Annotated in this window: 51 protein-coding genes, 1 other RNA gene and 1 pseudogene (1 of these 53 cut by a window edge); 9 read left to right on the top strand and 44 right to left on the bottom strand. The window is 28.3% G+C overall.

Features of this window, described 5'->3' with window-relative positions; translation table 11 throughout:
- Positions 1-67: 67 nt before the first annotated feature.
- Positions 68-826: a phosphatase gene (locus tag BM027_RS06290; RefSeq protein WP_090089752.1), complete on the bottom strand. Its 759-nt coding sequence runs from the start codon at positions 824-826 to the stop codon at positions 68-70.
- 323 nt (positions 827-1,149) lie between these two features.
- On the opposite strand from BM027_RS06290, the gene BM027_RS06285 reads away from it, so the two are divergent.
- A complete protein-coding gene (locus BM027_RS06285) occupies positions 1,150-1,941 on the top strand; it encodes an HAD family hydrolase (RefSeq protein ID WP_090089750.1) in 792 nt (263 codons plus the stop codon).
- Between the two features lie 341 nt (positions 1,942-2,282).
- On the opposite strand, the gene BM027_RS06280 is transcribed toward BM027_RS06285, so the two are convergent.
- Positions 2,283-3,242, bottom strand: a complete 960-nt coding sequence (locus BM027_RS06280) for a D-2-hydroxyacid dehydrogenase (RefSeq protein ID WP_090089748.1) — start codon at positions 3,240-3,242, stop codon at positions 2,283-2,285.
- Between the two features lie 459 nt (positions 3,243-3,701).
- Between BM027_RS06280 and BM027_RS06275 the strand changes: the two genes are divergently transcribed.
- Complete coding sequence (locus BM027_RS06275) at positions 3,702-4,565, top strand: 50S ribosomal protein L11 methyltransferase (protein ID WP_090089746.1); 864 nt, start codon at positions 3,702-3,704, stop codon at positions 4,563-4,565.
- Between the two features lie 79 nt (positions 4,566-4,644).
- Here BM027_RS06275 and BM027_RS06270 read toward each other — a convergent pair whose 3' ends face one another.
- The 9 genes from BM027_RS06270 to BM027_RS06230 form a co-directional block, all read right to left on the bottom strand.
- On the bottom strand, positions 4,645-7,005 hold the full coding sequence (locus tag BM027_RS06270) for a glycogen/starch/alpha-glucan phosphorylase (RefSeq protein ID WP_090089744.1): 2,361 nt from the start codon (positions 7,003-7,005) through the stop codon (positions 4,645-4,647).
- Between the two features lies 1 nt (position 7,006).
- Entirely contained in the window at positions 7,007-8,494 is a 1,488-nt protein-coding gene (gene malQ, locus BM027_RS06265; RefSeq protein ID WP_090089742.1) for a 4-alpha-glucanotransferase, read from the bottom strand.
- Positions 8,495-8,529: 35 nt separating this feature from the next.
- On the bottom strand, positions 8,530-9,558 hold the full coding sequence (locus BM027_RS06260) for a LacI family DNA-binding transcriptional regulator (RefSeq protein ID WP_090089740.1): 1,029 nt from the start codon (positions 9,556-9,558) through the stop codon (positions 8,530-8,532).
- Positions 9,559-9,725: 167 nt separating this feature from the next.
- Positions 9,726-10,661 (bottom strand): PucR family transcriptional regulator, encoded by a 936-nt coding sequence (locus BM027_RS06255; RefSeq protein ID WP_090089738.1) that lies wholly within the window; start codon positions 10,659-10,661, stop codon positions 9,726-9,728.
- Positions 10,662-10,844: 183 nt separating this feature from the next.
- Positions 10,845-11,954, bottom strand: a complete 1,110-nt coding sequence (locus BM027_RS06250; protein ID WP_090089736.1) for an ABC transporter ATP-binding protein — start codon at positions 11,952-11,954, stop codon at positions 10,845-10,847.
- A gap of 144 nt (positions 11,955-12,098) precedes the next feature.
- On the bottom strand, positions 12,099-13,139 hold the full coding sequence (locus BM027_RS06245; RefSeq protein ID WP_090089734.1) for a hypothetical protein: 1,041 nt from the start codon (positions 13,137-13,139) through the stop codon (positions 12,099-12,101).
- 15 nt (positions 13,140-13,154) lie between these two features.
- A complete protein-coding gene (locus BM027_RS06240; protein ID WP_090089732.1) occupies positions 13,155-14,180 on the bottom strand; it encodes a phosphodiester glycosidase family protein in 1,026 nt (341 codons plus the stop codon).
- Positions 14,181-14,563: 383 nt separating this feature from the next.
- Positions 14,564-15,229 carry a response regulator gene (locus BM027_RS06235; RefSeq protein ID WP_090089730.1) on the bottom strand — a complete coding sequence of 222 codons (666 nt, stop codon included), beginning with the start codon at positions 15,227-15,229 and terminating at the stop codon, positions 14,564-14,566.
- Positions 15,204-17,075, bottom strand: coding sequence for a HAMP domain-containing sensor histidine kinase (locus BM027_RS06230; protein ID WP_090089728.1), 1,872 nt, complete (start codon positions 17,073-17,075; stop codon positions 15,204-15,206). Before BM027_RS06230 ends, BM027_RS06235 begins: the two co-directional genes overlap by 26 nt.
- Before the next feature lie 478 nt (positions 17,076-17,553).
- On the opposite strand from BM027_RS06230, the gene BM027_RS06225 reads away from it, so the two are divergent.
- The gene (locus tag BM027_RS06225; RefSeq protein ID WP_175559949.1) at positions 17,554-18,105 is read left to right on the top strand and encodes a response regulator; all 552 of its coding nucleotides are present in this window, start codon (positions 17,554-17,556) and stop codon (positions 18,103-18,105) included.
- Between the two features lie 10 nt (positions 18,106-18,115).
- Positions 18,116-19,252, top strand: a complete 1,137-nt coding sequence (locus BM027_RS06220; RefSeq protein ID WP_090089725.1) for a universal stress protein — start codon at positions 18,116-18,118, stop codon at positions 19,250-19,252.
- A gap of 494 nt (positions 19,253-19,746) precedes the next feature.
- On the opposite strand, the gene kdpC is transcribed toward BM027_RS06220, so the two are convergent.
- The 3 genes from kdpC to kdpA are packed head-to-tail and all read right to left on the bottom strand — an operon-like array spanning position 19,747 to position 24,080.
- On the bottom strand, positions 19,747-20,343 hold the full coding sequence (gene kdpC, locus BM027_RS06215) for a potassium-transporting ATPase subunit KdpC (protein WP_090089723.1): 597 nt from the start codon (positions 20,341-20,343) through the stop codon (positions 19,747-19,749).
- 17 nt (positions 20,344-20,360) lie between these two features.
- The gene (gene kdpB, locus BM027_RS06210) at positions 20,361-22,406 is read right to left on the bottom strand and encodes a potassium-transporting ATPase subunit KdpB (RefSeq protein WP_090089721.1); all 2,046 of its coding nucleotides are present in this window, start codon (positions 22,404-22,406) and stop codon (positions 20,361-20,363) included.
- A 15-nt stretch (positions 22,407-22,421) separates the two neighbouring features.
- The gene (gene kdpA, locus BM027_RS06205; protein WP_090089719.1) at positions 22,422-24,080 is read right to left on the bottom strand and encodes a potassium-transporting ATPase subunit KdpA; all 1,659 of its coding nucleotides are present in this window, start codon (positions 24,078-24,080) and stop codon (positions 22,422-22,424) included.
- A 483-nt stretch (positions 24,081-24,563) separates the two neighbouring features.
- Here kdpA and BM027_RS06200 point away from each other — a divergent pair, with 483 nt between their 5' ends.
- Positions 24,564-25,076 carry an NUDIX hydrolase gene (locus BM027_RS06200; protein WP_090089717.1) on the top strand — a complete coding sequence of 171 codons (513 nt, stop codon included), beginning with the start codon at positions 24,564-24,566 and terminating at the stop codon, positions 25,074-25,076.
- A 405-nt stretch (positions 25,077-25,481) separates the two neighbouring features.
- On the opposite strand, the gene BM027_RS06195 is transcribed toward BM027_RS06200, so the two are convergent.
- On the bottom strand, positions 25,482-26,264 hold the full coding sequence (locus tag BM027_RS06195) for a lysozyme (RefSeq protein ID WP_090089716.1): 783 nt from the start codon (positions 26,262-26,264) through the stop codon (positions 25,482-25,484).
- Positions 26,265-26,493: 229 nt separating this feature from the next.
- The gene (locus tag BM027_RS06190) at positions 26,494-26,904 is read right to left on the bottom strand and encodes a phage holin family protein (RefSeq protein WP_090089713.1); all 411 of its coding nucleotides are present in this window, start codon (positions 26,902-26,904) and stop codon (positions 26,494-26,496) included.
- A gap of 155 nt (positions 26,905-27,059) precedes the next feature.
- Between BM027_RS06190 and BM027_RS18865 the strand changes: the two are divergent.
- A pseudogene (locus BM027_RS18865) lies at positions 27,060-27,215 on the top strand (IS110 family RNA-guided transposase); the annotation flags it as partial.
- 117 nt (positions 27,216-27,332) lie between these two features.
- Here the strand turns inward: BM027_RS18865 and BM027_RS18480 are convergent.
- The 20 genes from BM027_RS18480 to BM027_RS06095 form a co-directional block, all read right to left on the bottom strand.
- The gene (locus BM027_RS18480) at positions 27,333-28,166 is read right to left on the bottom strand and encodes a hyaluronate lyase N-terminal domain-containing protein (protein ID WP_242943295.1); all 834 of its coding nucleotides are present in this window, start codon (positions 28,164-28,166) and stop codon (positions 27,333-27,335) included.
- A 28-nt stretch (positions 28,167-28,194) separates the two neighbouring features.
- The gene (locus tag BM027_RS18475) at positions 28,195-29,214 is read right to left on the bottom strand and encodes a hyaluronate lyase N-terminal domain-containing protein (RefSeq protein ID WP_242943294.1); all 1,020 of its coding nucleotides are present in this window, start codon (positions 29,212-29,214) and stop codon (positions 28,195-28,197) included.
- 40 nt (positions 29,215-29,254) lie between these two features.
- A complete protein-coding gene (locus BM027_RS06175; RefSeq protein ID WP_090089711.1) occupies positions 29,255-29,497 on the bottom strand; it encodes a hypothetical protein in 243 nt (80 codons plus the stop codon).
- An 11-nt stretch (positions 29,498-29,508) separates the two neighbouring features.
- On the bottom strand, positions 29,509-29,637 hold the full coding sequence (locus BM027_RS18690) for a hypothetical protein (protein WP_278320215.1): 129 nt from the start codon (positions 29,635-29,637) through the stop codon (positions 29,509-29,511).
- A 100-nt stretch (positions 29,638-29,737) separates the two neighbouring features.
- Positions 29,738-29,899, bottom strand: coding sequence for an XkdX family protein (locus tag BM027_RS06165; RefSeq protein WP_090089708.1), 162 nt, complete (start codon positions 29,897-29,899; stop codon positions 29,738-29,740).
- Between the two features lies 1 nt (position 29,900).
- The gene (locus tag BM027_RS06160) at positions 29,901-30,209 is read right to left on the bottom strand and encodes a hypothetical protein (RefSeq protein ID WP_090089706.1); all 309 of its coding nucleotides are present in this window, start codon (positions 30,207-30,209) and stop codon (positions 29,901-29,903) included.
- A gap of 16 nt (positions 30,210-30,225) precedes the next feature.
- A complete protein-coding gene (locus tag BM027_RS06155; RefSeq protein WP_090089704.1) occupies positions 30,226-31,428 on the bottom strand; it encodes a phage tail protein in 1,203 nt (400 codons plus the stop codon).
- Positions 31,429-32,043, bottom strand: a complete 615-nt coding sequence (locus BM027_RS06150) for a putative phage tail protein (RefSeq protein ID WP_175559948.1) — start codon at positions 32,041-32,043, stop codon at positions 31,429-31,431. It abuts the gene before it with no gap.
- Entirely contained in the window at positions 32,033-33,079 is a 1,047-nt protein-coding gene (locus BM027_RS06145) for a baseplate J/gp47 family protein (protein ID WP_090089699.1), read from the bottom strand. The genes BM027_RS06150 and BM027_RS06145 overlap by 11 nt, the downstream gene beginning before the upstream one ends.
- Before the next feature lie 2 nt (positions 33,080-33,081).
- On the bottom strand, positions 33,082-33,489 hold the full coding sequence (locus tag BM027_RS06140) for a DUF2634 domain-containing protein (RefSeq protein ID WP_090089698.1): 408 nt from the start codon (positions 33,487-33,489) through the stop codon (positions 33,082-33,084).
- Entirely contained in the window at positions 33,482-33,811 is a 330-nt protein-coding gene (locus BM027_RS06135) for a DUF2577 domain-containing protein (RefSeq protein WP_090089696.1), read from the bottom strand. The genes BM027_RS06140 and BM027_RS06135 overlap by 8 nt, the downstream gene beginning before the upstream one ends.
- A 2-nt stretch (positions 33,812-33,813) precedes the next feature.
- A complete protein-coding gene (locus tag BM027_RS06130; RefSeq protein ID WP_090089694.1) occupies positions 33,814-34,785 on the bottom strand; it encodes an XkdQ/YqbQ family protein in 972 nt (323 codons plus the stop codon).
- Between the two features lie 11 nt (positions 34,786-34,796).
- The gene (locus tag BM027_RS06125) at positions 34,797-35,459 is read right to left on the bottom strand and encodes a LysM peptidoglycan-binding domain-containing protein (protein WP_090089691.1); all 663 of its coding nucleotides are present in this window, start codon (positions 35,457-35,459) and stop codon (positions 34,797-34,799) included.
- Positions 35,459-37,357, bottom strand: coding sequence for a tail length tape measure protein (locus BM027_RS06120; RefSeq protein WP_090089688.1), 1,899 nt, complete (start codon positions 37,355-37,357; stop codon positions 35,459-35,461). The genes BM027_RS06125 and BM027_RS06120 overlap by 1 nt, the downstream gene beginning before the upstream one ends.
- Positions 37,358-37,553: 196 nt before the next feature.
- On the bottom strand, positions 37,554-37,970 hold the full coding sequence (locus BM027_RS06115; protein ID WP_090089686.1) for a phage tail assembly chaperone: 417 nt from the start codon (positions 37,968-37,970) through the stop codon (positions 37,554-37,556).
- Between the two features lie 231 nt (positions 37,971-38,201).
- A complete protein-coding gene (locus BM027_RS06110; RefSeq protein WP_090089684.1) occupies positions 38,202-38,669 on the bottom strand; it encodes a phage tail tube protein in 468 nt (155 codons plus the stop codon).
- An 18-nt stretch (positions 38,670-38,687) separates the two neighbouring features.
- The gene (locus BM027_RS06105) at positions 38,688-39,998 is read right to left on the bottom strand and encodes a phage tail sheath family protein (RefSeq protein WP_090089682.1); all 1,311 of its coding nucleotides are present in this window, start codon (positions 39,996-39,998) and stop codon (positions 38,688-38,690) included.
- Positions 39,999-40,154 carry a hypothetical protein gene (locus BM027_RS18200; RefSeq protein ID WP_175559947.1) on the bottom strand — a complete coding sequence of 52 codons (156 nt, stop codon included), beginning with the start codon at positions 40,152-40,154 and terminating at the stop codon, positions 39,999-40,001.
- Entirely contained in the window at positions 40,144-40,542 is a 399-nt protein-coding gene (locus BM027_RS06100; protein WP_341465521.1) for a phage tail terminator family protein, read from the bottom strand. The genes BM027_RS18200 and BM027_RS06100 overlap by 11 nt, the downstream gene beginning before the upstream one ends.
- Positions 40,543-41,139: 597 nt before the next feature.
- Positions 41,140-41,652 carry a helix-turn-helix domain-containing protein gene (locus BM027_RS06095; RefSeq protein WP_090089678.1) on the bottom strand — a complete coding sequence of 171 codons (513 nt, stop codon included), beginning with the start codon at positions 41,650-41,652 and terminating at the stop codon, positions 41,140-41,142.
- Between the two features lie 587 nt (positions 41,653-42,239).
- Between BM027_RS06095 and BM027_RS06090 the strand changes: the two genes are divergently transcribed.
- The gene (locus tag BM027_RS06090; protein ID WP_090089676.1) at positions 42,240-42,611 is read left to right on the top strand and encodes a helix-turn-helix domain-containing protein; all 372 of its coding nucleotides are present in this window, start codon (positions 42,240-42,242) and stop codon (positions 42,609-42,611) included.
- Between the two features lie 18 nt (positions 42,612-42,629).
- Complete coding sequence (locus BM027_RS06085; protein ID WP_090089674.1) at positions 42,630-43,091, top strand: ImmA/IrrE family metallo-endopeptidase; 462 nt, start codon at positions 42,630-42,632, stop codon at positions 43,089-43,091.
- A 55-nt stretch (positions 43,092-43,146) separates the two neighbouring features.
- Here BM027_RS06085 and rnpB read toward each other — a convergent pair.
- From rnpB to BM027_RS06050, 7 genes are all read right to left on the bottom strand, one after another.
- Positions 43,147-43,491: RNase P RNA component class A (rnpB, locus tag BM027_RS06080), an RNA gene on the bottom strand.
- 171 nt (positions 43,492-43,662) lie between these two features.
- Positions 43,663-43,908, bottom strand: a complete 246-nt coding sequence (locus tag BM027_RS06075) for a hypothetical protein (RefSeq protein WP_090089672.1) — start codon at positions 43,906-43,908, stop codon at positions 43,663-43,665.
- Positions 43,909-44,046: 138 nt separating this feature from the next.
- Positions 44,047-44,838, bottom strand: a complete 792-nt coding sequence (locus BM027_RS06070) for a Nif3-like dinuclear metal center hexameric protein (protein ID WP_090089670.1) — start codon at positions 44,836-44,838, stop codon at positions 44,047-44,049.
- 183 nt (positions 44,839-45,021) lie between these two features.
- A complete protein-coding gene (locus BM027_RS06065) occupies positions 45,022-45,705 on the bottom strand; it encodes a tRNA (adenine(22)-N(1))-methyltransferase (RefSeq protein ID WP_090089668.1) in 684 nt (227 codons plus the stop codon).
- Positions 45,706-45,990: 285 nt separating this feature from the next.
- Positions 45,991-47,115, bottom strand: a complete 1,125-nt coding sequence (gene rpoD / locus BM027_RS06060) for an RNA polymerase sigma factor RpoD (RefSeq protein ID WP_090089763.1) — start codon at positions 47,113-47,115, stop codon at positions 45,991-45,993.
- Between the two features lie 5 nt (positions 47,116-47,120).
- Entirely contained in the window at positions 47,121-48,902 is a 1,782-nt protein-coding gene (gene dnaG / locus BM027_RS06055; RefSeq protein WP_090089666.1) for a DNA primase, read from the bottom strand.
- Positions 48,903-49,172: 270 nt separating this feature from the next.
- Positions 49,173-50,201, bottom strand: coding sequence for a deoxyguanosinetriphosphate triphosphohydrolase (locus tag BM027_RS06050; RefSeq protein WP_090089664.1), 1,029 nt, complete (start codon positions 50,199-50,201; stop codon positions 49,173-49,175).
- Positions 50,202-50,397: 196 nt separating this feature from the next.
- On the opposite strand from BM027_RS06050, the gene BM027_RS06045 reads away from it, so the two are divergent.
- Entirely contained in the window at positions 50,398-51,465 is a 1,068-nt protein-coding gene (locus BM027_RS06045; protein ID WP_090089662.1) for a CotS family spore coat protein, read from the top strand.
- Positions 51,466-51,523: 58 nt separating this feature from the next.
- Here BM027_RS06045 and ppdK read toward each other — a convergent pair whose 3' ends face one another.
- On the bottom strand, positions 51,524-53,483 hold the 3' portion of the coding sequence (gene ppdK / locus BM027_RS06040) for a pyruvate, phosphate dikinase (RefSeq protein WP_090089660.1). The gene runs 668 nt beyond the window's last position; 1,960 of the gene's 2,628 nt are visible here — the last part of the coding sequence; its start codon lies off the right edge, out of view; its stop codon occupies positions 51,524-51,526.

Here is a 53,483-nt window from a genome sequence, read left to right as displayed (position 1 = left end):
CCTTATGTGATGTATTTGTTGTTTTTAGCGAAATCATTATATCACAAAGGAATGGCTTATTTATTTTTTACAATTTTTGTTTACTCAACAACCTATATAAATCTAAATCACTTAATTTACCTTTTTTCTTTAATCGTTTTAATAGTTCTTCTGGTTCCTTATTAATTATAAGTTCTTCTGGAAAATCAATGGATTCAAGCATTTTAATAGCTTCCGTAAATTCTCCTATTTTTGTACAAAAATGTGCATCACTATTAATTATTAGTTTTGCGTCATATTTTTTGCATAATAAGGCAATTTCTTTACAGTTATGATTACTACCTATCCTAGATGTGGTAAAAGAACTATTATTAATTTCAATTAAAACATCATGTTTTATAGCACTCTTAACTACAGCCTCAAAATCTACTGGTATTTCTGGATTTCCAAGATGCCCTATGATATCTATTTGTCCGTTTTCTATTGTATTTATAAATGCTCTTGTATTTTCTTCTCTATTACCTATCTTATAAACTTCTGGATGAATACTGCCTATAACAATATCTAATTTTTTCAATATTTCATCATCCATATCTAACGTACCATTATAATCAATTATATTTGCTTCAGTACCATAAAGCATAGTTACCCCATACATCTCTCTTGGTAATACTTTATAGTTACCAAAATACCATATATGAGGAGCATTAGGCATATTAACTCCATGTTCTGTAGTTCCTAATACCTTTATTCCTTTATCTGAAGCAACCTTTGCATTTTCCATTAAAGTTGAATAAGCATGCCCACTAACTAAAGTGTGAGTATGAACATCTAATGCATATTTCACTAAAATCCCTCTTTTCACTTTATTGTTTTAGACATATTCAAAAAAGATAACAATTTATTATGCTAGTCTATCTTCTTTGATATACCTTATCTCTGCCAAATACTATACTATCATATTTAAAATATAAATCAAACGGCTTGAAAGTCCAGTAAACTTTTACATTTAAGCATTTCAAAGTAACTTTAATTTATTGTTAGTTTCTTTAATGTTAAATTCTTTCAAGCACTTAACATTTATGATATCATTTAAATAGGGCGCATTCAAAAAAATAATAGACCAATGTGCCTAAATAGCTTATATGTTATACACTTAAGGAGGATTTTATGATTAAATTAATTACAACAGATATGGATGGAACTTTATTAGATGAAAATAGTAATTTACCTGAAAGTTTTACAGAAGTTTTAAACTTAATAAGAGAAAAAGATGTTAAATTGGTTATAGCTAGTGGAAGACCTTATGCTACATTACAAACAAATTTTGGTCCTATGGCTAAATACTTATCATACATAACTGATAACGGTGCTTTAGTATTTCACAATAATGAATTAATATTTAAAGATGTTATGTCTAAAGATATTGTACAAGATATACTAAAAAAAGCAAAAACTATAGATAATACTACTGTTGTATTATGTGGTGTTGAATGTGCTTATATAGAAAACTGTTCTGATGAATATTTAGAAGAAATTAAAAAATATTATGTTAATTATGAAGTAGTTGATGATTTAACTAAAGTTAATGATGATATAATTAAAGTTACTATTTGTGATTTAGAAACATCTGCGAAAAATTCGAATACAATCCTTGAACCTTTGTTTGAGGACAAGCTTAATGTAGTTGTTGCTGGTCCATTATGGTTAGATATAATGAATAAAACCGTTAATAAAGGTACTGCTTTAAAGAAAATAATGGATACTTTAGATATAGCTAAAGATGAAGTTATGGCATTCGGCGATTACTATAATGATATAGAAATGCTAAATCAAGCTGAACACAGTTTTGTAATGAAAAATGCGCCAGAAGATATGAAACAACATGCAAAATACATAGCAGAAAGTAATGAAGATTACGGAGTATTAGGTGCAATAATGGAGCATGTAATACTAGCATAATATCTTTAAGAGTTAATATTGTAGTATAAAGCTCATGGACAAGGGAATTTACTTTAAGAACTCTAAAATAAATATTTGTACAATTAATGCATGCTCCCAATCAAAGATTGTGACTAGCAATTAATTGTACAAATATTTATTAATAGTTCTAAAAAGCAAATTCCAATGCCAGTTCGCCCTTATACTACAATATCAACTCTATTTTTAAATATATTCTGCTATATAAATCATGTATATATGTTTCAGTTAACAATATTCAATACTAAATGATCAATTAGTGAAAAAACTTCAACGAAGTTTTAATACAATGAATATTATTTATTAGAACTTATATATACTAATTAAATATCAACTCTATTTCTTTTTTCACCTTTATTATATGCTTTAATATTTTCTATTAGATTATCAAATAATCTATCTCTAGCTTCTTCACTTGCCCATGCTATATGTGGAGTTAACACTATCTTATCTTTGTTTTTAATGCTTAATAGAGGATTGTTTTCAGGTATTGGTTCAACTTCAAAAACATCTAATGTTGCTCCGCCTATAATGTTCTCATCTATTGCTCTAGCTAAATCTTGATCTACAATTATAGGACCCCTTCCCATATTAATTACTATAGCATCGTCCTTCATTTTACTAAATGCATCATAATTCATTAATGCTTTAGTATTATCATTTAAAGGTGCATGAATTGAAATTATATCAGATTTATCTAATAATTCTTCAAATGATACTCTCTCATAATCCAAAGTTGAATTTTTCCCTGATGTTGAATAGTAAATAACTTTTGCACCAAAAGCTTCTGCAATTTTAGCTACTCTTCTTCCTATTGCTCCTAAACCAACTATTCCCCATACTTTCCCATCTATATCTTTGTATGTTTCATCTAAATTAGTAAATATATCTGATCTTGAATAGTCTCCTGACTTTATATAATTATCAAAATAACCAATTTTATCGTATAAGTGCAATAATGTAGCAAAAGTATGTTGTGCTACTGTATTTGTAGAATATCCTGCTACATTAGTTACTGCAATTCCTCTGCTTTTTGCATAATTAGTATCTATATTATTAAAACCAGTTGCCATTTCACATATAAGTTCTAAGTTTTTTGCATCTTTTAAGTTTTCTTCATTTACCACTACTTTATTCGTAAGTATAATGTTAGCATCTTTTATTCTGTTTGCTACTTCTTCTTTTACAGTTAAATCATAGTATGTAACTTCTCCAAATTCATTTAACTTAGAGTAATCTACATCCCCTAAAGTTTTTCCATCAAGTACCACTATTTGTTTCATAAAAAGAATCTCCTTCCTTGTTTTTAACTCTCTTTTATTATATCATAAGCTAATGTATTTAGAAGTTATGCTACATATAATATTAGGAATATTCAATATTGTATGAGCTATTTTTTAGTGTTAAACTTTATATTGTACTTTATGTATTAAGTAGTTAACGTATTAACTAAAAAAGTTACTTATAAATAATAAATTAATTTATACATTCGTTCTATTTTTATAGTGTTGATATTGTTACATTTTTGTGAAGCGTGCATTAGAATTCGACTTTTAGAACTCTTAATGAGTATTGTCACATTAATTGCTAGTCCAAAACTTGTTTTTGGAACAAGCTGGAATGGGACTATACTCATTTAGATGTTCTTAAGTCCAATTCTTTAGCACACTGAACAATATGTAACAATTTTAACACGGTTTTAAAACAGACTATATATTATATATTTAAAGGAGAATTTATTTATGTTTATTTTTACTTATAAAATGCCATTTCAAAACATTGATAATACCATAGAGAAATTACAATTTAATGATATTTTTAATGTATTTTATGAAAGTCCATTAGAAATAACTACTAACGAATTTGGTTATGGTTACATAGAAAAAGAAGATGTTATTATTGATTTAAAAGTAGTATTTGATGGAGAAAAGTATGAACTTTCTTCATTTGAGAGCTTAATTAATTCTATTATAGGTTTTGATCCAATTAACATGGTTGAAGAAAATTATGATTATGAAGAAACAAACTTTCCTGCTATACATATAGATGATACTTGGGTATTAGCTTCCCCTGAAGAAGATTTTCCTAACAAGCAAAAAATAAATTTCATCTCTCAAGGAGCGTTTGGAACTGGTATTCATGAAACCACACAAGATATATTAAGATATATTTTATCAAAAGACTTTACTGATCTAGACGTTTTAGATATAGGTACTGGTTCTGGAATTTTATCATTAGCTACAAGCATTAAATATGCTAAAAGGGTATGTGCACTTGATATTAGAGATGTAAGAGATGAAATTACATTTAATTCTTCTTTGAATAATATTAATAATATTGAAGTTTTTGTTGGGGATGCATTAAATAATGACTTTACTATTGATGGTAAATTTGATTGGATATATATAAATATAGGTGGAGAAGAAACTGAAATGTTTATGGATTATATTAATGATCATATCAAAAGTAACGGTAAACTATTAGTTTCTGGCTTAGTTGAATGGAGTTTTAATTCTGTTAAAGAAATAGTTGAATCTAAAGGATATACTCTAGAAGAAAAAATACAAACTAATGAATGGTGCACTGCTATATTTAATAAGCAATAAAAATTAATAATTACTACTAAACTATTAATTACATAGAAAAGTCGCCTCAAATTATTTTGAGGCGACTCATTTATATTATTTATTTTATAGGAGTCTTTTTAATGTTCCAAATTTCATCGCAATATTGTTGTATTGTTCTGTCACTTGAGAATGTTCCTGCATTATAGAGATTGGCAAAACACTTCTTAGCCCAGTTCCTTTTATCCTTGTAAGTAGCAAATACTTTTTCCTCTTCTTGCTTAAACAAATCAAAATCTGCAAGTAAATAGTACTGATCTCCTTCTTCTAATAATGAATTGTAAAGATCTTCAAAGTCCCCACTTTCGCCATCATCGAATGTACCATCAATTAATGTATCTAATACTCTCTTAATGCTTGGATTTTCTTCATAGTACTTCTTAGAATCGTAAGTATCTTTGATTTTCTCTATATCTTCAACTTTTAATCCAAATATAAAGTTATTTTCTTCTCCACTTTCTTGAACAATTTCTACATTGGCTCCATCTAAAGTTCCAAATGTAGGAGTAGCATTTAACATGAACTTCATGTTACCTGTTCCTGACGCTTCTTTTCCTGCAGTGGAAATTTGTTTAGATAAATCTGAACCTGGAAATAGTTTTTGTGCATAAGATACTCTATAGTTGTGTACAAATACAACTTTTATTTTTCCAGCAACATCTTTATCATTATCAATAAGGTCAGCTATTTGAGTTATAAATTTAACAATTGCTTTAGCTCTTCTATATCCAGGGAATGCTTTAGCTCCAAAGATAAATGTAGTCTTTGGTATATCTAAAGTTGGATCTTCCTTTATTCTATAATATAAATCTAAAATATATAAAGCATTTAATAATTGTCTCTTATATTCATGTAATCTCTTTATTTGAATATCAAAAAATGAATTGGGATCTATTTCAATTCCTTCTTCTTGTTTGATGTAATCTGCTAGCTGAACTTTCTTTTCATGCTTAATTTGCATAAGTTTTTCTAATACTACATCATCATTCTCAAACTTCTTTAAACCTTTAAGTAATTCTAAATGTTTAACCCAGTCTTCATTTCCTAATAAATCAGTAATAAATGCTGATAATTCAGTATTGCAAAGTCTAAGCCATCTTCTTGGTGTAATACCATTTGTTTTATTTTGGAACTTTTCTGGATATAATTTATACCAATTATTTAATTCCTTATCTTTTAATATATCTGTGTGTAACTTAGCAACTCCATTTACTGCCTTTGATACAAATATAGCTAAGTTAGCCATTCTTACTTGTCTATCAGCTATAATTCTAAATTCTTTAATTTTTTCTCTAATATAATGTTTCTTCTTTAATTCTTTAATTAATTCCTTATCAATATCTTTGATTATTTCTAATACTCTAGGGAATAATTTTTTTATTAAGTTAACATTCCATTTTTCTAGTGCTTCTGCTAATATAGTATGGTTTGTATATCCAAAGAAAGATTTTGCAGATTCTAATGCATCTTTAAAACTAACTCCTTCTTCATCAACTAATAATCTAATAAATTCAGGTATAGCCAATGTTGGATGGGTATCATTTAATTGAACAAAATTGTTTTCACTAATATTTTGAAAATCGGTTCCAACTTTTGCTTTATGTTTTCTTATAATATCTTTTAATGAAGCACTTACTAAGAAATATTGTTGACGTAATCTTAACAATTTTCCTTCATTATTTGAATCATTAGGATATAAAACTCTTGAAATATCTTCTGCTCTATTTTTTAAGCTTACAGATTTATCATACTTTTGGTTGTTAAATAATATAAAATCAAATTCTTTCATTGGTTCACATTTCCATAATCTTAATGTATTAATATTCTTAGTTCCATATCCAATTATTGGAGTGTCATAAGGGATAGCTTTAACTGTCATATCTGCAAATTCAATTATTTGAGCTTCTGCTTCTTTTCTTATACTCCACGGATCTCCATATTTCAACCAGTTATCTTCGCATTCAGTTTGAAATCCTTCTTCAACATTTTGATTAAACAAACCATTATTATATCTAATTCCATATCCATTTAAAGGCATATCTATAGTTGCAGACGATTCCATAAAGCATGCTGCAAGTCTTCCAAGACCACCATTACCAAGTCCAGCATCTTCTTCTATTTCTTCTATCTTGTTTATATCTATATTTAATTCTGACAACACTTCTTTAACTTCGTCATATAATCCTAAGTTCATTAAATTATTACCAAGAGCTCTGCCCATTAAATATTCTGCTGAAAAATAATTTGCACATCTTCCTTCATTATAAGTACAACTAGTGTTATTCCAATCCTCTATTATGTCTTCTAATACAGTTAAGGAAAGTGCATTAAATATTTCATATTCCTTAGCATCTTTTAATGTTACTCCATACTTTACTTTTAAATATCTATTAACTCCAATTCTTATATCTTCTTTTTTCATTTTAATCGCACCTTCCATACATTTTTGTTAATTTATACATTTTATTTGCTAATTTATCAGTAAATACATCTTTCTTAGCTCTCCAACGCCAGTTTTGCCCTAAAGTAGATGGAACATTAATCCTTGCTTCATTTCCTAAATTTAAAAAATCTTGCATTAGTGCTATTGATAAATAGGATTTACTACTCCAAACCCCTCGTATGAATCCCCAATTATATCCTTCTTTTCTGTTTAGTCCAAGATACTTAATAGAATTTTTAATTTCGTTCTTACTACCAGTTTTTTCGAACCATCCTCTAAATGTATTATTATCATGAGTACCCGTATAAGCTACACATTCTTCTTCATAATTATGAGGTAGATCTCGATTTTTAGAATCTCCGCAAAAAGCAAATTGTAATACTCTCATCCCTGGAAAACCTGAAGCTTTTCTAAATTCAACTACTTCATCTGTTAAGAATCCTAAGTCTTCAGCAATAATTTTAATATCTCCAAGTTCTTTTTTTATTGCACTAAATAGCTTCATTCCAGGTCCTTTTACCCATTCACCATTTTCTGCTGTTAAATCTTCATAAGGTATTGACCAATAAGATTCAAATCCTCTAAAATGATCTATTCTTATCACATCATAAAGCTTTGCACTTTGTCTCATTCTATCTACCCACCATTTGTACTTAGTTTGATCAATATAGTCCCAATTATAAATAGGATTTCCCCAAAGTTGGCCAGTTACTGCAAAATTATCTGGTGGACAACCTGAAACCTTAATAGGTAATAAAGTTTCAGTGTCTAGCAAAAATGCTTTTGGATTAGCCCACACATCTGCACTATCTCCTGATACATATATAGGAATATCACCTATAATATCTACACCTAAGTCATTTGCATACTTTTTTAAGCTACTCCATTGTTCAAAAAACTTATATTGCAAGAAGTTCCAATATTCAATTTCATCTTTAAGTTCAATCCTATATTGTTCTAGAACTTCTTTTTTCCTAAGTTTAATGTCCATATCCCAAGTTTGCCAACTCTTCAAATTAAATTTTGTTTTAATTGCCATATACATAGAATAATCATCTAACCAGAAATTTTCTTCTTCTTTAAATTTTTTCAAATCATCTGGTTTATTAATCTTAAAATTTTCATAAGCCTTTCTTAAAATCTTCATTTTTTCTATAAAAATTATTCCATAATCTATATCTTCAGGATTACTACCAAAATTAGTTTTTGAATAATCTTCTCTGTTTAGTAAACCTTCTTCTTCTAATAACTTAAAATCAATAAAGTATGGATTGCCAGCAAATGCTGAAAAAGATTGATATGGCGAATCTCCATAACTTGTAGGCCCCAAAGGTAGTATTTGCCAATATCTTTGTCCAGCTTTTTTTAAAAAGTCAGCAAACTCATAAGCTTCTTTTCCAAATGTCCCTATCCCATAATCTCCTGACAAAGATGCAATATGCATAATAATACCACTATTTCTTTCCATTATTTCTCCCCCTTTTAGACTTTAACTTTATATCATCAAAACTCTTTAATCTGCCTTAAACTTTTACAAGATTCTCTTTCAATTAGTTGTGTATCAAGCAAGATATGTTTATTTTCTTCATTTCCATTAATTAATGATAATAGTAAATTTATACTCATTTCTGCCATTAATTTTTTAGGTTGATTTACTGTAGTAATTCCTGGATTATAATATTTACTTTCATCCATTCCATCAAATCCAACAATTGAAATATCTTCACCAACTTTTAATCCACTATCAGCTACCGCTTTTGCTGCTCCAATTGCCATAAGATCTGAAAGTGCAAAAATTGCAGTTACATCTTTTCTTTCTTCTAATAACTTTACAGTTTCTTTGTAAGCTCCCTCGCATGAATAATCTCCTGTTAAAATAAGGCTGTCATTTATATTTATTTTTTTCTCTTCTAAAGCATTTTTGTATCCATTTAATCTCCACCAACTAATTACTAAATCATTAGTTTCTCCTAGAATTAATGCTATATTTTTATGTCCTTTATCAATCAAGTACTTAGTTGCATCATAAGAAGCTTTAACATTATCTATTCCTATAGATGAGTAATTGTTCTTTATTTTTTTTGAAATAGTATTAACTGATGTTAAAACTATTGGTGCATCTATTCCTTCAAAGCTATCATCACTAATATCAATAAAGTTGCCACCTAAACATATAACTCCTTGTAATTTTTTTTCTTTTATAAATATTATAAGATTCTCAACATCTTGATAAAAATTATAATCATTTTGCTGAAGTATCATCGTATATCCAGCTTTATCAATAATACTACCTATAACATTTATCATCTGTGAAAAGAATGGATTAAATACTCCTTTTACTAAAACTCCTATATTTTTTGTATTATTTTGTTTTAATATTCTTGCACTATTATTGGGTATGTATTTATTTTCTTTTATAATTTCCCTAACTTTTTCTCTTGTGCTTTCTTTAACATCTGGATGGTTATTAATTACTCTAGAAACTGTACTAACTCCAACCCCTGCAAGTTTTGCAATATCTGCTATATTCATAATATTCCTCCTATGATATTTTCTAAATAATTAGAAAATTACCGGTATCGTTTCCGTAATAATACTATTATACACTCTTTTCTTTTAGTATATCCATAAATGATTTTATTTTTTCTACATATTATTACATAATCATTCGGTATCGATTCCTATATTATTTAAAACTTTTATTTCTTTTCTTTCCATATAAAAAATGCTATTTTAAATAATATTGCTTCATTAAATTTTTTAATATCATAAGACGTATATTTTTTAATTTTATCTAATCTATAGATTAAAGTATTTCTGTGTACAAATAATTTTTTAGCTGCCTCACTTAAGTTCAAATCACAATTAAAAAATATTTCAATTGTATTAACTGTATCTTCATCTAGCTTACTAAATCCATTATTAAACTTTGATACTATATCATGTTTATTTTCTTCACTTAAGTTGTCTATAACGCTTTCAAACAAAAGGCTTTTTTCATTAAATACTCTACTTGATAGGTTATACTTTTTAGCCAACTTAATTTTATATATGCTATCCTCATATAAACTCTTTAAAAAATTATAATTATTTATGAAACAATAGCTCACATAACATTTTATATATATATTAATATATATTGTCTCAGTTATGCTAGATATATGTTCCTCGATATCTTCAAATAAACCAACTAAAACAATTGAACTCTTATACTCTAATATAATAATATCTGTATTTAAATAAATATCATTTAAAATTTCTATTGTTTCAGAAATTTTTTCTTTTAAATATATAACTATTAAATATGTGTCTTTTGTAGGAAACATTACTTGTTCAAGTGTATCATTAGGCACATATTCATTTTTTAATAATGAAATTATAACTTTCTCTCTTGTGTTATAGTATTCTTTACATTTATTTTCAATACAAAACTTAAGAATTTTTATTGAATCTTTAAATTTATTATAAGTTTGAATGATAAAAATCTTATTATCAATAGAAAATCTATTTTCCACTATACTATTCTGAGGCAGTAACGAATTAGTCTTAAATATAATATCGTTATTTATATATACTTCAAATGGTATTTCACAACTTTTATATAATTCTTCTAAATAAATAGCTAATCCATTCATACTTTCACCTCAATATAAGGCACACTTTTAAAAATAACAAGTCAGTATGTTAGTTCTATTTCGTATTATACTATGTCAGCATATCAACCTAATAGCCATCTATGATGGTTAATATACCTCCTTGTCTGATGCAAAATATACATCGGACCTTTGACTTGTTATTTTCTTTCATATGTCTAAAATTTAAATTATTCTTAATTCACTTTCTTTATCAAATACGTGAATGTTTTCATTTTCAACGTATAACTTTATTGAATCTCCATTCTTAAACTTAGTAGTTCCATCCACTCTTGCAGTCATATTATTACCTGATGCTACAAGATAAATATAACTCTCTGAACCCATAAGTTCAACTACTTCTACTTTTCCACTTATAATTGAAGCTGGATTTTCTTTAACTACTTCTTCATCATCATCTAAATGTTGTGGTCTGATTCCAAAAACAACTTCTTTATTTACATATCCCTTATTTTTTAGTTCTTTAGCTTTAACTTCAGGTAATAATATATTATTTTCTTCAAAACTACAATATAACTTACCTTCTTTTTCAATTACTTTACCATTTATAAAATTCATTTGAGGACTTCCAATAAATCCAGCAACAAAAATATTTACTGGTGTGTTATATATATTTTGAGGAGTATCTACTTGGTGTATTATACCATCTTTCATTACAACAATTCTTGTACCCATTGTCATAGCCTCAACTTGATCATGAGTAACATATATAAATGTTGTTTGTAACTTTTGATAGAGTTTAGCTATTTCTGTTCTCATTTGAACTCTTAATTTTGCATCAAGATTTGATAAAGGTTCGTCCATCAAGAATACTTTTGGTTCTCTTACGATAGCTCTTCCTAAAGCAACTCTTTGTCTTTGTCCTCCTGATAGAGCCTTTGGCTTTCTAGTTAATAAATGCTCTATATCTAGTATTCTTGCTGCTTCTGTAACCTTTTGTTCAATTTCTTCCTTAGGCATTTTTCTTAATTTTAAAGCAAAAGCCATATTATCATAAACTGTCATGTGTGGATATAAAGCATAGTTTTGGAATACCATTGCTATATCTCTTTCCTTTGGCTCCACATCATTAACTAATTTTCCGCCTATATATAACTCTCCTTTAGAGATTTCTTCAAGTCCTGCCACCATTCTTAAAGTTGTTGATTTACCACAACCTGATGGTCCAACAAACACTATAAATTCCTTATCTGCAATTTCTAAATTGAAATCCTTTACTGCTACTACGTCACCTGAGTAAATTTTGTAAATATGTTTTAATGACAATTCTGCCATTTTAATCCCCCCTCTTAATATTTCTTGTTCATTTTTTTGTTTCTTATGCTTCTATTGTACAATTGTAATCCTTTAAACTCCATATTAAGAACTTACAAAACTATTCAAGTTTTTTTGTGCAATACTACTAAAAAAATTTACAAGCTATTGTATGTTGTTTTTTAGTAATTTATTGTCTACTCTTGAAATAACACCTTTATAATATGATTGAATAAGCTCTCCTTTATACTTAATTGATTTATTACTTGCTAATTCTAACACACTACTTTTAACTTTATCATTAATATAAACCTTACCAGAATAATCAATTATTATATCTTCCTTATCTACTGGGTTTTGAAGCTTTAATTCATTCCATTTTCTAATCTTATCTGATAGAACAGTATAATATATTTTTTTAATCTTACTATTTGCTACTTCACCAAAATATACATTATCATTAACATCTGTTCCTAATATTTTAGAAGCTTTAACATTAGGTATTGATAAATTTCCTTTGGTATTTAATATAGTTATATTTGATCCTTCTTGCATTACTGCATTAGTGCTAGTAGTTGGAACTACAACATCTCCTATAACTTTATTATTTTTAACCTTCTTTAATTGATTCATTACATTTGCATAATATAAGTCACATTTTTCACTGCTTTTTTTAACTTTTATATATAAACTATGAGTTGATGTTGAAAATACTACATTATCTACCTCATCTTTTGGTGTTTCAAGTTTAATTCTTACCTTATTTAAATCAAAGTCCGCAAGTTCCCTTGATTCTCCCTTTTTAGCATTAAAAGATACTGGTTCAAAATAATATGTGCCTTTTTCCTTTATTTTCTGAATAACAATCATATTATCTTGGTTGGTTAGCCATTCATAAAACACAACCTCTGCACCATTATTACTATCAAACTCTTTTTCTTTATTATTATTACTGTCTAATATTTTAAGCTTATTACCTTGTAAATAAGAAACATATCGTCCATCTGAAGATACTTTAACCGCATCTAGGCCTTTTTTTATATCAATTTCTGATTTTTTATCTGTTATATTTTCTTCTTCTTCAACTTTTTTAGCCTCTATATTTAAATCTGTAGATAAATACACCTTTTCCACATATAAAAATATGCCATGTTGCAATATTAAAGCAATAATAGACCAACTTAATATTATTTTTAATTTTTTCATTACTTATCCACTCCTCTACTGTTCAACATAAAATGCTGTAGCAACAGACCTTTCACCATCCCAAGCATTAGGAGAATTTATTATGTCACCTTTATAATACATTGTTGATGAATATCCTCCATCAAGAGCTCCTGCATTAACAGCTCCTCTTTTCATCATAATTTCCTGCACATCATAAAGACTAGCTCCAGGTGATGTTATTTTTCTACCATCTATAACTAAGAATATTATTGTTCCATCTTCTTTTTGGCCAACTGCAGTTCTCGGATTAAGTCCATCTTCTACTTTGTTCTTTACTTGTCTAACCCCATTAATAATAATATTAGGTCTTCTAAAGCACATAGCCTCTTGTACATTTAATTTTTTAAGTTGTGCCAGTGTATGATCTCCAACTATGAGTTCTCCACCTTTTGTAAATGCAATAACATTTTCAACATTATTTTCTTTTACAGCAGATTTAGGATATACAACCTTACCATCTGAAATCACGAATCCGCCCGGTTCAGCTCCAGTTCCTGCATAAAGTGTTCCATCAGAAGATTTATCCACAAATGATCCCCCATTAATAGCAGCAACAGCATTATTGTCCTCTGCCATTTCGCTTGTCTTCTCTCCCATTTTTCCTAAATATTTAGTCATTGCAACCTTAACCTTTAATGGATTCTTTATTTCCAATACATATCCATCAAATCTATTAGTATTTATATCATATCTATTTATTTCATTTCCAGTTTTATATTTAACATTTATTTTATTGATATTTTGAGAAATAGCCTCACTAGTTTGTGTATTATCTATCCCTAGCATTTTATCTAAAGTTGCTTTAGATATTAAATCAGTCAATAAATATGAATGTCTTGTTGCAAGAACAGTTGATATTACCACTTTTTTTGTATTATCATATGGTCCAAAAAATAATACAAAAGGTGTTGTTATCACTAAGAAGACACACATATATAATATTCCCCTTAAAAGTGCTAATGGTTTAAAATTCTTTTTTTTCTTTCTTCTTTTTTCTTTATGTCTAACTTGCTTATTCATTTGCGCCTCCAATTTTATGCACATGAAAGAAAATAATAGACCAAAGATGCGTCGTATATTTTTTTGAATGTGCCTTATAGCAATAATAAATTTCATTGTTTTCCATTATACTTGATTTTACCATATAAAGGTTGCAAAAAAAATCACATCTATCAAAAAAGTTCATATCACTATTTTCTAATGATATGAACCATATATCTAATATATATTTATTTTAATATGTCTTAGGCGTATTAAAGAAAATACAAGTCAAAGATGCGACGTATATTTTGTGTCAGACAAGGAGATGAAATTAACGCATAGCAATCTATGGGCTGATTTTATTGACACAGTATGACGCCAAATAGACTAGCATACTGACTTGTTATTTATTTTAATATGCCTTATCCTAAATCTATACTATTTGTCATAGCACTATACATTACAGTCCTTTTCAGATTATTATCTGCTGGAGTATATGTTGCATCTAAGGATAATGCAGCTCTATAATATTTTTGAGCTAGTTGTTTATTATTAGATTTTTCTTCAATAACACCTAATAAATTTTGTATCTCCGGACTACTTGTATCTTCAACTAACCCTTCTTTAAGAAGAATTCTTGCTTGCTCTAAATCTTTTTTTATTATTGCATCTCTAGCTGCTTTTATATATTCATCTATACTTTTATCTATTCTAAAGACATTTGTTTGCTTATTAATTACATCCATAACAATAGCTTTAACTTTCTTAACTGTAAAAGGCTTACTAATGAAGTCTACTGCACCAAGTTTCATTGAATCTACTGCTATATTAACAGTTCCATAAGCTGTCATCATTATTGCCCTTGTTGATATTCCTTCTTCTCTTATTTGCTGCAATACTTGTAGTCCTGTTTTTTTAGGCATTTGAATATCCATTAAGATTAAATCATAATTCTTACTTCTGAGCTTTGTTAATGCTTCATTTCCGTCACAAGCACACTCTACTTCATAATTTTCACTAACTAAACATCTTTCAAGACTTATTCTTATATTCTTTTCATCATCAACTATTAGTATTTTCTTCTTCATCTAATACTCCTCCTAACTTAAGTGTAAAGTAAAATGTGCTACCCTCCCCTAATTTACTATCAACCCATATATCCCCCAAGTGAGCTTTGATAATTTCTTTACATATTGCAAGTCCTAATCCTGAGTTTCCAGTGATTTGTCCACTACTATCTTTTAATTGTATAAATTTTTCAAATATTATTTTTTGATCTTGCTCTGGAATGCCTTCTCCATTATCAGTAATTGATATTAGCATAGTGTTATTTACTTCTTTTGCTTTTATTTCTATAACTCCTGTTCCATCAATTTTTGTATATCTTAAAGCATTTCCAACTAAATTAACTACAACCCAAGATATTTTATTTATATCAACTCTTGCTTTTCTTGTAATTGTCTTAGTATTAATATTTAGTGTTATATTCTTTTCTTGAAGCTGAATCTTAAATGTACGTTTCACTTGATTTATAACATCTTTTATATCCACATCTTTTATATCCATTTCAATTTTTCCAGCTTCCATTTTCGATAAATCTAATAATTCACTAACTAAATTGTCTAATCTTTCACTATCCTCCTTTATTATTGTTAATAACTCTGTTTGTGACTCTCTACCTTCATTATTTTCTTCAAGCAATAATCCAACAGCCATACAAATTGATGTTAATGGCGTTCTGAATTCATGAGACACATTCGATATAAAATCTGATTTCATATTATCTATTTCTTTGAATTTAGTTATATCTTGCATAATTGTAACAGTGGCTATATTTTCATTATTTTCAAACCATATAGGATTTGCGGATATTCTAAAATATACTTTATTATCATTTTGGTCTATTTCTATATCATTAAAACCTTTATATTCTTTAACAGAATTTCTTGCTTTTTGTATAATATTAAAAACTTCTCTTTGTTCAATGCATTCTAAAAAATGTCTATTAAGTGTATTTTTTTCTTTAACATCAAACAATCTTTCTGCTGATTTATTTAACATTATTACTTTATTATCATCATTAGTAACTATTATTGGGAAATCAATACTTTCTATAATTCCCTCTGCTTTTTGTTTTTCTCTTAGAATTTCATTAATATTTAACTTTTCATATTGCTTTAATTTTTCCGCCATATCATTAAAATCATTTAATATATAATTAATTTCTTTTTCTCTTTTTAAAGGAATTTTATACTCATAATTGCCAGCTGATATTTTATTTATTCCAACTGCTAAATCTTCAATAGGATGTATAATTTTCTTTAATAGATATCCTATTATTGAAAGTCCAATTATAAGTACTAATGCTGAGATAATAACTGTACAATACCTCGCACTATTAGCTAATTCTTTTGATTTTCCCCTCATGTTTAGCATTGACTGCTGGTTAATATTTAAAAGTTCATTGCACTCTTCCTTCAATGTTTGAAATAATGGGAAAATATTATTATAATAATATCTATTTACTTTTTCATTTCCTTCTTTTGCTTTAACACTTTCCAAATCTTTTATCTTATTTGAATAATCAGTGTAATTTTTTTCTATTACTTCTAATATTTCTTTTTCTCCATCTTCTGTAATATTGTTCTTTGCTTTATATATCCACTCTAAGAATTTCATATGATTTGATTCATGTTCAGAAGATAGAAATTCATTATCTTCAAATATAAAAGAAAGTTCTAAACTATCTTGTCTTTCTAATGCATCATTCATGTTTTGAGCTGCAACTACACTATCATAATTTGCATCCATTATTAAGTCTATCGATCTTTCTAATTTATTAAAATAACTAATTGATACCACACTATTTCCAATTGTTAATAATATAAAAACTATTAAAATTAAAGATATTTTGAATTTCATGCTTTTTATCATATTTAGACACCTCTTAATTTACTTAGGAATATTCAAAAAATAACAAGTCAGTAAGCTAGTCTATTTTGCGTGATAATATTTCAATAAGTTTAGTTAATAAATACGCTATGAGCTAAACTTTTTTTCATTGCCCTTACATAAAGTGAAATTTTTCATGTAGGATTTTATACTCCAGATAAATTTAGTTGAACTTATGCCCTCAAGGGGCACCTCGCCTTAAAAAATATCCATCGTATCTTTGACCTATTATTTTCTTTCATATGCCTTATTAAAATTATATTCTAGTTATAAAATATTACCTAATCACCATAATTAGCTATTATCTTATAATCAAACCTTTTATTCACTATTATATCAATTCTCCTCTTTGTATTATAGCTTTAGTCTACAATAATCTTATTTGCTTAAAACATCATTTGTTGATAATAAAAATAAACTACAGTAGTATAAATCTATCTATGAAATGGAGGGGTTTTATATGAAAACAGCATTGATAGTAGATGATACTAAAAATATTAGACTTCTATTATCTCATTGCCTACGAGATGCGAACTTTACAGTTTATTGTGCTAGCAATGGCAATGAAGCACTAGAATTAATCTCTAGTACGCATTTAGATATAGCATTTATTGATGTTAAAATGCCAAATATGAGTGGAACTGCTTTATTAGAACAAGTTATAAAAGATGGATATAACTTTAATGTAGTAATAATGACTGCTTTTGGTACAATAAAAAATGCAGTTACAACTACTAAACTTGGTGCAATGGCATATTTGCAAAAACCTTTTACAGCAAATACCATAAGGAAAGTACTAAGTGAAATATTTCCTGATTATAATACAGAGTCAAGCCATATAACTTTAGAATCTTCAAAGATAACCACGAATGATATAAAGTTATGTTTGAATAAAATATCAACAGATCCATTAATATATAATCAATTTGGTGATTTACTAATAGCTCAAGGTGAAACAGAAAAAGGGAATTTATTTAAAGAATTCTCTTCTAAATTAAAAAAATTGAAATAAGGGGATTTATATGGGTGAGAAAAGAATTACTCCTGAAGAAGCTTTAAAAGCATATAAGAAACAGAATCGTGGTGTTCTTAAAATATTTTTAGGGTATGCTCCAGGAGTAGGTAAAACTTATACTATGCTTAATGAAGCTAATAGACGTTTTGAAAGAGGAAAAGATGTTGTTGTTGGTTATTTTGAAAGCCATGATAGAGCAAATACAATTAATCAATTAAAAAATTTACCTTGTATACCTTTAAAAGAAATAACATATAACTCTATAATACTAAAAGAAATGGATGTAGATGCAATAATAGAAAGAAAGCCAAATTTAGTTTTAGTTGATGAATTAGCACATACTAATGCACCAGGTTCTAAAAATAAAAAAAGATATGAAGATGTATTAGAAATTTTAGATGCAGGTATTAATGTTTATTCAACTATAAACCTTCAACATTTAGAAAGCCTTAATGATATTGTAAAACAAATAACAGGTGTAAATGTTAATGAAACAATACCTGATAAAATTATTGCTGAAGCTGAAGTTGTTGTCATTGATATGCCTCCAGAAGGTCTAAGAAACAGATTAAAACGAGGAAATATATACAAGCCATATTTAGTAGAATCTGCACTTAAAAATTTCTTTAGAAATGGAAATCTTTCTGCTTTAAGAGAGCTAACTCTAAGACAAATTGCTGATGAAGTAGATGAAGATTTAGAGAAATATAAAAGCAATCATGATATTAATGATAATTGGTATACCGCTGAAAGAGTTATGGTATCAATTTCTTCTAACCCTAAATCAAAAAGACTAATAAGACTTGGCGCTAGAATCGCCAAAAAATATAAATGTCCTTTTTATGTCGTTTATGTAAATTGTACTCACTTATTGTCATCTAAAGAAACACCTCAACGAATTAATGGTCTTAAGGAAAATATATTATTAGCTGAAAAGTTCAATGCTACTGTTGTACAGCTTACAGGCAAGTCAGTTTCTAATGAATTATTAAAATTCTCACATGAAAAACATATAACACAACTTATTATAGGACATCCAAAACGTAATAAAATTCAAAGACTATTTAGAGGATCTACTATCAATAAATTTTTAGAGCATGCTAAAGATATTCAAGTAATTGTAGTTCCTTATGATTCACTTTAGGCACATGAAAGAAAATAACAAGTCCAAGATGCGATGTATATTTTGCGTCAGGCAAGGAAGTAGAATAGTTTAATAACGAGCTATTAGTCCATTCTACTGACGCAGCATGACACGAAATAGACTAGCATATTGACTTGTTATTTTTTTGAATGTGCCTTAGGCACATGAAAGGCTATGTTTTAAGTGAATGTTGATATTGTAATATAAAGCTCATGGACAGTGGAATTCACCTTTATATTACAATATCAACACTATTTTAAAACATAGCCAAATTAAAAAATGAGCTATATTTCACAACAAATTATTTTTTCGTGAAATATAGCTCATTTTATATATTGATCTCTTAATTTCCAAAAATAACTAGTCAGTATGTTAGTCTATTTTGTGTCATACTAAGCGTGCTATAAACCAAACATGTCTCCTTGTCTAACGCAAAATATACATTGCATCTTTGACTCGTTATTTTCTTTCATATACATTAATCAATCATATATTTATTTATTTTGTGTTATGTCATCAACTGCTATATTTAATGCTAGTACATTAACACGTTCTGCTCCATATAATCCAAGCCATTTTCCTTTTGTATTTTTATCAATAAGTTTTTTTAAATCTTCTTCTGATATTCCAGTTGCTTTTGCCACTCTATCTACTTGTATTTTAGCACCTTGAGGTGTTATATCTGGATCAAGACCTGATCCTGATTGTGATATAAGTTCTGAAGATATATTTTCTTTAGATACAGTTGGATTCTTTTCTAAAAATGTTTTAATATCCCCTTCAACTCTTTCCTTCAAAACATCACTTGTTGTTGCTAAGTTTTGTGAGCCTGAAGTTGCATCCATTTCTTTTCCATCTTCTGAAATATTATAATCTACAGCAGATATTCTACCTGTAAAATGATTATCATCATTGTATTGTTGTCCAATAAGTGTTGAACCAACTTCTTTTCCATTATGTTTTATTACACTACCATTTGCTTGGTTTGGAAATAATAGTTGTCCAATTCCTGTCATAAACAATGGATATATTAATCCACAAATTACAGTAAAGACTATAGTTATCTTTATTCCCTTTTTTAAATCATCCATAATTTATTACTCCTCCTCTACATTCCTATTAAGGATAATAATGGTGATACAATAAAGTCAATTACTTTAATACCAATAAAAGGTACTATTACTCCACCAATACCATATATACTTAAATTTCTTTTTAATATCTTCTCTGGATTCATTGGTCTATATTTAACACCCTTTAACGCTATTGGAATCAATAATGGAATTATTATGGCATTAAATATCAATGCTGATATTATTGCTGACTTAGGACTAGCTAGCCCCATTACATTCAATCTTTGCATTTGTGGTATTGCTAACATGAACATGGCAGGTATTATTGCAAAGTACTTAGCAACATCATTGGCGATTGAAAAAGTTGTAAGTGCTCCTCTAGTTATTAAAAGTTGTTTACCAATTCCAACCACATCTAATATCTTTGTTGGATCAGAGTCTAAATCTACCATATTTGCTGCTTCTTTTGCTGCTATAGTTCCTGAATTCATAGCAAGTCCAACATTGGCTTGTGCAAGTGCTGGAGCATCATTAGTACCGTCACCAGTCATTGCAACAATCTTACCATTTTCTTGTTCTTTTTTAATTGCTTCAATTTTATCTTCTGGTTTACATTCAGCTATATAATCATCTACCCCTGCTTCTTTAGCTATTGTAGCTGCTGTTAATGGATTATCACCTGTACACATTACAGTTTTAATGCCCATTTCTCTAAGCTGTGCAAATCTTTCTATCAATCCAGGCTTTACAGTATCTTTTAAATAAATAACACCATAAATTTTATCATCTTTAGCTACAACTAAAGGTGTTCCGCCAAGTTTAGATATATCATCGACTTTTCCCTTTAAATCACCTGGAATTTTTCCTCCATTTTCTTTAACAAATTCCATGATAGATGAAGCAGCACCTTTTCTAATCTTTTCTCCACTTTTAAGATTCATACCACTACTTTTTGTTTGAGCTGTAAATTCAATAAATTCTGCGTTATCATATTCTTTTGCGTCTACTTTGAAACCTAATTTTTGACCTAATTCTATTGTTGATTTTCCTTCCGGAGTAGTATCCTTAATAGAAGTTATTAATGCATATTTTATCATTTCTTCTTTTGATACACCCTCAACTGGTCTAAAATCAGCTGCTAATCTATTACCAAAAGTTATAGTTCCTGTTTTATCTAATATCATCACATCAACGTCACCGCAAGCTTCTACTGCTTTACCACTCATGGCTATAACATTAAATCTTGTAACTCTATCCATACCAGCTATACCTATTGAAGATAATAACCCTCCTATTGTAGTTGGTATTAAACAAACTAATAATGCAACTAAAGTTGATACTTCAAGTTTTACACCAACAAAGTTTGCTATTGGATATAAAGAAACAATAACAACAAGAAATATTACTGTAAGTGCTATTAACAGCATTGTAAGTGCTACTTCATTTGGTGTCTTTTTTCTTGAAGCTCCTTCAACAAGTGAAATCATTTTATCCAAAAATGATTCTCCTGGTTCTGAAGTAATCTCTACTTTAATCCAATCTGATACTACTGTAGTACCTCCTGTAACTGATGAGAAATCTCCACCTGGTTCTTTGATAACAGGTGCTGATTCACCTGTTATTGCTGCCTCATTAACTGATGCTAATCCTTCAATTACTTCACCATCATTGGGTATCATATCTCCAGTTTCAACTAAAACTATATCACCCTTTTGTAATTCAGAAGCATTTATTACAGTATAGCTTCCATCTGGCTTTAAAAGTTTTGCTTTTGTATCTTTTTTAGTAGATTTTAAGGCATCAGCTTGAGCTTTACCTCTACCTTCTGCAATAGCTTCTGCAAAGTTTGCAAATACTATTGTTGCAAATAAAATAATTGTGACAATCCCATTATATAATCTACCATTTTCTCCCACTATTTGAGGTACAGCTGTTAAAATTGCTGTAATTATCATTCCTATATATGCTACAAACATTACTGGATTCTTAATCATATCTTTCGGATTCAATTTTATAAAAGAATCTTTTATAGCATCTTTAATCATTTTATTTGTAATAAAACTTTTTTTACTATTTTCCATTTCCTATTCCTCCAATCAAGATATTGTCAAGAATTCTGCGCCCGGTCCAAGTACTAATGCAGGGAAAAATGTTAAAGCACCTATTATTATGATTATTGCTATTAATACACCTACAAACAAAGGCTTATCTGTTCTAAATGCTACTGAACTCTCTGGCACTTGTGTTTTTGCCTTCATTGAACCTGCTAAAGCTAATAGTAATATCATAGAAGTATATCTTCCTAAGAACATTACTAGACCTGCCGATACATTCCAAAACATTGTTCCATCTGCTAATCCTTCAAATCCTGACCCATTATTAGCTGCTGATGTACAAAATTGATATAACATCTCAGAAAATCCATGATATCCATCCAAAGATGCTTGTCCTGTTGCCGCTGCTAATCCTGTTGGAAGTAATATTAAAATTGGATGGATTAAAATAGTAGCTGCTATGAGCTTCATTTCTCGACCTTCTATTTTTCGCCTTAAAAATTCTGGAGTTCTACCAACCATAAGTCCACATATAAATACTGAAAGCATTGCATAAACTATTAAATTCATAAAGCCTACGCCTTTTCCTCCAAATACTAAGTTAAGCATCATATTCCACATAGGAACAGCTCCACCTATTGGAGTTAATGAATCGTGCATATTATTTACTGACCCTGTAGTAAATGCAGTAGTAACAACTGAGAATAATGATGAATCAACTACTCCAAATCTTACTTCTTTACCTTCCATATTTCCTAATACATTTGCTATTCCAGCATTGTTCATAGTTGCATTTCCAGCAAGCTCTGAATGATATATAACTGGTATAACCATTAAGAATAAAAATAATGCTGCTGAGAACATTGCCACGCCATGTTTCTTATTTTTAGCTGCTTTTCCAAACACATAAAAATATGCACCTGGTGTAAACATCATTAATAAAATCTCTAACATGTTTGTAATTGCAGTTGGATTCTCAAATGGATGTGATGAATTGGCTCCAAAGAAACCACCACCGTTTGTTCCTAAATGTTTTATACTTTCTAAAGCTGCAACTGGTCCATAAGCTAGTGTTTGTGTTCCACCTTCTAATGTTTTTACAACTCTATGTGCTCCTAATGTTTGTGGAACTCCTTGCCATATCATTATTGTTGATGCAATTATTGATACAGGTAATAATAATCTTGTTATTATTCTTACCAAATCCATATAAAAATTTCCTAATGAATGTCCTGTAATTCCTTTAATAAAAGCTCCACATACTGCAAATCCTGTTGCAGCTGATGTGAACATCATAAACGTAATTACAATCATTTGAGAAATATTAGTTAAGTTTAATTCTCCTGTGTAATCTTGTAAATTTGTATTAGTCATAAAACTAATTGTTGTATTAAATGCTGTATGCCAATTCATATCTAATAGTGGATTCGTCGCCCCTACTATAAATTGTTGAACCATAAGTAATATAAATCCTAAAACTAACATTACTATATTAGTTGTAATTAGTGATTTTAGATATTCCTTCCAATTCATTTCTTTCTTTTCTATTCCTACTACTTTATATATAGCATTATCTATCTTGTCCATAACTGGATCTACAAATGATTTTGTTCTAAATAAAATGCTATACATGTACTTACCAACATAAATTGATATTAATACAAATACCACTATAAGTACCGCTAAAGATACCCATTTCATATGATCACTCCCTAAATTCAAATTTAAATCATGAACTGAATTATACTCTGAATTTGTAGTTAAACAACGTTATTTTTCGCAATTAATAGCCATTTTCCATAGTATCCTGTGATTTTGTTAATATTTATATAGTGTTTTCATTTATTTAAACTGGTTATCTCTATTTTTCTATGCTAAGTATATTTTTAAATGTTTACATGGCAAGTATATTACATTTTTTTCCTGCAAAATGTTAACTATTTTAAAAAAATATTTCTAATTTTCAATATTTATCTATGCAAAAAGACTGAAAATTCATATTTTTAATATAAACTCTCAGTTTAAAATACAAAAAATAACAATAAATTTCTCATAATATATTGAGTATTACTTTCTTTATGTTTGTATGTGTTAATATTAAAGTGTATCATTTCATAATATTATATCTTTTATTTAATTTAGAAATATTTATTTATTGTATAAAATACACAGGAGGTAATTAATATGGAGTTATGGGATATTTATAATTCTAATGGAATTAAAACAGGTAATGTGATGAAACGTGGTGACATAATTAAAGAAGGTGATTATCATTTAGCAGCTGAAGTTTGGATAATAAATAATAAATCACAAATTTTGATTCAAAAGAGATCAGAAAATAGAAAAGTATTACCTGGTATCTGGGGTATGACAACTGGCTGTATTGTATCTAGAGAAGATAGCTTAAATGGATGCATTCGTGAAGCTCACGAAGAAATCGGTATTGTACTTTTAAAAGATAATTTAAAAAAGTTAAAAAGAGTTTTTCGTAAAGATACTATTTGGGATGTTTATGTTATTAAACAAGAGTATGATTTATCAAAAGCCAAATTACAAAAAGAAGAAGTGAGTGACCTAAAATGGGTAACTGTTACTCAGTTGAAAGAAATGTTATCAAACTCTGAAGCGTTTGAATATCCTGAGATATATGAAATTTTATCATTAATTCAAAATACATATTTATTGCAATATAATTAATTAATATTATAGTTATGCTTTAAAATAGTGTTGATATTGTATGAATATTCTATTATTCAAATTTAGACAAAATGTCAAAAAAAAAGGGCTATCTCATAATACAAATCATTTATTGATATGATGTATATTCAAAAAAGAAATAGAAATAACATTTGTGGAAGAAGCATTGAAAAATAAGCTTAGAGTTTCTTCATTTGAAGTTGTTCCATAAATGATTGTCCTAATATATATTAGGAGCAATCTTTTATGGGTACAACTTTAAATGTTAGAAAATCTTAGTGAAATTTTTCTAGTCTTCTTTAATAAATGTTATTTCTATTTCTTTGTTATTACTTTACTTGATAATTCTGAGACAGCTTCTTTACTATACATTAGAACTAATATAAGAATCACTTGATTTTGTTTTTATATATTTCCTGTATAGTCTTCATTTAAGAACATATCAGCTTCTCTACTTCTTCTTCTATAAAGACCTTCTAGTCTTGTTCCCCCACCATTACTCCAAGCTTGGAAATTAGAAGTAATAATATTCTTATCTCTTACTCCAGTAACTATATTTTTATATAAGGTAGAACTAAATAATGCTCCAATACCACAATTATATGCGAAACTTACCAATGCATCAAATTGATTTTGCTTTAAACTTATACTCTTAGAATCTAAATTGTTTTTAATTGCTTTAGCGTAATTATTATTAACTAAATTTTTTAACATTTCACTAGCTTGACTTTCTGTAACACTAGATAAATCTTTTATTTCATCACCAGTCATTCCATATCCTAATGTCAACACTCCAACCTCATCATAATATGGTGTAGCAGAAAATCCTTCCCATGATTTTATAAAATTAATACATTTATCAGATACTAAGGAGTTATCAAGCATATTACCATCCTTATCAAAAGTATATTCTTTTCCATTAATAGTTGCAGTACAATCTATATAGCACTTACCCTTATAGCCATTACTAGACTCTTCTAAGTAATACCAAATACCTTTTAATTGAATCCATCCTATTTGCATTGATCCCTGTTCATTCATATAATACCATGAACCATCTTTATCTTTTATCCATCCAGTTTGCATAATCCCTTCGTCGTTTAAATAATACCAATTACTATCATCTTCATACCAACCCTTTATAACTTTTCCATCTTCACCTTGTACACACCATTTCCATTGTGACATAATATATAACCTTCTTTCGTAGAATTTAGGCACACGAAAGAAAATAGCAAGTCCAAAATGCCATGATTATTTTTCATCAGGCAAGGAAACAGATTGGTTTCATATCAGGCCTATTATGGCAATCTGCTGACGCAGCATAATGGAAAATAGGCTTGGCAGATAGACTTGTTATTTTTTAAGTGTGCCTTATATTACATAATATGAAATATACGACTTAAATGTGCTCGAATCAATTAGTTTTTTTCTTTTCTCCATCTTTTAATTGTGATAATGCATCTAAAATTTTATCTGGAACTGGTAACCCTAACCCTGCACAATTTTCTAATAAACTTAATCCTTCATTTGCTATATAAAAATAACAAACCATAGTTCTAAATAGCCAATTTCCAGTATCTAAAAGCCTATCTAATGCGACTGCTACTATAAGTACTACAAATATAACTGTTTTTCTTGCTATCCCCTTAAGCCCAACATTTGAACTTAATTCTTTATTTATAAAGGCTCTTAAAAATCCTGTTGCATAGTCTAATATCATAAAAAGTATTAATACTCCTATTGCCGTATCCCATGTTCCAAATAACCATGTAAACCATGTGCCTACTGTTGCAATTATTGTTTTAAAAATATTTTCTTTATACAAATTTTAACCTCCTTATATAATGTAGTTGTAACATTTGATAGAGAACTATTTATCTTTCTAACGAACATCATACTTCTTATTCTTATTAACAAATCTAAAAAAGGTGTTAATTGATCTGAAAAAATATATTCAAAATTAATGAGTCTGGTAAATTTAAAGGTAAAAAAGCTAAAGTAGCCTTGGTGGCTATAATGCACAAAATTATAAATTATATATTTGCTTGTTCTCCGAAATCAAACGCCGTTTGAATTAAGAAATCAATACATAAACAAATGTCTTTAGAAAATAACTCTTTAAACAATGTAGTTTAATCACATTCCAAAATTTGTAACCATTCGTATTTTTTAATGGTTTATTTTTTATACTCTTTTTTTAAAAAAGTATTTTTTAACTTTTTACTTGACTATTATTAGCTGGTCTTAAATTACTTAATCTCCTATAACACACCAAGTATAACTCATTGATGTTGAATATTTTCCATAATAAATTGGCATATTAATATATCCATATCCTAAATTATATTTATCATTGATATCATATGAATAACACCCTCCATCAACTACACTTGTAATTGAATGAAATCTACCACCATCAAATATTGAATTATTCATTACAAGTCTGCCATCAATTCTACTTCCCCACATAAAACAAAATCTAGGTATAAAATCAAAACCAGATATATTATATACTGAAGCCATAAACGTTGGTGTATTCCCTATAACAATTTTTCTTCCTATAGGTATATTCCCTATTTTATTAGCTAAACTAGCTAAGGCTTCTACTCCATTGGCACTTACACCTTTGTTGTTAAGATTACTTGCCATAGTATTTTTATCTATTTGAATTCTATTCATTATTTCTGCATACGTATTATTAGCAGTCACTCCACCAACTACGCCAGCAATAGTAGTTTTTCCATTACTGGCATATTGAAAAGCCTCTGCTATTCCAGCCTGTACATTCTTAGCTGACATTCCTGCTATAGCTTCTAATTCTAATTCACTTGCTTTTGTTGCTCCTACTTTAACACCATTATACAAAAGCTTTCCATTTGAATTCTCTGTAAACTTATCTTGTTTCTTAACTATTTCCTTCAAGTGTGTATTAGTTGTTTCTAAGTTTGATTGTTTAGCAAACTCAATATTACTTAAACCATCTCCTATAAAAAATTCTTTTGTATCAGTTGTGAATGCAGGTTCTCCTACATTCAGAACTGGTAAATTAACTTTTAATCCTCTTTTAATTTGTATTTTATTTGCCATTTATTTTTCCTCCTCTTTATACTCTTTATTAGAATGTTCCACCATCCATATTACTTATGGTTGCAGTTATTGAGATGTCAGATGAACCATCAAAGCTAGCTGAACCAACTACATCACCAGCTATGGCTATAGTTCTATCTGTTTCTAATTTTGTAGCTGTCCCTGCATTTCCAGATACACTTGTTTTATTTGCTACTACGGAATTCACAAAAGCAGCAGTCGCTATTTGTGTTGTATTAGTTTCAGCAGATGGAGTTGGTGCTACTGGTATACCTGTAAAAGTTGGATTTGTAAACATTGTTGCTTTTGATTCATTTGTTACATTTCCAAGTCCTACATCAGATGATGTAAGAGTAACTATACCAATTTTACCTGCAACACTTAATACTGTATCAGTAGGTGTTAATAATTCTTGCCAATTTGTTAATACAGTTGGTGGCTCAAGCTTTAAAATGAAAGATTTATTTAAATCTTTTCTTACTGCAACATCACCTTTTTGTGCTGTTAATGCCAACATTTCAGTTTCATTATCTACTGGGAAAGTGTCTGTTATAGCTAAAGCAGGTAATATATTAGTCTCTAATTTTCCATTAGAATCTAAGATTGGTACATTTCCTGAACTTGTGCCTACATTTTTACTTGCAGCAGTTCCAGCATCACTTATTTTTGCTAATGTTAAACTTGGTATATCAGATGAAATTAACTTTTCTTCTGCAATTACATTTCCTTTTGTATCAACAGTAACTTTGCAATAGGTTCCTGGTGTAACTCCAGATGCCTTTTCTGTTGTTGTTATTGTTACATCGCTACTACCGTCAAACAAAACACTTCCTATAACATCTCCCCTTAATGCAATTGTCCTAGCTGTTTTTAATTTATCAGTAGTTTGTGAATTTGATGGTATATCTGGATTAATTAAAACTTTATTTGTACCATTACCTACATAAAGTTTTCCTGTGTCTAATACAAAGGCTGGTTCCCCAGCTTCTAGTGTTAAACTTGGTAAATTTGCATTATTTCCTCTTTTAATTTTTAATGTTTGTGCCATTATATATCACTCTCTTTCATTTAATTTGACTTAATTATCTTTAAAACATTCCGCAATCTATAGGATCAATTTTCTTTTCTAAAGCTAACACTGACGTATCAATTTCATCCAACCTATCGTCTAAATTAGCGTATATTCCTCTAGCATTTTCTACTTCTTTTCTTAATTCCTTATCCCTTACTTCTTCTACAGTTGAACCTCTTACATTTTCATTTTGACTAATCAGAACTAAATCATTTGAATTTGGAATTACTTGTGTTAAATCCTTGATTTTTATATCCATATTTTTTCCTCCTAAATAATTAATTTATTTACTGTTTTAAGTTCTCTGCTATCTTGATCTAATTTGTCTAGTCTTTCTCCGCGATTATTAATCCTTCTTTCATAAGTTTCAAATTTATCTTTAACTAACTTTTCATTCATCTATCACTTCCTTTCTAAAATTATGGCAATAAAAAAAAGACTCTTTAAAAGTCCTAATTTATTGCCTTGTATTTTTAATTATTTACTTCGTCAAATATTCCTATTGTGTAACAGTTGTTGGTCTTTCTTCGCTATAATCTACACTTGTTATTTCTTTATATTGTTCTGTAGTTATTTTCTTATAACTTACAAAATCCCAAGTGTCTCCATTGTTGTAACAGCCCCAATTATAGTATCTTTTTACTTTTTCAAACCAATTCATATTATTTACCTCCTGCTATTTGTTTTGTTAAATCAGCTAAATCTTTTTGTAATTGTTCCATTTGCAAGTCTTTCTTAGCCATGTCCTTTGTATTTTGTGCAAGTTCTTCCTGCAACAATTTGATTTGCGATTTTGGTATATCCTCTAAAACAGGCTTATGTGGTGTTACAGAAATATCTATATTTTTAATTAGCTTGCCTTCTGGTATTTCTGTTTCTAAATATTGTATACCACCTTCTGGCACTCTATAAGAAACACCCATCTGTAAAAATATATTTCCTGTATTATCATAAATTATTAATGTTTTCATTTTTATTCCTCCTCAATTAAAGTTTATAAGCTTTCCAAGATACTATACCATCCCAGCCCGCACATATATCATAATTAAACCCGTTATCAGTTGTGATAATTATACATTTGCCAGCTACTACATAGTTATTTCCACCCACTTGTGTATGACCAAAATCCACATGTTCACTACTATAATCAGTTCTCTTAAAATTAAAAAAAGTTCCACTGAGAACATCTAGTGGCGTATAATCCATATAGTATGCAAGTATCTCTGTATAGTTAGAGTCAGGGTATATACATGATATAATGATATAATTAGGTTTAAATGGCACTGTAGCGAAACCAATGACTTTATTTTTACTGTCCCTTTTTAAAACACCAGTAGCATATTCTACTCCGCCTAAAGTTGATATACTTATATTTCCTACCTTGCTAGCCAAACTAGCTAAAGCTTCATTTCCATTAGCACTAACACCTTTACTAGATAGATTACTGACCATAGTATTTTTATCATTTTGAATTTCATTAGCTATCTCTAAATGTGTATTACTACCACTTACATTCCCAACCTTGCCAGCAATAGAATTCTTACCGTTACTGGCAAATGTAAAAAGCTCTTGCATACCTGCCTGTACATTCTTAGAGTTCATGCCACTAATAGGATTTAAATTAACCTTAGTTGCACTTAAATCTATATTATTAACTGTATTTTGTAATTTTTCTAAGTCTGTTTTATTTGCTTTATTGTTCGTCAAATCTTTCAATTGTGAACTAATTTCTTCAATATCACTTTTTTTAGCAAAAACTATTGTTGGATCTATCTTTAAATTAATATTTTCTGTATTGGAGACTGATAATATCATTTTTATTATTAATTCTTTAGTACTTCCATCTGATAATATTGGTTTATAAGTTTCAGCACATTTAGCTACTGCTAATAGATTATTCTCTTCATCAAATACCCCATACTCCCTAATTGTAAATCCACCAACATTTGCGGGAATCATTGTTTCTATTACTATCCAATTTGGATTATCTTTATCAACTTGTATATTTCCTATATTACCTTCCCAAACTGTATTTATTAAATCTTTTTGTTCATCGGTTGGATTATAGTTCTTTCCACCCCCATCTCCAAGTTTTAACTTTACAAAGTTTACTTTTGTTCCTAAAACACTACTATTTGCTATCTTAGCTTTACCTATTGCAGTTAATATTGTATAAAATTTTTCTGACATTTATTTTACCTCCTTTGGATATATTGTTAAATTTTCTAAGCCTATATTGTGTATTATTTGTGTATTAACTTTTAAGTTAGATTGAATATTATTAGGAGTCCATGGATAAACTGTTATAATTTCTCCAGTTACTCTTGTTCCTCCAAAGTACAACTCATTTTCTACTATAGAAATAAGCTTATAATCCACTCCTAAATGCGCTGGCTTAACTTCCTCTATTGCAGTATATAGAGGATCTAATATATTAGGAAATGCATTATACGTTTTTAAATCTACTTCGAAACTATAATTTTTATTATTTTCTATAACCTCAATATCATTTATAAAACTTTTAGCTATTTGTTTAATTACCTCTATAGTTGTTGTTCCTTCTCCTCTTAGTCTTGCTAATACCCTGGAGCGTCTATTTTCTATTTTTTTAGAGCTATCTGGTATAATACCAACAAACTCTTCCCAATATTTTATTCCCCATGTAGTACTTTCTACAAAACATTGATTTAGTAGATCTTTTACATCTAAATTTAATTTATCAATTTCTATTTGTTGTACATTATATATATTTGAAATTTCTTTAACTTGAGATATAAAAAAAGGTACATAGTCTTTAAGTAACACTATCTACCACCACACTCTCTAAAATTGGGATATTATCCTCTCTTAGATCTATATCTTTTTTTTCATTATTTATAGATATTTCTTTATAATCCACAATTCCATCTACATCTAATATACAATTAACAATTCTATTAAATCTTATTACGCCTGATTTTAACCTTATCTTCTTAAAGTAAGAGTTAATATTAATTACTATTTTCTCCTTAATTGCTTGAATGTTATATCCTTCTTCTACTATAATTTTTGCACTAATATTAATATTACTTTCTTTTATTCCTATAACTGTTACGCTTGCTCCTATTGGTCTATTTTTTTCTATAGTAGTGACAACATTTTTTATTAACTCTTCAGTTGGACTTCTTCCTTCTATATCAGTTATTAATACTCTTACAGTTCCATTTCCATTCCACAATGGCTTTATTAATGCATTGCCTACTCCATTCACACTTAAAGCCCAATTTAAATAATCATACTTATTTCCAGATGTAGCTGGTGTTTGTACCTTTACTATCAGTCTATTAAATAAACTTTCATTTTTTTCTACATCTACCCCTTCGATTATTATTTTTCCTAAAACTCCTTTACCTAAGCCTTCAATATATTCAATAGGAAGCAAATCTCCAATTGGATAATTCCCATTAGATCCTATTACTTCGCATTGCATTTTATAATTTCCTTTTTCAATTTTTTCAATTGCAGTATAGTTAATCTTATCTATTGAAAATCTAGAGTTTATAGGAATATCTAATAAATTACTCTCACAATCATAAAATTTTCCAAGCTTAATTGCATAAGTAGCACATTTTCTTGTAATCCCATGTTCTCTACACCTTTTATCTAAATATTCACTTGGTATATTAGAAGATGCAAAAGAATATTCTAAAAATCTATCCATATCAGAGCGTAATTTTGTTATTTCTTGTGCTGCTGGAGCTAATGCATTATAAATTAAACTACTTCCAGGTCTTTTATCTAAATCATTTGTAACTTTATTTAACATATCTCTTAATAATTCTTCTTCTTTTAACTCAAACAAATTTAAATCACCACACTTTCATATAACTTTGAATAAATAGAAAAGACAGTGAATTTTACTAAAACACTGTCTTTTTCATATTCAAAAATAAATTCATCCACATTTTCAATTCTATCATCTTGGATTAAAGCTTCTTTTATCCTTCTCTTTATTTCACTTTCTGATATATCTCTATCCATTCCTATTGTTTCTTTAATCTCACTTCCATAGCTATCAGGATATATAAGATAATCATACCTTTCTGTATTTAATATAAAATATATTGTTTGCTTAAGTGCTTCTACTTTATCACAAATTCCAGATACTCTATTATTTTTAATTCTATAAGTTTTCCCTGGATATTTTACATATTCTATATTATCAATATCTTTTAATGAAGCACCTTGGGGTAATACACTAAAATTACTCATACTTTCCCACCTTATCAAGGATTAAAAATCTACTTCCTTTTTCAATCATTAATAATATAACAATATCTCCATTTTTTAATCCCTCTCTAATTACTATTTTTCCAAGAGATGATGATGTTTCTGAATGTGAATGTGTTAAATCTACTTCATACCTTGTTAAACTTTCAGGAACAATAAAAAATTCTTTAGATAATATTCTTTTTTGATCTATTCTTATAGTTAAAGCATCGTCTATTATAGTTCCAAATTCAATGTTTAAAGGATCTCCAGCATTAATTGCATTTACACTTGCCTGTTTTATAATATCTATCATATTTCCCATAGTTACACCACCTTTAAATTAAAGTCCATTGTATGTCCATCTTTTGAGAACTTGTGTGTAGCTTCTTCTATTAAATAACATTGATTTATACCATGCCTTTTTATATCAACAAACACTCCTGCTCCCCCTCTTAGCTTTGCTTCTAGTTCTGTATCAGTTCCTAATACATTCTTTAGCTTTAAGGTTTTACTTTCTTTATTTTTTAATTTTAAATTTCCATCAAGCATTTGCTCAATCTCTGCTTTATTTAATTTATCATCAATACTTTTAAAAAATTGAAGTTTTCCCCATTTATAAATACTTGAACTATCTTGGGCAATATACACGTCTTTTTGTCCAGTTTTTTCATTTTTTTTAACAAATTTTATCCTATTGTAACTCTCTTCAATAGATTTACTCCAATCATATTTTCCTAAATTAGTATCATCTGATATTATTATTTCTTGTCTCATATTATTTATATCCTTAAGATTTAAGCTTCCAAACTCATCATACAAAACAAAAGTTTTTGTATTTGCTATTAATGTTTTTTCAAGAGCCTTATAAATAATATCTAATAATTTTTTATCACTTTCTTGAATGATTGGAATAACATACTCAGTATCCTCAATACTCCCTTTTCTTAATCCTAACTTATCAGCTACTTTACTAACTATATCACTTGCTTTTATATTAGCAAATGCATAGGTGTCATTATACATTAGATATTTAATTTGATCATACGCATTTAACTTAATTTCTGGTCCTTCATCACCTGCATTTTTAAATATATATCCATAAAATATATTCACTTTATCAACTCTGAATCTTACAATATCTCCATTTGATATTGATATACTAGTGTCTTCTAATAAGCTTATATCTAGACTTGAAGGACTATCTTTTCTTTTAGTTTTCCATGTTACTTCTCTTACAAGATCGCTAATATCAAAAATATTCCCTTTCTTATCATCAATCAATAATTCTATTTTCATGTAAACCTCCTTTATGGAATATTAAATACTTGCCCAGGAAATATTAAATCAGGATTAGATATATTATTTATCTCTGCAATTTCTTTATATCTATTTCCATCACCTAAATACTTTTTAGCGATATGCCAAAGAGTATCTCCCTCAACTACAGTATGAGTTCTCACTTTTACTGTATCATTAGGTCTTAGTTGAGTATTATAATTATCTATAACTACACCATTTTGAGTTTCTTGTATAATTGCTTTTTTAGCGTAATATGGTCTATATCTTTTTAATTCTATAGAATAATAAATATCTCCAACTTCTCCACCCTTTTCAGTAAATTTAATACTCTCTATTGAGAATAAATCGTTTATTTCAAATGTAGTTCCAATGAATATAAATCTTATTTTTTCTATATTTTTGCGCCATTCTTTTAGTTTATTCATATAAACATGTGGTTTAAATAACTTTTTAGTGCTTACATATGGTCCTTTATTTGTAGGGAAATAGCTTTTAAACGATATCTCTGTTAACTTAGGGATATTTATCACATTTACTTCTCCTAAGTTTATAACATCATAGGTTTTGTTATCACCATTTTCTTTTACTTCTATTTCTTCTGGAAGTACAGGTAATTCAAATCCCTCATCACCATTGTTTATGCTTAATAGCATTTTATATTTCTTGCTCATCACGCATACAACCCCTCTGCACTATTATTCATTTCATTCTCCATATAAGTTTCTATTTTAGATATTATTTTATTAATATCTGCTTCTTCTTTAATGTCTCCAGTTGTAACTTGTACTGTTGGAGTTAATGATACAAAGTTTTGAATGCTATCTTGTTCTGCTAAATCTCTCATCATTTCTAAATGTTCATTTGAAACATCTACAGTATCATCCATATTTTTAAGACTTTCAGCACTGTCAGCCGAATTTCTACTTAAATTAGTATCATCTATTCCCACACAATTGTTAGCTAATGCTCCATCACCTTGATTTAACAATGAATTAGTAGAATCCGTTGGGATATTACTTTGGTTTCCAATATTACTCAAGTTACTTCCGTTTTTAAAATTATCTATTTTAGATGTGATACCCCCCAAATTATTTCCAATGCCTGATACCAAATTACTTCCCGAATTATATCCAAAATCAAATTCATTACCTAAATCTTTACTTTCCATTCTAGGTGCAGTCCAATAATCTTCTGGTGCTTCTGGAATATCAATTTTTAAAGAATCTATTGTAAAATCACCTAGCAAATCTCCTAAAAATGGTATTGTCTTAACTTTTTCTATAATCCAGTCTAAAGCACCACCTACGAAATCCGCTATTGAATTCCATATATTTATAAATAATCTTTGTACAGAGTATAATGGATGATTAAATACGTTAGCAAAAAATTCTACAAAACTTGCAATTATATTCCAGATAAGTGCAACTCTATTATATATAGCTCCAAATACAACCATAAAAATTCCACCTATAAATCCACATACTTGTTGAGTAGTCACGCCACACTGCATTAATACGTATATAAGTAATGCAATCGCTCCAATTACAAGTAATATAGGTAGATTCGCAATAAGCCATGCTGCTGCAAATATTAATACCTGGGGTACTATAATAGTTGCTAAGAATACCCCTATTGCTATTAAAATTGCTTGCACTATTCCCCAATTACTTTTTATCAGTTCACAAATCCATAATATAATACTAGCTAATCCCACAAGTGCTGCTGATATTACATCAAAAAATACTTGAAATGATCCATTAGAAAACATTTCATTTATTACTTCCATAACCGGAGCAAATGCTTCTAATGCACCTTGCCCTGATTCTGCCAAACTACTACTAAAATTTTCTTTTAAATTATCAAATTGAGAAGAAGCTGAGTTATTAAAGTCATCAAGCATTGATGAATCTAAACCGTTATTATTTAAAAGTTCATCAAATTTAGATGTAAAATCATCTAAATCCTTACTTGCTTGCAAAATACCTATATCTTCACTACTAAATCCAAAATTACTTTGAAGTGAAGCTCCATCACCAGACATCATCTCTTTAATAGCATCTCCTGCTCCTGACATACCTTCAGCAGAATTACCAAGTGATAGTCGCTCTGATAAATTAGCTAATTTATCTAAGCTTTCTGTATTTTTAGTTACTCCTGAAAATGACTGAGCATTATTTTTAAGTTCATCAAATGAAAATCCTGATTGATTAGCTTGCTTTTGTAGGTGATTAAAATAAGCTCCACCTGCATTTTTATCTCCAAGCATTCCTTGAACAGAAAGCATTTTATCTTGCATTTTTGATGTTTCAGACAAAACTGCCTGCACCCCATCTTTTACTCCACTAAAACTAACAGTGTTTTTTCCAAAATCTTTAGCTTTATTTAAAAGATTGTCCATACTCGATGAACTCTTACCTATATTTTGGCTTAACTTTTCTTCTTCTTTTGCTGCTTGTTGTATAGTTAAATTTAATACATTCGTTACTGATACCTGCTGTGATATTTGTTGTATTATTTGTTGATTTACTATACTATCCATAGCTGATATACCTGCTACTATTGATGCCATACCTATCACCTCCTTTTATTTTATCTTTTACGCTTTAATTTTTTAGCTTCTTTATTTTCCTTCTCTACGTGCAAATCTATAGAAGCATATACAAAAGCCTTCTCCTGTCTAGATAAATTCATTAATTCATGAGGAAGTATTTTAAGTTTATGGAGGGCATAATGAGCATATGCTGCTTCACCATCGTCCCCCTGAATTAGTTTTTTGCTTCTTCAACTAATTCATTAACACTTTTGTCATAACCATTTACTTCACTTACTATGGTTGACCAATCTGAAAATTCTCCATCTTTCATTTTAGATTTCATCGCACTTAATAATTGTTCTGCTCCCATAACTGCCCAAGAAGATTGAAGTTCTGAATTTTTTAAGTCAGGGCAAGTTGTAGTTTCAATTATTAAATCTGAAATATATCTATCTTGATCTGTTTCAATTATTCTTTGTCCTTTTACAAATTTAATTTTTCTATTTTTCTTTCTTAACTTATCTCCTAAATCAGCAGAAATAGGTTTAAACTTCATTATTTTCTTTTTTCCACCTAAAGTTATTTCTCTCTCAGTTTCTTGTGTTTCCTCAAAGCTATCCATTAAAAAATCTTCAAAATTATTATTCATTTTGTTATCTTCCTCTCTTCTCTTTAATTTTTATTTTAACTATTGATTTAAAACTCTTTATTATTGGCACTATTGTTGTACTTAATCATATTCTTATAGTTTTTAGATTTAAATAATTCTTGAGCCTCCTATATTTCACTGTCTAAAGTTTATCCATTACTTTATTACCCATGTTTATAAATCCTTAAAAACCACTTAAACTTTATTTTTACGTTTAAAATTAAATACTTATTATGATATTACTGGCTTTCCAAACTTATCTAATAAATCAACATCTTCATAAGTAAATGCCATTTCTTCTTCTAGTACTTCACTTTCTACATCAAACATTGCCATACTAACCTTATCAAAGTTACATTTTTTTAATACAACTGTTTGTTTTCCTACTGTTGATGTTGCATCTTCATTTGTAACCGTCATATCAAAATAAACATCTTTACCAGTCTTAATATAATTTATCATCATTTCTCTAAATAAAGATGTAACATAGTAAACAGTAAGTGTTCCTGTTCCTTTCCATCCTGTTGCTTTATTTTGCTCAACTCTACTTCCCAAAGTTTTTCCTGTTGTCTTAGTTTTTTCTGCATCAGATTCTAGCTTCTTTGCATAAAACAACTCTTCATTCCTACCCTTTATAGTTATAAATCCTTTTGCTTCTGTTCCGCTTAAAGTATCACTGAAATTCAAAAAATCACTCATTTAATCATCCTCCTATTATTATATAAATACAGTCATATATATTTTTTCCATGCTATCTACTGGCTGTGCATTAACATTAACTACAACAGCATCTTTAGAATTTCCATTAAATACTTCAATATCTTCTACACTTACATTTTCTAATGCACCTTCTGCTTGTAATGTTTCTAATATATTAAGTACATCCTTTTTAAATAGATTTCTGCCATCTTCATTATTACTTGTCTTTCCAATATAAGTTTCTTCCCACTTTGATTTAATTCTATTGTTTATTCCATCTAAAGCCCTTATAACTCTGTTCTTTCTAAAATCAGATTTCTTATCATCTGTAAAAGTCTTTAAAGTATTAACATCTTGTTCAATTAAAATCTTTTGATTATTATTAATAAATATTATTTCACCATTAGTAATAATTTCTTTTATTTCACTATCTGAGTATCTAGTATCTACATTAATAGCCCCTTCATATAAAGCATAGGTATTAGATGTTGCATAACTTGCACTTGCAGTTAGAGCTGCTATATATGCAGTTGCTTCTACATTACTAATATGGATATTATTTTTAATATAAACACCATTTCTAACAGATATTATTCCTTCATAATCTGCCTCCCCAAAATTAGGTAAAATAGCTTGTATCTTTCTACCTTCATCCTCCCTTAATCTTCTTACGAATTCTTTTACAACTAATTTAGTATTCAAATCATCAAAAGGTATTGCGAAAGTATTAAAGTGATATAATTCTAATTCCTTTAAAAAATCCGAATAATCTTTTCCTGTAACACCTTTATCTTCTCCGCCTTCTAACTTAATACCTGATGATAACTGAAGTACTCCTGTACCTTTAAATTCTACAAAGATATTATCAGCTAATTCATCAATATTATTAACTTTTTGAATATCTACTTTTGTGTTTCCTAAAAATGTACTTACATCAAAAGCAGTTTGATCATTAATATTAGTTTGAATAACTATCCTTATGTCGTTTCCTTTACTGCCACTCCATTTAGCACTTATAGTTAGACCTCCTAATGTCTTACTTGCCTTAACCCCTTCATTAAGTCTATATAATAGTACTATTTTTGCTTTCTTTAATGCCTCTTTTAACATTACGATACATTTCTCATCTTTTTCTATTCCTATAATTTTTAATAAATCTGTGTCATTATTTATTTGTATAATTTTCTTTTCAGGACCAAAGGGTAATGATATTGGTAATCCAACTACTCCTCTTTCATTAACTACATCTTCTTCATTATGCTTACTTTTAAAATTTACATAAGCACCTGCTCTTACTTTGTTTTGTTTTTCCCATATTCCTCCTGCCATCTATTTAGCCTCCCTATCATAAAATTTATTAATTACATCTTTTGCATCATTAATGCTATATTCATTATCAATTAGTAGTGCATTTAAAATATCTTTTTCATTAGGTGTAAAATGCTTAGATTCTATTAGTTGTGCTTTTGAAAACTTATTTTCCACTTATATCTACCTCCAATTTTTCCATATCTGTTTGTTCAATCTTTTTTAATAAGTTAAACTTTAGCTGGAACATAAAATGTAACACTTCATCGACTATTTCATGTTTCATATTCAGTGTTCTGTATTTTTTACTATCAACTTCTACATATTCAAGTGTTTTATATAAGCTATCAGCCATATTAAAATAATCCAAATTTATACTCTCTTTATCACTAAAATAACTTATATCAAAATATACATTTCTCTTGTATCTTCTATTAAGTTCTTTTATTTGATTTGAAGTTAATATTTTGACAAAAAAATAAGGTTTCTTAAAACCTTGTTTTATTTCTTCGTCATATACAGTAACATTAGGAAATTCTCTACCTAATATTTTCCTAATTTCAATTATTAAATCATTTATACTATCACCTCCTTTACTTTTGGGCTATTTTTTAAAATAATATTGATGTTTTAATATCAATATTCACTTAAAACATAGCTTGCTTCTTAAATATTAATCCTCCTCCCCTCCTCAAAAACTGTATACTAATTACCTTTAGTTATTAGTATTATTGTTCTTTAAGCTCTGCAACTTTAAAAAAGAGCATAATAAAAAGCCTTACTTAAAATAAGACTTTAAATCCTTTATATATACTTTAAATTAAAAGCATGGCCATGCTAAAATATATGTCTAACTTGTTTTTAATTTTGAATTAATTATATCTTTGTTTACTTTTCCATACTACCATTATTACATGTCAAACCTTTCATTAAAATACCATCTTTTTTTCATCTATTTATCACGTCATATATATTACTTTATTTCTTAGTTTCTAATTACTTATTTACATTCTTCCATAATACTATTATCTCATGTCAAACCTTTCATTAAAATACCATCTTTTTTTCATCTATTTATCACGTCATTTATATACATGCAAAAAGGCATCTATATTTTTTATAGATGCCTTAAAATTCAGACTATGTTTTAAAACATAGAATTTTATTCTAACTTTATTCCTTCAATTCCAAATAAATAAATTCCTAATTCAGTTAGCATTTCATTTATCCATCTTCTAACAGTTATAACACCACAATTTAATTCTTCTGCTATTTGTTCGTATGTTTTCTCTCCTATAAAGATTTTCTCTAGTGCTAAATATTTTTCTATAACACCTTTTCTTTTTTGTTCTTTTTTTAATAATTCTAATGATACATCTACATGTGAAATCATTATTAACGTCTTAACTTTACTTTGTTTTATACTTAAAATGTATAATTCATCATAGTCTTCTTTTTCTAATTCTATTTTATCACTATTAGTTATATCATTTATATCACTTACTGAATAAACTATATGTGACTTTAGATCATTATAATGTTTCATTAATAACTTCGTATTATGAAATACCCGTTTTTCATCTATTACTTTTTGTTCCTTATCATATTCTTTTATTGCTACCTTTACAGCTTTTTCTATAAATTTGTATATATTTACTTGTTCTAATTCTAACATTAAACTTTTCCCCCTATACCTTATATCTAAATCATCTTCATTTTTTCTTTAAATTTTATACATTAATATTTATTTTTATCTTCTTAATATTAATTACATCGCTTTATATATAATGTCTTAAATATATGTTGTAGTTTCTTGTTTCTATTTCTATATTACTATTATCGCATGTCAAATTTGTCATTAAAATACCATCTTTTTTTCATCTATTTATCAAATTAAACATATTATTATTTCTTATGATACTATTTTATTATTAAATTTATAGTACCTTGTATAAAACTTACATAAGTTTAATTCGTTTAACACTAACATAATATTTATTTACCTCTCACATATTAAATTTTTATATTTACTTGTTATTTTGAAATATTTCATTCGTCTTATTAACGGTAAACCGTAATTACATTTTATCTTTTTTTTCCATTTTTAACAAATTAGTTATTGTAAATTATTGCTTTTCTAGTAAAAGTAGCTCTTAATGGCTACATATTATACGGTTTTCCGTACAAGGTTGCTTTACTTTGCCAAAATTAAGTGTTATTATATTTCTGTAAACCAAAACATAATAAGAAAGGTGATTAGTTATGAGCTATATAAGTGATTTTTTAAAAAATACAAGAATTGAAAAAAAATTGACATTAAAAGAGTTATCATATATATGTGGTGTTGGCCCTAGTACAATTTCAGATATTGAAACCGGAACTTCTTTAAACCCTAGAATGGGAACACTCCAAAAACTTGCTAATGCTCTTGAAGTATCAGTTAATGACTTTTTTGAAAATGAAAATACTACTATTATAGAAAAAACTACACCTATAAAGAAAAATGTTGATATAGAAAAACAAAAACAAATAGATACAGTAGCTGCACATTTGGAAGATAAAAATTTAACTCCTAAAAAAGTAAAATTATTAAAAGATTATATAGATGCTTTATTTGATGATGAAGATTGGTAAATTTGAGGCAATAACTTAATGACATATGAAAGATTACTTATAATTGCTGAAAATAAGGGGTTAAGAGTTAAAGATAAAAAATTAAAATACAATCTTAAGGGATTATATAAAAATAGTAAAATACTTATTAATAAAGATATTGAAACTAATGTTGAACGTAAATGTATTTTAGTTGAAGAAATAGGTCATCATGAAACTTCTTTTGGAAATATAATTGATGATAATAACATCATTAATAGAAAACAAGAGTTACTAGCTCGCAGGTGGGGTAATGAAACACTTATAAGTTTAGAAGATTTAATTAATGCTTATAATGATGGAGCAACAAACAAATATGAGCTAGCTGAATATTTAGATGTTACAGAAAATTTTTTAAATGAAGCTATAAGTAACTACCGAAAAAAATATGGTATTTACTGTGAATTTAATAATTATTTAATCTATTTCGAACCTACTCTAGGAATATTAAAAATTTTTTAATTAAATAAAAGTGAACAAAAAAAACACTAGGCATTAACCTAGTGTATTTTACAATTAAACGAGACAAGCCGTAAGCGGGGTTCTGTATTAAGCAATCATCTATCTAGACCTATTGTTGCCAATAGGTTCAAGCGACGCACCCGGAGGCGGGACGGGCTATCCCTTAATGCCTCTCTATTCGGTCTTGCTCCAAGTGGGGTTTACATAGCCGTGAAGTCGCCATCACGCTGGTAAGCTCTTACCTCACCTTTCCACCCTTACCTAAGTAAACTTAGGCGGTATATCTCTGTTGCACTTTCCTTCAAGTCGCCTTGACTGGACGTTATCCAGCACCCTGCCCTATGGAGCCCCGACTTTCCTCTCCTGGATCAAGCCCAGCAGCGATTGCACGTTTTGCTCGCAAGATATATCTTAACATAGTTCTTTATAATTTACAAATAAAAATTTAATTAATTCTTTTAAATATTATTTTTTAATATATATGTTCTAAAAAAGTTTGTTCATTTAAATTGAATTTGTACTTTTAGCAATTGTAACAATGAATTTTATTAATTAGAACTTATATATTAATCTATAATAAAATGAACAGTAGCATTAGCAAAACTATTATCAAAAGACCATAAATGCTTACGCCACATAAAAGTAATGACAAAAGTAAAAGTGCTCCAACTACAAGTTTAGGACACATATACCATGGTCCAGGGAAAAATGGAGACCAACCCCTTCTACATCTACCGCCTCCATTAAAAGTTCTTCTCATATGTCTAAACATATGTCTAAATTCTCTTTTAAAATCATTTTTATCACCATCTCCCATAGCTACCACCTACAAATTATTCTTATAAATTAATATATGCATATACAATGGAATTTAGTTAATGTATTAGGCACATGAAAGAAAATAATAGACCAAAGATGCGTCGTATATCGGGTCTGTTATTTTTTTGAACGTGTCTTATATAAAACTATAAGGATCTTCACATTTTTCAGATATAATAAATTCAATATCCTTAAACTCTTCTTTTAAGAATTCTAAACTTTTCAAATATGCAATCCATTCAGTTGAAAAATGTCCAGCATCTATTATGCTTATACCCATCTCTTTGAAGTCAGAAGCAAAATGATATGTTGTATCTCCTGTTATTATACAATCTGCTCCACATTCTTTTGCTTTATTAAAAAGATCTTGACCACTTCCATTAATTATTGCTAATGTACTTACTTTATTATTACCTTCAACAACTCTCATGTGATTTATATTTAATTTGCTTTTTATAGTATTTATAATATCTGTTAACTGAATTTTATTTTCTAATTTTACTATTCTTCCGATTCCTGAATCTTCAAACCCTTTAATACTAGAAGTTTCAATTATCTGATCTGAATTAAATCCCAATATTTCAACTACTGTTTCATTTATTCCTAATTTAGCAGAATCTAAATTTGTATGACATGAATAAAGACTTATATCATTTTTTATTAAATTTATAACTTTTTCCCCTAATAAATCTCCTTGTATTATATTCTTAGGTTTTTTAAATATTAAAGGATGATGAGTTATTATTAAATCAACTTTATTATCTATACCTTCTTTAAGTACTTTATTTGTACAATCTAATGCTAATAGAATACTTTTCACTTCTTTGTTTTGATCACCAACCATTAATCCCACATTATCATAATCTTCTTTTAAAAATTTAGGTGCTCTCTTTTCAATTGCTTTTGAAATATCTTTTACTGTGTTCATATATTTTCTCCTTTAATTTTGTTTCCTAAGACACATGAAAGAAAATAACATACCAAAGATGCACTGTATATTGGGTATCAGACAAAGAAACAAGTTTTCATAGCTTATCTTATCCGTAAAACTTGCCGACACAATATGATACAAAATAGGCAAGCATACTGGTCTGTTATTTTTTGAATGTGCCTAAATAAACTTCTCTAATATTTTAATCTTACTTTTAATTTCATTCTTTCTTTTTTGGGCTGATTCTGTACCATCCTTAATAAAGGCCACTATCTTATTATATTTCTCAATTTTTACTTTTATATATTCTTTTAATAAAGGATTTTCTTCTTTCAGCATTATTGGACTTATTTCATAAAATATAGAATCTAAAGTTGTATTCTGCCCTATTTTATACCTTACTTTAAACAACTCATAATATTGTCCTTCATCTAAACATAAATCTTCACATAAAATTTCATAATTATTATTATACAAATATTCTCTTAAGACTTCTGGATTTTGAGCTGGTTGAAGAATTAAATACTCCAACTTTTTTACCTTATTTAAATCTTCTTCTAATATATCCCTTATTAAGTTTGCTCCCATTCCCGCAATTATAACACCTTGTGCTTCGCCTTTATTTAATTTGTTTAATCCTCCACCTAATCTAAAATCTATTTTATCTAATACTCCATCTAATGAAGCATTAATTTTCGCCTTTTTTAATGGATCTTTATTTATATCAGATGCAATAACTCTTTGTGCCATTTCATTTTTTATCAAATAAATCGGTATATATCCATGGTCTGTACCAACATCCATTATCACATCACATTTGTTAATATATTTTATAATCCAATTTAATCTTTTACTTAATTCCATTGTTACACCTACAATTCTTATATATTAGTTAAGGCATTTCCAAACAAATAACTAGTCAGTATTTTTATCTTTTTGAATGTGCCTTATATTAAGTCAGATAGTAACAGCATTATTAACTGACTTTGCCTCCTTATCTAGTTCAAAAAATCCTAAGAATCTTGAATTAGTTATTTATTTTACAATGCCAATTTATAATTATTGATTATTTATGAAATTCAACATAAATTTCTTTTAACTGTACATTTATGTATCCCTTATAAAAAAAGAGCACCTTTTTACAGGTGCTTAATCTAAATAATCTTTTAATTTCTTACTTCTTGATGGATGTCTTAACTTCCTTAAAGCTTTTGCTTCAATTTGTCTAATTCTTTCTCTTGTAACACTAAACTCTTTTCCTACTTCTTCAAGTGTTCTAGCTCTTCCATCATCTAATCCAAATCTTAATCTTAATACTTTTTCTTCTCTTGGAGTTAAAGTATCAAGTACATTTATCAATTGCTCTTTTAACATTGTAAATGCTGCTGCTTCAGCTGGTGCTGGAGCTTCATCATCTGGTATGAAGTCACCTAAATGTGAATCTTCTTCTTCTCCAATTGGAGTTTCTAAAGAGACTGGTTCTTGTGCAATTTTTTGGATTTCACGAACTTTCTCTACTGGTAGTTCCATTACTTTTGAAATTTCTTCTGGGAAAGGATCCCTACCTAATTCTTGTAATAATTGCCTTTGCACTCTTATAAGCTTATTAATTGTTTCTACCATATGAACTGGTATTCTAATTGTTCTAGCTTGGTCTGCAATAGCTCTTGTTATTGCCTGTCTAATCCACCATGTAGCATAAGTTGAAAATTTATATCCTTTTCTGTAATCAAACTTTTCAACTGCTTTTATCAGACCTAAATTACCTTCTTGAATTAAGTCTAAAAATAACATTCCCCTACCAACATATCTTTTAGCTATACTTACTACTAATCTTAAATTAGCTTCTGCAAGTTTCTTTTTAGCTACTTGATCTCCTTCTTCGATTCTTTTTGCAAAATCTATCTCTTGTTCTGAAGATAATAAAGGAACCTTACCTATTTCCTTAAGATACATTCTAACTGGATCGTCTATGGCAATTCCCTCTGGAACTGTTAAATCAAGTGATTCCTGAACTTCTGGTGCATCATTTCCACCACCTATAACTTCAACACCCATCATTTCAAGAACTTCATATATTTTTTCTATTTGTTCTGGATTTAAATCTATGTGATCTATCTCATCCATAATCTCTTTATATGTTAAAGAACCAGTTTTCTTTCCTTTATCGATAAGATTTTTTACCATGGCCATTTTAGCGTTCTTGTCTTCTTTTCCCTTTATAGCCTTTGCTTTTGTTTTTTCTTCCATGTTTTTTTTGCCTCCTTCTGCCATGACCATTAACATCTCCTTCTTTTTTTTAATTCTTCTGATAAATTTGTTAACTTAATTGCAAGTTTTATAGATTCCTCAATCATTCCCTTATCTTCCAACTTTCTTTGTTCATTCTTTAAACTGTTAATCTCTAACTTTAACTTAAAACTTTTAACTTCGTTTAAGTAGTCGCTAATTAATCTATCTTTATTTCTTAAATCTAAAATTTTATGTTCTTTTATAGCAATCCATTCTTTCGAAGTTTCTACATCATCACATCTGCTTTCAATATAAGAATTTATATTAATAGATTCTTCATTTTTGCTATTTAATATTAATGAATAAATTTTATTGTGAGAATCTATGACAAAATCTCCTAGATTTATACACCTTTTAATTTCATCAAAGAATTCTTCGTTTAGCATTAATTTTAGTAATGCCCTCTCAGCCTTTATATATCCTGGCTCTACATATAATTTTGTTCCAAAATATTCCTTTTTATTCATATAATTATTTTCTTTTTGTTTTTTTGCCATTACTTGTGAAAGTAAGTCATATAATGCCTGTTCTTTAATTCCAGTATCTTCTGAAATTTTTTTTATATATACATCTTTTTCTACTGGATTTAATTCTGCTAATACTTCTGCTACTTTTTCTCCATATTTTATCAGGTTATTTCTATCTTTAAAATTTACACCTTCAGCAACTCTCTTAATTCTATACTCAATTAAAGGCAATGCATCTTGAGCTAATCTTAAAAATGCATTTTTACCATTACTTCTTACAAATTCATCTGGGTCTTTCCCTTGAGGAATTACTAATACTTTAACCTCAAATCCAGCATTTCTAAGAATTTCAAGTCCCCTTAATGTAGCAGTCTGTCCTGCAACATCTGCATCATAAGATATAATCACATTATTTGTATATCTTTTTAAAAGTCTAGCTTGATTAACCGTAAGTGCTGTACCTAACGATGCAACAACATTAGTTATACCATACTGATGAAGAGTAATTAAATCCATATATCCTTCAACTATAATTATATAATCCTCTTCTATTCTATTTTTAATTGCAAAATTTAGCCCATAAAGATTAATACCTTTTTGGAATATTATTGTTTCTGGCGAATTTAAATATTTTGGTTTTGAATCATCTAAAACCCTTCCTCCGAACCCAATAACTTTTCCTTTTGCATCAAATACAGGAAACATTACCCTGTTTCTAAATCTATCATATATGTTTCCTTTTTTTTCATTCTTCGAAACCAATCCAGCCTCTAATAATAAATTATCTTTATATCCTTTACCTCTTAAATAATTTATTAAATCTCTCCAGCTATCGTTTGAATATCCAAGACCAAATTTTTTTATGGTTTCTTCCTTTATTCCTCTGTTTAAAAAATAATCTTTTGCTACCATTATTCTTTGAAGATTTGCAAAATAATATCTTCCACTTTCTACATTGACGTTATATAACATCTCCTTTTTTTTAGAAACTTGAGGTCTTTCCTGTCCTTGTAGATTTAAAGGAATATTAGATTTATCAGCTAAGTATTTTGCTGTTTCTACAAATGTAAGTTTTTTTTGTTTCATAATAAATGTAAATACATTTCCTGCTTCTCCACATGCAAAACATTTATATATCTGTTTATCTTGAGAAACACTAAATGATGGAGTTTTATCATTATGAAACGGGCACAAACCTATATAGTTTCTGCCTGATTTTTTTAGTCTTACACTTTCTGAAATAATATCAACTATGTCACTTTGCTCTCTTATCTTTTCAATAACTTCTTCTGGAATTTGCAAGGAGACATCTCCCTCCTTACTATTTTTTTCAGCAATTATATAATATTCGACATCATAACTTCTTTTCCTTCTTATTACATAAAAAAAATTTTTTTATTTTTTTATTTTAAAGTACTAATTCTTTTTTTTGCCTTGTAAACCTCTTTTTTCTTTACAAATCTTATTTACCCATTTTAATGATATTTTATACTTAAATCATTATTAAAACTAATAAAATAGTATTATACTATCTTATCCCATTCTTTTCATTTCAACCTTTAAGGAATATGCCTAATATATTACTAATTTAGGTACATACAATTTATTAAATAAAGCTAAACAATAATCATCGCTCATTCCTGCAATATAATCAGCAATTCCTCGCTCTAAACCTTCTTTTTCTACTATATCAATATACATTTTAGGCATCTCTTCTGGATGTTTGTTATAATAATTCAAAATTGCTTTTAATATAAATTTTGCTTTATCTCTTTCAACCTTTAATGTTTCTCCTAAATATATATTTTTAAACATAAATTTTCTAAGCTCAATCATTGCATCTTCAATTTCTTTACTTAATCCAACTTCTTTAATTCCATTATTAATATTTTCATTAGAGGTTTTAATAAAATTTTTAATTAAAACTTCTAATCTTTCTTTAGATGAATTACCCAATATTTTAGTTACTTCTTTTGGGAGTTCTTCTTCTTTAAGCAATCCTGCTCTTATTGAATCATCTATATCATGGTTTAAATAAGCAATTTTATCACTATATTTAACAATAGTACCTTCTAACGTTATAGACTTATTATTTTTATCTCCTAAACCACTATGCTTTAATATACCATCAATTACTTCCTTAGTAAGATTTAGCCCTTGACCATCATTTTCTAATTTATTAACCACTCTTACACTTTGTTCATTATGCCTAAATCCACCTTTTAAGTACTCATTTAGAACTTCTTCCCCATTATGTGCAAAAGCCACATGTCCTAAATCATGTCCTAACGCTATAGCTTCAATTAAGTTTTCATTTAATCCAACTCCAACACCAATATTTCTAGCAACTTGTGACACTTCTAATGTATGAGTTAATCTAGTCCTATAATGGTCACCAAAAGTTTTAATATAAACTTGAGTTTTATGTTTTAATCGTCTAAAAGATTTACTGTGAATAATTCTATCTCTATCTACCATATAACAAGTTCGAATATCATCATCTTCTTCTTTTTTGTTTCTCCCTAAAGAAGAAGATGAAAAAGAGGCTTCTTTAATAAGTGTCAACCTTTGAAAGCTCTCAATTTTTTGCCTTATATTCATATATTCTCACCCCACTTTATCTATTCTATATATATCACTAAAATCCTCTATTTAAAACCTATAAATATTATTTACAAAAACAACAAAATATTATCCTTTACATTTGAAATTTTATAATTTTTTATTTCTTTATTTATGTATATTTATTAAAATCTATTAATATCATAGTAATGAATAAATTTATAAGGAGAGCATTATGAACCCAGAATTAATTTCATTAGAAAAATCTAATTTATCACCTGATGTTATAAAAAATACTGTTTTGAAATATTATGGTTTACAGAATGCACAAATTAATATAGTTAAGTTTAAAGATACTGTTAAGCAAAGAGCTGTTTACAAAATAGATTACAAAGATAAAAGCTATTGTTTAAAAAAAGTTTATTATGATTTACCAGATTTATTATATGTATATTCAGCTAATGAATGGCTTTATAGACAAGGAATTAACGTACCAAACTTACTACCAACAATTGATAATAATAGATTTGTTTATTACTCAGATATGTTATTTATATTAACCCCCTGGATAGAGGGTGTTAAATGTAACTTTGATAATATTACTCATGTTATACTTTCTATTAAAGAACTTGCTACTATACATTCTATATCAAAAGATTTTCATCCAATTTTAGGTAGTTCTAATAAAGAAGGTATTGATGATTTTTACATATCAACTTTAAAACATTTTGAACAACTACTCACCATTTCAAATCAAGCTTTTAAATATAAAGATGAGTTTTCTAAAGAATTTATTTCTAGCTTCGATATTAATTTGTACCTTGCTAAGCTTTCTTTAGATATAGCCTATAATATTGATAATAACAATTTAAGCAAATCTTTATGTCATGGTGATTATGTAAATAAAAATATAATCTTCACTAAAAGTTTAGACCCTTGTATAATTGACTTTGATAAATGTAAAATGGATTATTGCGCTAAGGATTTAGCATATTTTATGCGTCGATTGCTTAAACGTGAGAATACAAACTGGGATATGGAGCTTGCTCTATCAATAATCAGAACTTACAATGAAATATGTAAACTTACAGATTCAGACCTTAGATATATAGTTGCTTACATTTGTTTTCCTCAAAAATATTGGAGAATATCAAGAGATTATTATAAAAATATCTCTAAATGCAATAAAGCTGCATTTTTAACTCTACTTAAAAATGCAACTAAGAGAAGTAATTTGCAATATGAATTTTCTTTAAATTTAATAGTATCCATAAAAAAGGAATTTAATATATGTATATTATAAAAATACACATTGGATAAAAATCCAATGTGTATTTTTTTTGAATGTGCCTTAATTTATATTATCTTTTATTTTTAACTTGTGCTTGAGCTGCTGCAAGCCTTGCAAGAGGTACTCTAAATGGTGAGCAAGATACATAATCAAGTCCTATATTATGACAGAATTCAACTGATGATGGATCACCACCATGTTCTCCACATATACCAAGTTTTATATCTGGTCTTGTAGCTCTACCTTTTTCTACTGCTATCTTAATTAAAGCACCAACACCTATTTGATCTAACTTAGCAAACGGATCTTGTTCATATATCTTCTTATCATAATAATCTGATAAGAATTTAGAAGCATCATCCCTTGAGAAACCGAATGTCATTTGAGTTAAATCATTTGTACCAAATGAGAAGAATTCAGCTTCTTTTGCTATCTCATCAGCTGTCAAAGCAGCTCTTGGAATTTCAATCATTGTACCTATCTTATAATCTAACTTAACATTTTTTTCTTCCATTACTTGTTCAACTGTATTTTTAATAACATCTTTAACATATTTTAATTCCTTAATTTCTCCAACTAATGGGATCATTATTTCTGGAACAATATTATATCCCTTATTAACTTTAACTTCTATTGCAGCTTCTATAATTGCTCTAGCTTGCATTTCTGCAATTTCAGGATATGATACAGCAAGACGACATCCCCTATGTCCCATCATAGGATTAAACTCATGTAAGCTTTCAACTGTAAGCTTTAATTCATCAAATGTTAATTCCATTTCCTTAGCTAATGCCTTTATATCTTCATCAGAACTTGGTAAAAATTCATGTAAAGGCGGATCTAACAATCTGATTGTAACAGCCTTACCTTCTAAAGCTTCATATATTCCTATAAAATCTGATTTTTGCATTGGTAATATTTTATCTAATGCCATTCTTCTTTGTTGTTCATCTTTAGCTGTAATCATTTGTCTTACAGCCATTATTCTATCTTCAGCAAAGAACATATGCTCTGTTCTACAAAGACCTACTCCTTCTGCTCCAAACTCTGCTGCTTGTTTTGCATCTTTTGGAGTATCTGCATTAGTTCTAACCTTTAGTTTTCTTATTTCATCTGCCCATGACATAAAGGTTGCAAAATGTCCTGAAATTTCAGGGGTAACAGTCTTTATTTTTTCACCATATACATTTCCTGAAGTACCATCAATTGAAATAAAGTCATTAGAAGTATAAATTTTTCCATTAACTTTAACTGTCCTCTTAACTTCATCTACTTTGATAGTTCCACATCCCGCAACACAGCAAGTTCCCATTCCTCTAGCAACTACAGCAGCATGTGAAGTCATTCCACCTCTTACTGTTAATATACCTTTTGCAGCTATCATACCTTCAATATCTTCTGGAGAAGTTTCAAGTCTTACTAATACAACGTCTTCATCTAAAGCTGCTCTATCTTTAGCTTCTTCAGCTGTAAATGCTATTTTACCACATGCAGCACCTGGTGATGCTGGTAATCCCTTAGCAATTGGTTCTGCTTTCTTTAAGTCTTCAGTATAAAAAGCTGGATGAAGTAATGTATCTAATTGCTTAGGCTCAACCTTCAATATCGCTTCTTCTTTAGTAAGCATTCCTTCCTCAACTAAATCAACAGCAATCTTTAAAGCAGCTTGTGCTGTTCTCTTTCCGTTTCTAGTTTGTAAGAAGTATAAAATTCCTTCTTCTATAGTTATCTCCATATCTTGCATATCTTTATAATGATTTTCTAATGTATGAACGATTCCTTCAAATTGTTCATATATTACTGGATCTTGTTCTTTTAATTTTGATATTGGAAGTGGTGTTCTTATTCCTGCAACAACGTCTTCTCCTTGTGCATTCATTAAATATTCACCATAGATAACCTTTTCTCCATTTGCTGGGTTTCTTGAGAATACAACTCCTGTTCCAGAAGTCTCTCCTTTATTACCAAACACCATTTGTTGTACATTTACTGCTGTTCCCCATTCACCTGGAATATCATTAAGTCTTCTA

Source organism: Clostridium uliginosum (genome assembly GCF_900112485.1).
In the GTDB taxonomy this organism is placed as follows: domain Bacteria; phylum Bacillota; class Clostridia; order Clostridiales; family Clostridiaceae; genus Clostridium; species Clostridium uliginosum.
Note: the sequence above shows the minus strand (reverse complement) of the source record. Positions and strands in the feature narration are given on the sequence as shown.

Bases quoted from the DNA above. Each gene is read 5' to 3' on its own strand.
- BM027_RS06140 (WP_090089698.1), bottom strand. From the start codon at position 33,489: ATGAGTAATTTTAGTGTATTACCCCAAGGTGCTTCATTAAAAGATATT.
- BM027_RS06125 (WP_090089691.1), bottom strand. From the start codon at position 35,459: ATGAGCAAGAAATATAAAATGCTATTAAGCATAAACAATGGTGATGAG.
- kdpA (WP_090089719.1), bottom strand. From the start codon at position 24,080: ATGAAATGGGTATCTTTAGCGGTACTTATAGTGGTATTTGTATTAATA.
- kdpB (WP_090089721.1), bottom strand. From the start codon at position 22,406: ATGGAAAATAGTAAAAAAAGTTTTATTACAAATAAAATGATTAAAGAT.
- BM027_RS06160 (WP_090089706.1), bottom strand. From the start codon at position 30,209: ATGAAAACATTAATAATTTATGATAATACAGGAAATATATTTTTACAG.
- BM027_RS06130 (WP_090089694.1), bottom strand. From the start codon at position 34,785: ATGAAAATAGAATTATTGATTGATGATAAGAAAGGGAATATTTTTGAT.
- BM027_RS06095 (WP_090089678.1), bottom strand. From the start codon at position 41,652: ATGTTAGAATTAGAACAAGTAAATATATACAAATTTATAGAAAAAGCT.
- BM027_RS06155 (WP_090089704.1), bottom strand. From the start codon at position 31,428: ATGTCAGAAAAATTTTATACAATATTAACTGCAATAGGTAAAGCTAAG.
- BM027_RS06200 (WP_090089717.1), top strand. From the start codon at position 24,564: ATGGAGTTATGGGATATTTATAATTCTAATGGAATTAAAACAGGTAAT.
- BM027_RS06120 (WP_090089688.1), bottom strand. From the start codon at position 37,357: ATGGCATCAATAGTAGCAGGTATATCAGCTATGGATAGTATAGTAAAT.
- BM027_RS06225 (WP_175559949.1), top strand. From the start codon at position 17,554: ATGAAAACAGCATTGATAGTAGATGATACTAAAAATATTAGACTTCTA.
- BM027_RS06105 (WP_090089682.1), bottom strand. From the start codon at position 39,998: ATGGCAGGAGGAATATGGGAAAAACAAAACAAAGTAAGAGCAGGTGCT.
- BM027_RS06195 (WP_090089716.1), bottom strand. From the start codon at position 26,264: ATGTCACAATGGAAATGGTGTGTACAAGGTGAAGATGGAAAAGTTATA.
- BM027_RS06255 (WP_090089738.1), bottom strand. From the start codon at position 10,661: ATGAATGGATTAGCTATTTATTTAGAAGAATTATATAAAAGTTGTGAA.
- BM027_RS06280 (WP_090089748.1), bottom strand. From the start codon at position 3,242: ATGAAACAAATAGTGGTACTTGATGGAAAAACTTTAGGGGATGTAGAT.
- BM027_RS06245 (WP_090089734.1), bottom strand. From the start codon at position 13,139: ATGAAAAAATTAAAAATAATATTAAGTTGGTCTATTATTGCTTTAATA.
- BM027_RS06240 (WP_090089732.1), bottom strand. From the start codon at position 14,180: ATGAATAAGCAAGTTAGACATAAAGAAAAAAGAAGAAAGAAAAAAAAG.
- BM027_RS06270 (WP_090089744.1), bottom strand. From the start codon at position 7,005: ATGAAAAAAGAAGATATAAGAATTGGAGTTAATAGATATTTAAAAGTA.
- BM027_RS06045 (WP_090089662.1), top strand. From the start codon at position 50,398: ATGAACCCAGAATTAATTTCATTAGAAAAATCTAATTTATCACCTGAT.
- BM027_RS06250 (WP_090089736.1), bottom strand. From the start codon at position 11,954: ATGGCAGAATTGTCATTAAAACATATTTACAAAATTTACTCAGGTGAC.
- BM027_RS06175 (WP_090089711.1), bottom strand. From the start codon at position 29,497: ATGGATATAAAAATCAAGGATTTAACACAAGTAATTCCAAATTCAAAT.
- BM027_RS06090 (WP_090089676.1), top strand. From the start codon at position 42,240: ATGAGCTATATAAGTGATTTTTTAAAAAATACAAGAATTGAAAAAAAA.
- BM027_RS06115 (WP_090089686.1), bottom strand. From the start codon at position 37,970: ATGAATAATAATTTTGAAGATTTTTTAATGGATAGCTTTGAGGAAACA.
- BM027_RS06070 (WP_090089670.1), bottom strand. From the start codon at position 44,838: ATGAACACAGTAAAAGATATTTCAAAAGCAATTGAAAAGAGAGCACCT.
- kdpC (WP_090089723.1), bottom strand. From the start codon at position 20,343: ATGGATGATTTAAAAAAGGGAATAAAGATAACTATAGTCTTTACTGTA.
- BM027_RS06050 (WP_090089664.1), bottom strand. From the start codon at position 50,201: ATGAATATAAGGCAAAAAATTGAGAGCTTTCAAAGGTTGACACTTATT.
- BM027_RS06165 (WP_090089708.1), bottom strand. From the start codon at position 29,899: ATGAATTGGTTTGAAAAAGTAAAAAGATACTATAATTGGGGCTGTTAC.
- BM027_RS06220 (WP_090089725.1), top strand. From the start codon at position 18,116: ATGGGTGAGAAAAGAATTACTCCTGAAGAAGCTTTAAAAGCATATAAG.
- BM027_RS06075 (WP_090089672.1), bottom strand. From the start codon at position 43,908: ATGGGAGATGGTGATAAAAATGATTTTAAAAGAGAATTTAGACATATG.
- BM027_RS18690 (WP_278320215.1), bottom strand. From the start codon at position 29,637: ATGAATGAAAAGTTAGTTAAAGATAAATTTGAAACTTATGAAAGAAGG.
- BM027_RS06230 (WP_090089728.1), bottom strand. From the start codon at position 17,075: ATGATAAAAAGCATGAAATTCAAAATATCTTTAATTTTAATAGTTTTT.
- BM027_RS06085 (WP_090089674.1), top strand. From the start codon at position 42,630: ATGACATATGAAAGATTACTTATAATTGCTGAAAATAAGGGGTTAAGA.
- BM027_RS18480 (WP_242943295.1), bottom strand. From the start codon at position 28,166: ATGGCAAATAAAATACAAATTAAAAGAGGATTAAAAGTTAATTTACCA.
- BM027_RS06275 (WP_090089746.1), top strand. From the start codon at position 3,702: ATGTTTATTTTTACTTATAAAATGCCATTTCAAAACATTGATAATACC.
- BM027_RS06110 (WP_090089684.1), bottom strand. From the start codon at position 38,669: ATGAGTGATTTTTTGAATTTCAGTGATACTTTAAGCGGAACAGAAGCA.
- BM027_RS06260 (WP_090089740.1), bottom strand. From the start codon at position 9,558: ATGAATATAGCAGATATTGCAAAACTTGCAGGGGTTGGAGTTAGTACA.
- BM027_RS18475 (WP_242943294.1), bottom strand. From the start codon at position 29,214: ATGGCACAAACATTAAAAATTAAAAGAGGAAATAATGCAAATTTACCA.
- malQ (WP_090089742.1), bottom strand. From the start codon at position 8,494: ATGGAAAGAAATAGTGGTATTATTATGCATATTGCATCTTTGTCAGGA.
- BM027_RS06135 (WP_090089696.1), bottom strand. From the start codon at position 33,811: ATGGGAAATATGATAGATATTATAAAACAGGCAAGTGTAAATGCAATT.
- rpoD (WP_090089763.1), bottom strand. From the start codon at position 47,115: ATGGCAGAAGGAGGCAAAAAAAACATGGAAGAAAAAACAAAAGCAAAG.
- BM027_RS06285 (WP_090089750.1), top strand. From the start codon at position 1,150: ATGATTAAATTAATTACAACAGATATGGATGGAACTTTATTAGATGAA.
- BM027_RS06065 (WP_090089668.1), bottom strand. From the start codon at position 45,705: ATGGAATTAAGTAAAAGATTAAATTGGATTATAAAATATATTAACAAA.
- BM027_RS06235 (WP_090089730.1), bottom strand. From the start codon at position 15,229: ATGAAGAAGAAAATACTAATAGTTGATGATGAAAAGAATATAAGAATA.